Here is a 53916-nt window from a genome sequence, read left to right on the forward strand (position 1 = left end):
CACACAGTACAGAGGTACTAAATGACGCGCGGACTCGCAGAGTCACGCTACATTTAGTACTACTGATTAGTGAATCATTAAAGACAAAACCAATGGACTTGAACGCCAAAATATACGTGGCCGGCCACCGTGGCATGGTAGGGAGCGCCGTGGTGCGCCGCCTGCAAAAAGCCGGCTACCAGAACATCGTCTACCGCACCTCGAAAGAGCTGGACCTGCGCAGTACGGAGGCCGTGAACAGCTTCTTTGCGGAAGAAAAGCCGGACTACGTGATACTGGCCGCTGCGAAAGTGGGCGGCATCATGGCCAACAACACGTTCCGGGCGGATTTTTTGTTTGAGAATCTGCAAATCCAGAACAACGTCATCCACGCCAGCCACGAGCAGGCTGTGAAGAAACTGTTGTTTTTGGGTTCGTCGTGCATCTACCCCAAGATGGCGCCCCAGCCCATTAAGGAAGAGTACCTGCTGACGGGGCCCCTGGAACCGACCAACGAACCTTACGCGCTGGCCAAAATTGCCGGCCTCAAGCTCTGCGAAGCCTACCGCGACCAGCACGGCAGCAACTTCATTTCGGCGATGCCCACCAACCTGTACGGCCCCGGCGATAACTACGACCTGAACAACTCGCACGTGCTGCCCGCCCTGCTGCGCAAGTTCCACGAGGCCAAGGAGAACAACACCCCGGAGGTGGAAGTGTGGGGCACCGGTACGCCGCGCCGCGAGTTCCTGCACGTGGACGATCTGGCCGATGCCTGCCTGCACCTGATGCTGCACTACAACGGTAGAGAACTCGTGAACGTGGGCACCGGCGAAGACCTCACCATCCGTGAGCTGGTGGAACTGGTGCGCGACATCGTGGGCTACACTGGCAACGTGCGCTTTAACACCGACAAGCCCGACGGCACACCGCGCAAATTGCTCGACGTATCGAAGCTAGCCAAAGCCGGCTGGCGCTACAAAACCGGTCTGCCGGAAGGTGTGCGAACCGTCTATCAGGAGTCGTTTCAAGCTACACCTATCTCATAGTGCAATTCCCTGCGGCAGGTATGTCCCGCCAGTTAGTTACCTTTACGTCCGGAAGCAACTACTTCTGGGCATATTTTCTATTTACTGATTGCTAGTGGACACGATAAACGTTCTAGAAAAACCACAATCCTTGCCAGCTGAAAACAGCCCGCAGGAGGAAAGCTGGACTGAAGTAATTGAGCCCCGTACCAGCCTGCTCGATCTGCGCCTGGGCGACGTTTGGCGCTACCGCGACTTAATCATGCTGTTTGTGAGGCGCGACTTTATTTCAACTTATAAGCAGACGGTACTAGGACCCATCTGGTTCTTTATTCAGCCTATACTTACCACGATTACTTACATGGTAGTGTTTGGGAAAATTGCCAACCTCTCAACCGATGGGCTACCGCAGTTGCCCTTCTACTTGGCTGGCGTTACCATCTGGAACTACTTCGCTACTACTCTGACAGCTACCTCCACGGTGTTCATTAGCAACGCGGCCATCTTTGGCAAGGTGTACTTTCCGCGTCTGACCATGCCGCTTTCAATAGTGATTTCCAATCTAGTTCGCTTCGGTATTCAGTTTGGGCTGTTTCTAGGGGTCTGGGCTTATTATTTAGTCACGCAGAACACCCTGCATCCCAACATATACATGCTACTTACGCCGGTGTTGCTAGTATTAATGGGCCTACTCTCATTGGGCTTGGGAATGATTTTCAGTGCCCTGACCACTAAGTATCGCGACCTAGCCATGCTGCTGGCCTTCGGGGTTCAGTTGCTTATGTATGCCACTCCGGTTATCTATCCCCTCTCACGGCTGCCGCTAAAATACAAGGCCATTATTTTGGCCAACCCGCTCAGCTCTATTGTCGAAACTTTTCGTTACGCTTTTTTAGGCACTGGCACATTCAGCTGGCTTTACTTAGCTTATAGTGCAGTTGTCACAGCAATTATTCTGTTTGCAGGCACGGTTATATTTAACCGGGTTGAGAAAAGCTTTACGGATACGGTGTAATTGTTAAAACCCCTTTCGATTGTCATGGGGAGCCCTACGGTAACAAGAATATAATAGTTACTTGTAGTAGATACGCTCATATGCTATGAAATACCCATCAATCCCGGGGGCGTAGGTTGAATTAGCATTTCGTTTAGCTAAGCCTACAGGCTACAAACGTTGCTTCAACACCATCCCTAAAGAACCTTCTGGAAGCTTACAAATGTGAGCAAGCATAATACTCATGGCTGGAAATTCACTAGTGTGAAAGGCTAAATAGTTCGAGTGGTTTGTAAGGACCACTAGGGTGGTTGAAGCTGGTTAAATTGTTTGTGCCAATGTATTGGTATCCAAAACTTATTATTCTCATGCAAATACCGATCTTCCACACCTATATTCATCCAACAGCAAAACAGCGCGTGGCCGAAGTACTCGACACGACGTTTTTAAGTGAGGGGAAATTAGTAAAAGAATTCGAAGCCCGTTTAAGTAGGGATTTGGGCATGGTTCATCCAGCTGCTCTTAATAGCGGTACTAGTGCCCTTCATCTAGCGATGGTGATAGCGGGCATTGGACCTGGCGATGAGGTTATTTTGTCACCTCAAACGTTTGTGGCTTCTGCTTTGGTGATTTCGCAGCAGGGTGCTACTCCCGTCTTTGCTGACATTCAATACGAGACTGGTAATATTGATCCATCCGATATAGAAAGCAGAATTACAGAGCGCACGAAAGCCATCATGGCAGTGCATTGGGGCGGGTATCCGTGCGACTTGGATGAGATCCACGCCATTGCTCGCAAATATGGGCTGTTGGTTATTGAAGACGCTGCGCACGCGCCTGGGGCTACTTATAAGGGCCGGGCAATCGGTTCTATTTCTGACTTCACGTGCTTTTCTTTTCAAGCGATTAAACATCTGACTACGGGCGATGGAGGAGCCATTTGCTGCCTTGACCCGGTGCTTGTCCAAGAGACTTTTAAGCGCCGGTGGTTCGGTATTGATCGGGCTAACTCGCCCATGTCTGAGCTAGGGGAAAGAGAGTATGATATCTCGGCTGTAGGGTTTAAATATCATCTTAGCGATTACGCAGCGGCGCTGGGCCTAGCTAACCTTGAAGGCTTTAACGAACGACTGGCACGGCGCCGAGCGTTAGTGCGCCGCTACCGGGAAGAACTCGCGAACGTACCAGGGCTTACCCTGTTTGAAGAGAAGGGTGACCGTGAAGGTGCCTACTGGCTATTTGGCTTTCACGTTGAGCAGCGCTTAGCGTTCATTCGCTCACTCAAAGCAAAAGGTATCGTGGCATCAATAATCCACGATGGTATCGACCATAATTCGCTTTTTGGCGGCACTAGGGCCGATTTGGCCAATCAACTCCGTTTTAATAAAACGCAGATTCATATTCCTATCCACGATGCGCTCACCAATGAGCAGCTTGCGTATGTTGTGGATGTCATTAAACAGGGCTGGTAACTATGAAAATTGTCTTATTTGGGGCCAATGGCTTTGTGGGCCGAAACGTAAGTGAAGTACTTCGCGAGAATGGCGTCGAGCCGATTGAAAGCTCTCTTAGTACCGGTCTGGACTTGCGCGACGCTGCGACCACAACTGTATTTCTACGCCAGCACCGGCCCGAGTTTATTATTAATTGCGCGGCGCATGTTGGAAGCCTGAACTACGTAACTGAGCAGGCTGCCACCGTGATTGCCGATAATACCCGCATGATTTTGGGAATGTATGAAGCAGTGGCCCAAGCTTGCCCCCGTGCTATCGTAATAAACCCAGTCGCCAACTGCGCTTATCCTGCTACGTCCAATGTTTTTCGGGAAGAGGAATGGTGGGACGGGCATTTGCACCGCTCGGTGCTTAGCTATGGAGCTACCCGACGGCTACTGTGGGCGGTAGGGGAGTGCTTTATGATGCAGCATGCGGTGCGCAGCATACATCTACTAGTGCCGAACATGTACGGCCCGCACGATTCGACCGATCCTAATAAAGCTCATGCCTTAAATGCATTAATATCTAAGTTTGTGAAAGCCGAAAAGATCGTGCAGCCAGAGCTACCCATCTGGGGTACCGGCGTGGCGGTGCGTGAGTGGCTCTACGCCAAAGACTTTGGCCGCTTGGTGTGGCAGGTCTTACTCCGGCCCGAACGACTCGGTTTGGAACAACCGCTAAACGTGGCGCAGAACGCCGGTCTGAGTGTAAAAGAACTAGTAAATGTTATTCAAGCGAACTTTCATTACCAGGGCCGTATCGTGTGGGATTCTAGCAAGCCTGACGGTGCTCCTCGCAAGGTAATGGATGATGTACACTTTCGAGAGGTGTTTCCAGATTTTGAATTTACTGATTTTCAAGAAGGAATCCGGCAGACAACAGCGGGATATGAGGGAAGATTTCCTTATTGATAAATCTGTTGGTATATCATTAACAATGTATAAAGCAAATAAATGGCGAATTCTAATGCTGGTTTAAGCTCTCAACAATACGATATAGCATTGCTGAAAAGTGTTGGAGACGACGTTTTCATTAGCGCAAACGTCGAGATTAGACGTCCCCACTTAGTATCAATTGGCAATCATGTTGCCATTGATTCTGGCGTTTATATCACTACTGCTGCAACTATTGGGGATTACACGCATTTATCTCCGTATATCACAGTTATAGGAGGAGAAAAAAGCGAGCTTATAATTGAGCACTTTGTAACTATTGCTGCTGGTAGTCGATTTATTTGTGGTTCTGACCGATTCATGGGGGACGGTTTTACTAGTGTAACAGCGCCGGAAGAGTTTCGCGATACTGTTGATTTCGGCACAATTCGCTGCCAACGTTTCGCAGGTATCGGCACCAATGTAGTTATCATGCCTAATGTTATTATTGCTGAAGGTAGTGTAATTGGAGCTTGCTCGTTGGTAACTAAGGATACGGAGCCGTGGACTGTGTACGTGGGGGTTCCGGCCCGGCCTGTCAAAACAAGACCTCGCGACAAAATGTTGGCCTATGCCAAGCAGCTAGGTTATTAATTAAACCAAGCGTAAATAACGGCCGTCTACAAGTTGAATTATGTGCTGACTATATAAAATAATCTTCCTTATCTATGATAGGTTGTGAATCGATTGGTATCCGTTCGCAATTTTGGTGAAGGAATTTAGTAAGGTGTTCACTCAGTATCCTTAATTGACTTAACCCGTAGATTAAGATGCTCGATACCAAATTTATTAGCTGCTAGTATGAATAATGTTGCGATTAAAATCGAAAATTTAGGTAAGCAGTACCGGTTAGGAGAAATTGGTACGGGTACATTGGGTAGTGACCTGACGCGGGCTTGGGCAAAGCTTCGGGGCCGGGAAGACCCATTTGCTAAAGTTGGGGAAACTAACGACCGCACAAAGAAGGGCAACAGTGATTTCGTCTGGTCCTTGCGCGATGTAAATTTTGAAGTCAAGCAAGGCGAAGTGCTGGGTATCGTTGGCCGCAATGGGGCGGGCAAGTCCACGCTCCTCAAGATTCTCTCCAAGGTTACGGCACCGACGACAGGCCGTATGAAGGTGCGGGGCCGCATTGCCTCCCTGCTAGAAGTCGGAACGGGCTTTCACCCCGAGTTGACAGGTAGGGAAAATATTTATCTTAATGGCGCTATCCTAGGCATGAGCAAGTCGGAGATCCGAAGCAAATTCGACGAGATAGTTGACTTTTCGGGCGTAGAGCGTTATATCGACACGCCGGTTAAACGCTATAGCAGTGGCATGTACGTGCGCCTAGCCTTTGCCGTGGCTGCCTTCCTAGAACCTGAGATTCTCATTATTGATGAGGTACTGGCCGTTGGCGACGCAGAATTTCAGAAAAAGTGTCTTGGCCGTATGAAAGATGTAAGTGTTAATGATGGGCGAACTGTTTTGTTCGTCAGCCATAGCATGACTTCGGTTCAGTCTTTATGCAAAAACGGCTTGTTTTTAGAAAATGGCGAAACTCAAGGAGTAGAAGACATTGCGACGCTAGTTGAGAAGTATAATTATGGACAGGGCAATGTTTCCAGAAACGCAGCTGAGTATTTCGGTGACAATCCCATCCATCACTTAGAAACTAAAAATCAAGTTAAAATCGAACATGTACGCTTAGTTAGTAAAAATGGAGAGTCTAGAAATAGATTTAAAACTACTGAGAATATAACAATTGAAATTCAATGGAAGAATATCCGAGGTGTATCATGCTCTCCAAATTTTCAGCTGACAACTCCAATGGGAGTTAATGCTATAATTGCCTCCGATAGTCCGATAGATTGGGACGGTAGCAACAAAATGGCTGTGGGTACATATTTATCCGAGTTTATTATACCCGCTAATCTTCTAAATGCTAATGATTTCTACCTGTCTGTTGCGTTAGATTCGCATAGTCCGAGAGTGTGCTATGAATCACATGTTGATATCTTAAAACTTAGCGTGTGGGACCCAATGGATGAGACATCCATTGCTAGAGGAATGTTCACCTCTGTAAGGGAAGATGTTATCCTATGGCCAGCGCTACAGTGTTCGTTTCAGAAGATAGATTAATGATTAAAGAAATTTAATTTTTTGCGTTGAATATCATGCAACAACCCACTATTTCATTTATGATTTCTACCTTTAATAAGGTGGATTATCTTAAGCTTGTACTAACTGATTTAATTAATAATATTCAAGCAGATGAGGAGATAGTCGTAGTTGACGGTGGGAGTACTGATGGAAGCGTAGAATTCCTGCAAAATTTAGCGGATAGACAGCTGATTCATGCCTTTATTTCTGAGAAGGATTCTGGTGAGGGACATGGATTTAATAAGGCCATTTTACTCTCGAAAGGAAAAATTGTAACTTTCCTAACTGATGACGACGCTTTTAATTACGAGGGATTAAGAGTATGTAAAGCATTTATGCTGGAGCATCCTAAACTGGACTTTCTTTTTACTGGAGGGGCTGATTATCAGTTTCAGCTAACCAATACAATCAATTACTTTACACCGGTATACGAGGAGTGGGTTAAGGAGTATGCACTAAGTAGCAAGGCTTTTTCATTTTGCATGTTGGGTTCTATGATGAATAAATCATCTTTGCCATTACTAGGACTTATTAACCCTACAATAAGAAGGGCTGACGCTGAATTTTCACTTAGAATCACATTCTCAAAAATTAAAATCGCTTTTTACCCACCTCCGTGTTATGTCAGGATTTTAAATAATAATAGCAATTCAGCTGTCTTTAGCAAAAAAATTAAAGAGGAGACAGAAATGCTCAATGCACTTTATGGTGTCTATCTGGATGGGCCACCTCCACAACTAGAACAAACCACCTTTTTGAAACATATAAAAAATATTATAAGGCCACTCTATAGAACCGTTTTCCCTGTTACACTAGTGTCGAACACAGGAAACTCTACTGAAAATAGTACATTCCATCCATTCCCATACATAGAAGCATATGCTTACGCTAAAGAATGGTTGAAGAAAAAGTATCATTTAGAAAGTGATAAGTTTATTAGTAACTTATAAACCTAATTCGAATGTACAAAAATTTGCCTCTGTCTCATTAGATGATTTATCTACCCAAGATATCCATAATTACTCCGAGTTACAACCAAGGTCATTATCTGGAGGAAACAATCTGCTCTATAATCTCCCAGAACTACTTGAATTATGAGCTTATTATTATTGATGGAGCTAGTAAGGATAATACGGTTGAGGTAATCAAAAAGTACGAGGAATATATAACTTATTGGGTCAGTGAGCCGGACCGGGGGCAAAGCCATGCTATTCAAAAAGGCTTAACCCATGCAACTGGCGACATTATTAACTGGATCAACAGCGACGATTTAGTAGCACCTGGGGCATTCCATGCCTTAGCGAAGGAGTTTGACCTTGACCGCTATGATGTGCTGTGTGGGACCTGTGACTATTTTGTCGACGAACTTGCGCATCTCGACAAGCGTAACGAACGGATGGGGGTATTTGCCACCGTGGGCGATACCCTGCTTGCTTGTCATATCAACCAGCCATCAACTTTTTTCAAAGCGTCTGTATTTAAGCAACTAGGTATCGATGAGCAATTCCATTACACAATGGATGTCGATTTATGGTACCGCTACTTGCTAACAGCAGGTCATAGCCGTATCCATCTTTCCGATAAATTGCTTACTTATTTCCGTTTGCACGGGACTTCCAAAACAGTGGTCGACCATTTGAAATTTGAAGGCGATAGAAATAAAGTCTATTATAATGTAATGCTGAGCTTAAATCAGCCACCCGCTTTGCTAGGATTTATGAGCTTTGCAATTTCTGATTTCGAATTGTTTAAACCTACCCGCTACCCAGTAGGGATTCTCGTTGCTGAGGCCAAAACATTCATTCGTACATATGCTTGGTTGGCGGTCCAGTACTATAATGGGAAGCATGACTATCCGGCTGCTCGTGTGTGCTTGCAAGTAGCCCGTCGCTACGGCCAGCCGCTAACCTTAACGGTATTGCGGCAGCTGATCAAGCACTATTTAATTCCAACTGCACTACTGCGCTCGCAATAAATGTGGCAAAGCTTTAGATGCAACAGGCATCATCTTTCACTATGCATAATAAAGGCGTTAAGGTTTCGGTCATAATTACTGTTGACGATGATTTTTCGGGACTACGTGCTACTGTGCAGTCAGTTATCAGTCAAGTTTATCCTGAGGTAGAGTGCATAGTATTGGTCCTCAGTGGCAGCACAGAGTTAACGCATGTCTCGCTCCCCAATGAAGTTGCCTTACTTGTGAACAATGGGGAGGGCGCTGCCGCCTTGCTCCACAGTGGAATTGTGCAGGCTAGTGGCGAGTATATATTGCTGTTGCCTGCCGGAGCTGTGTTGTGCAACGAAAATAGCATTGCCCAATTACTAATTCCAAGCGCATACGCACATGGCATTATCTACGGCAATTTGGAGCGAATTTTCCCAGATGGAAAACAAGATACTTTAACCCTTCCTAGTCAGATTACCGCCGAAACATTCCGTGGCGTTGAGTATAATATCTTGCCAGCTGCGCTAGTGCGCAAGAGCTTGCTGATAAAATACGATTTTTATGACAGTCGTATTAATTATTTGCAAGCCTGGGCTTTTATAGTAAAAGCAGTGCTGCTAGGGCACGAGTCGTACATACATAGCGACATATGCGTGACGAAAGTGGCCGTTAGCCGCACTGGAAATTGGTACAAGCTTTCCAACATTCATCTTATTGCTTTAGAGTACGCCCGGCTTGATACTGAGTTAGCACTTTTTACTCCTGTTAAAAAGGAATCTAGCCAAACCATTGGTGCTCCGGAGCCGAATAGCAGGATAGCAAATGCTTGGCGGCAATCGGCAAGTCATTTCACGAAAAATATCCGCTACTCGTTGCGGTCACTGCGTTCGAGGTTCGAATTGGAGGAGTATAGGAAAAAGCATCATCAGGCATGCTTGAATATTCCAATCATAATCAACAACAGGAACCACGTCACTTACCTGAAAAGGCTAATTGCATCGCTTGAAAAACGAGGTTACCACAACATTCACATTCTCGACAATGCCTCTACTTATCAGCCATTGCTCGATTTCTATAACAACACCCAATACAATGTCTTCCGATTACCAAATAACGTAGGCTTTTGCGCATTATGGGATAGCCCGGTTTTTGATTATTTCAAGGATCAATACTACGTTTATACGGATAGCGATTTGGAGTTGGTAGAAGAATGCCCGGACGATTTTATGGTCGTTATGCACTACTTGCTGCACAAGTACTCTCTGGGAAAAGCAGGCTTTTCTTTATTGACTAATGACCTGCCAGATACTTATGCAAACAAAGCGGAGGTGCAAAAATGGGAGAAACAGCATCAAATAGAAAAGGTTGAACGTTTAGCATTCGCTGCACCCATTGATACTACGTTTGCGTTATACAAGCCCAACACATTTGGACCAGCAGGAATATTAACGGCGTTTCGGACAAGGTTTCCATACAGTGCCCGGCATTTGCCTTGGTACGAAAATACTCGTTTATTGACGCCGGAGCAATCATACTATTATGATAATGCTAAAACATCTTCTCATTGGACTAGTAAAATTAAACGCACATAATTTTACTGTTATGGTCTGTGTTACAATATGAGTCGATATTATTGCTGTAAAGTCAAAATTATTCTTGTAGCATATTAAATAATTTTACTTTCTGTAAAAAATAAGAAATCGCATTTCTTTAAAATTTCACACCATAGTACTCAATCTGAAAAATGAGTATTCTAAACGACGACTTATATGAGCCCAAAAGTCACCGTTATCATCCCGAATTATAATCACGCCCGGTACCTGCCGCAGCGCATTGAGAGCGTGCTCAATCAAACCTTTCAGGATATCGAAGTCATTCTGATGGATGACTGCTCACCAGACAACAGCAGGAATATAATTGAGCACTACGCTGTTCAGAATGAACGCATTCACGTAGTATTCAACGAACAGAATAGCGGCAGTACTTTCAAGCAATGGAACAAGGGTTTCAGTCTAGCCAAGGGTGAGTACATATGGATTGCAGAAAGTGACGACTACGCCGATACCAATTTTTTAGAAACGCTAGTTAAGCAATTAGACCAAGACCCACGCATCGGATTGGCATATTGTGACTCCAATACCGTAGATGAAAATAATGCGCCAATAAACGCGTTGAATAACTTTTACTCCGAGCTTGACCCTGTATTATGGACGCAAGACTTCGTAGTAGATGGCCGGGAATTAATAACCGGATTCATGTCGTACCGAAATATTATTCCCAATGCCAGCGCCGTTGTTATCCGCAAAAGTGTAATAGACAAGGTGGGTAAGGCAGATGAAAAATTTAAAATAAACGGTGATTGGGTATTTTGGGCTGCTATTATTGCTGATGTAAAAGTGGCGTTTGTAGCGGAAAAACTAAACTACTTTAGGTTTCACTTAAACAATGTTCGTAGCAAGACATTGGCTAAAGGCGTGGCGCTAAGTGAACGCTCAACAGTGCTCCGCGCTATGCAAAAGTACGGAAAGGGTAATGGAAAGTTCTTTGATATAGCTGTTAATGATCTTGTCAATACGTGGTTTAGCGAGATGATATTAAATAATATTCCGCTTAAAACTCACATGAAGATTTTTTCTAATTTAAAAAAAGTAAATACTAAATTTTCTAAAGATTTTCTTACTTGCCTCAATAAATATTTTATTAGTAACAATCTAAGCGGCTTAAGGCAGTTCTTGGGCGATGGGTTGCTATATAAAGTATTGAGAAAATAATATATTTTTACTAGTAAAAATTTCAATCGAACTTAATTATTAAGCTGAGCCGAAGTCTCTCTCCCGTGCTAGTTGGGTCATTCGACGAAGCGAAATAGATGGTTGGGCTGCGCTTCGATTGGCGTTTGATTGTGTTTCCTAAATAGTTCCAATATATTAGTGTTGCTTCATCGCAATGCCATAGTGGTTGTTTAAATGATTTCAATAATTATCTGCTCTCGCGATTCAGAAACGTTGCGCAACGTTTCTCTAAATGTGGAGCAAACCATTGGCGTCGCCCACGAGGTTGTCGCCATTGACAACAGCCGCGGCGAGTACGGGATATGCCAGGCCTATAACCTAGGGGCCAAGCGGAGCAAGTACGATGTCCTGTGCTTCATGCACGAAGACCTGTGCTTCCACACACCCAATTGGGGCGGCAAAGTGGCCGAGATATTGAGCGACCGCAGCATCGGCGTTTTAGGGGTAGCGGGCGGGATGTACCAGCTCAGGGCCCCAGTGCCGTGGTGGTTCATGGGCACGGCCTACATGCGCGAGCAAGTGTTGCACTCGGTGCCCGGCGAAGCTTCGACGCTGCACTTCGTCAACCCGCAGGAACAAAGCCTAGCCGATGTGGCGGTGGTGGATGGGCTGTGGCTCTGCTCGACCAAAGCGGTGTGGGAGCAGCACCCCTTCGACGAAAAGACCTTCCCGGCGTTCCACTTCTACGACATGGACTACTGCACGTCCATCTTTCCCCACTACCGCGTCTGCGTTACTTTCGATATCTTAATTGAGCACTACTCCAAGGGGTCCATTAACGAAGCGTGGCTGGCAAATGCCCTGAACTACCAACGTAAATGGAAGCAGCAGCTTCCGTTTGGCGTGATAAAAATAGCAAAGGAGCAAAACGCCGAGTTAGAGCGCCGCGGAATCTTGGATTTCATAGACAAATTCATTCCCAGCAAAATACCTTCTGGAAAAATAGTCAGCTCTTTTGCGCAATTGCTTTCGATTGCTCCGTTGAGCCGGGAGTCGCTCGGCATGGTTAGGCGCTTTGTTCGATTACGCCTCCTGCGTTAATGCTATTCCTCTGACGCTCGGTTATCAAGTCCCTCTCCAATTTAAATTGGGCACCGAATAAGTTTAAAATAAAGCCAGCTGTGATGAATTCTGCCACCAAACACGTAGTAGTGTATCTAGCTCATGGTACAGAAAGTGTATACCATCAGACGGTATTTTCTATTCTTACGCTGTACTATCACACCAAAGGTGATTTTAAGGATTTCGCAGTAGTCCTGTATACGGATAATCGTGCGTTTTTCAGCCCTTACCTCAGCGATACCGGTGTAATAATTGAAGACCTGACCAAAGAACAGATAGTTGAGTTTATGGGGGAACGCAACTTCATCCATCGAGTTAAAACGTTCATTATCAAAGACTGCTTCAATAAGTATAAAAAGGATACGTTGTATTTGGATGGCGATACTATGTTTATGGTGAACCCAGCTGGTTTGCTAAAGCAAATAACGCCTGCTTGCAGCGTAATGAATTGCGATGAATACGATATGCACGATGGGGGCGTACACGAATTGCAGCATTGGTTTGACTTACGTACGGCGCTGAAAGCAAATGCTTTCACGCTCCATACCAAACAGTTTAAAATACCCCTGGCCACGAGAATGTGGAACGCCGGTATTTTAGGCATAAGCTATGCCAACGCGCATTTGCTGGAAGACGTAATTGATCTGACGGACCAGCTATATGCTAAATGCCCGCTGTTCAACGTCGAGCAGTTCGCAACTTCTTTTATATTGCAAAACCATGCAACTGTAATTTCGTCGGGTGACTACATCCTCCACTATTGCTACGGCGGCGTAAAAAGTATGTTTACGTACCATTTGGGCTTGTTTTTTGCGCAGCATAAAAATAAGAGTGCGGAAATGCTTTCCCAGTTGGCATTTGAATTTTCTCAACGTTTGGATACACTTACTGCCCCACCCACCACTCCAAAAGAAATGACCATTCTGGACCGGGCTGTGCTGCGCCTGCAGCTAGTAAAGGAAGTGGCATTTACTGGGGGGCTGCGCAGCAAGTGGTAAATTTACAGGGAGGGTTTAACTAAGGTATTAACTAGAGCTCACCCCTCAAGATTTTAATCGTCACGCAGCGCAAAGTGTAGGGGGCGAAGTATTTCTTCCTTATTAGTAACTCAATTGGCACAGCGGCTCAACTTCGCCCTGTGTGCCGGTTAACATGCAGCCAGACGGCCTCCTAAATGGCTTTATCCTTCGGTTGGGTATTAGGCGCTATTGCTCCGGGCTAAAATTTAAACGGTTAATCCACCCACTCTTTTTGCTCGATGCCAAAGGTCTCAGTTATTATCCCTAACTACAACCATGCGAAATACCTCGTGCAGCGCATTGAAAGTGTGCTGACGCAGACTTTACGCGATACGGAAGTAGTGATTCTAGATGACTGTTCCCCCGACGATAGCCGCGAAATCATTGAGCGCTATGCTCGACAGGATGACCGAATTCGTATGGTTTACAATGAGCAGAACAGCGGCAATACCTTCAAGCAGTGGAACAAAGGAATCGGGGAGGCAACTGGCGAATACGTATGGATTGCCGAGAGTGACGACAGTGCTGACCCCAATTTCTTGGAGGTGTTGGTTGCGCGGCTAGATGCCGATTCGGCCATTGGCATAGCCTATTGCGACTCGTGGCTAACTGACGAAGCCAACACAGTTAACTTAACCGATCGGGGGTACTTGCACCGAGTAAATCCAGGGCAATGGGCGCATAGTTTCACTTGCGATGGTATTGACCTGATAAGACGTTACATGTCTTTCGTGAACGTGATTCCCAATGCCAGCGCAGTGGTGCTCCGTCGTTCGCTATTGGCTGAAATTGGTCCGGCCGTTACCGACTACAAGCTGGCCGGAGACTGGTTGTATTGGGGGCGTATTCTAGCGGTTACCAAGGTGGCCTACGTGGCAGAGCGACTTAACTATTTCCGGCAGCACACCAACAATGTGCGATCCAAAGTAAAAGGCGGTAATGAGCTGCTGCAATTCTCCTACGCAATTAGCCAGATGCGGCAGTATGGTGAGCCCAATGCCGAAATGTATGCGCTAGCAATGGCGCGTAATTTTGAGTGGTGGTTTTATATTATGGTCTATTCAAACTTCTCTGCGCACAATCATTTGAAAATATACAAAAACTTTGCTTATAAGAATAAAAGTTTTTCCACATTATTTATTAAGAAAGCCTTCCAATTGATATGCAAAGACAAATTTAATGGTTTGAAGCACATTGTGGGTGGTAAAATACTCAAGAGGACCTCGTTTTCACCGCCTCACTGGTTCTCTGTATAAATTAGTGCCGCTTACGTAAAATACACAGTGATATAAAAGTTGTTTTAAGAAACCGTCAGCACGCTATGTTTCGGTTTCTGCTTAATGCGTAGAATGCTTGACATGGCGTTGTATTTTGAATGTCCAGGCTTTCTAAACAGCTACATAGGAAAGTATTCCAAAAAATATTCGATTTATTCATCATGTATGATTTATGCTATAATTTTCAGTTCTAAAATTTAGAGTTGTTCGTGATGAGTAAAAAAAATAATGTCCAGCTTGCTTTGGCTTTCGATGATAAGTACATAACTCCATTCTATGTATTGCTGGCATCATTATTTATCAATAATAAACAAAACGAGGTGGTTATTCACACCATAGTTAGTGGTATTACTGATAAGGATAAAAACGATATCACCACTTATGTTCAAGAAAACAACAGCGAAATAATCTTTTACGATATTGATTTAGATTACGTGTCCAAGCTAATAGTGCCGGAAAAAGATGAAAATCCTTTGACTGGTGCGATGTATTACCGTCTGTTTTTTCCCTTCTTGGTGCCAAGCGAAGTTCAACGGCTCCTTTACATTGACGTGGACACGTTAGTAGTGGGCGACTTGGCCGGCTTGGCCGCGCTCGACCTTAACGGCAAGACAGTGGGGGCCGTGACCGATAGAGACATGCCTGTGCGCTCCGACATCGGTATTCATTCGGTAGAGCACTACTTCAATTCAGGTGTTTTGCTTATTGATATTGCGCAGTGGAAAGCCAACCGCATTTCTGAGAAGGCTCTAAAGATTATTAGCGAGGAACCGGACCTGATAAAAGGCTATCCTGACCAAGACGCGTTGAATATGGCCCTGCGGAATGATTGGTACCAACTGGAGCCCAAGTATAATGTAATGCGTCTCTACGTGCCTGAAGCGGTACCAAAACGGGGGTTTGGTAGTTTTTTGCTGGACCAAAAAATTATTCACTACAACGGTAAGAAGCCGTGGTTCAGCGACTGCGAGCACCGGCTGCGGCACGTGTACCAGCAATACGCTCGGCTCTCGCTGCGGCCCGAGGCGAGCCACGTAACCAACGTGCAGCTCCCGAAAGACAAGCGCGCCAAACTGCGGCGGTCTCGGATGATAGAATTCTATTTTGACCACCCCGAGCTGGTGACGGTGTGGCGGCGGCTGAAAGCGCTGGTGGGGCGGTGATGCCCGTGCGGTAGGGCCCCACGGTCTTCGTGCCGTACTTTTGGCAGTGCCGGTTGGCAGCGCAATTTTATGAATATCCTGATATCTACGTGGTCGTTGCAAGTGGGGGGCGGCGAGATCCTGGCCATGAACTTGGCGGCCGGCCTGGATCGGCTGGGCCATCAAGTCACTATTTTTAACCAGCGGGCCGAGTTACACGACGCCGCCCTGGTGCAACGGCTGCTGCCGCCGAGCGTGCGGGTGCTGTCGATGGCCGACCGGCCCGGCCGCAGCTACTTGGCATACAAGCTGAATGCGCTGGGGCAACGGCTAGGGCTGCGCTATTCCTTCTACGAACGGGCCCAGCAGGCTTACTTCCGGGATTGCCTGGCGCGCTTTAAAATTGAGTTGGTAAACAGCCACGCCACGTATTCGGACCGGCTGTGCGCGCCGGTGCTGCGCGGTATTGGTATTCCCTTGGTCATCACCGAGCACGGCGAATACACGATGTTTGTGCGGGCGGGGCGGCCGCTGGATTTTGCGCCCACCCTGCGCCAGGCCGCGGCCGTGGTAACGGTTTCGGACTATTGCCGGCACGTACTGCAAGGGGCTCTGGAAGCGCTGCCGCCCGTACAGACCATTTTCAACGGGATTCGGGTGGACGCGCCGCCGGCCGCCGGGGCCATGCGGGCACAGCTGGGCATTGCGCCCGGGGCCTTCGTGTACGGCATGGTGGCGCGGGGCATCGCAGAGAAAGGGTGGGAGGCCGCCATTCAGGCGTTTCTATCGCTGGGGCCCCTGGCGGGCCGCGAGGCGTGCCTGGTACTGGTGGGGGGCAGCGATTACCTGACCGCCCTGCAAGCGCAGTACGCGGGGCCCCGGCCTGCACTTTGTGGGGCGGGTACCCGACCCCGATTTCTACATCGCAGGCTTCGACGTGGGGGTGCTGCCCTCGTACTTCGCGGGGGAAGCCTTGCCGCTGGCCGTTATCGAATACCTGTTTTACAGGAAGCCCGTGGTGGCCACCAACGTGGGCGGCATGCGCGAAATTCTGGTGGAGCCCGGCAGCGGCGACGCGGCTGGCTTGCTCACGGCGCTGGACCCCGCTACCCAGCGCCCCAGCGTGCCGGCACTGGCGGCGGCCATGCGGCGCTACGCCACCGAGGGGCCCCTGTACGCCGCGCACCAGCAAACCGCTTTCCGGCGGCAGTCTGCCTTTGGCCTGGCTGGCTGCGTGGAGCAGTACGAAGCCTTATTTGAGAAGGTCGCCACTGGAGCCCAGCCGCTCGCGCAGCTTCCCGGTTAGCGCCGTTTTCAAGGCCGTTTTGGTTACTGAGGCCTAGCGCCTATTCTAGTACATGCTCATGCCTGCACTCGTCGCGCAGTAGGGTGCGGGGCTGGTTCCCGCCCGTCGTTAACCAGAATCGTTGAAATGGCGCACACGGCGGGCGGGGGCCATCCCCGCACCCTACTGCGTTTTCGCACGTAAATCGTGGTCTCGCATGGGGCCCCGGAGCGCGACCAAGCACAGCATGGTGGTACACATTGACGCCACCGTTGCGTACATCAGCTGGAAAACTGCTGCAACCTTTGCCACATGAAAATTTTGGTAGCCACATTCTGCCTCGACAAAGCGGGCTCGCACGTGCTGGCACTGGCGCTGGCCTCGGAGCTAGCCAAGAAGCACACCGTGTACTTTTTCAACCAGAACGAGCAGCTTGTAGATGCGGGCATGGTAGCGCAGTACCTGAGCCCGGCGGTGCAGGTGGTGGCCATGGACCGCTACCCGCTGTACAACGCGGTTTGCTGGAAGCTGAACGCTTTGTTTCTGAAGCTGGGGGCCCGGTTCTCGGTGCATGAGAAAGCCAAGGACTGGTTGGGCCGCTACGCCCGCTGGCGCTACGGCATCGACATTATGCACAGCCACGAGCCGCTGGTGGCTAAGTCGCGCATTACCCGGCTGGTGCAGCGCACGGGCGTGCCCACCGTCGTAACCGACCATCAAGGCTACTCCATGCTGATTAAGGTGGGCGAGTTTGGCTACGTGCCCTACGCCAACCTGGCCCAGGCCGTGGTGGGCGTGTCGCAATACACCGCCGACCTGTTTACCGGGGCCCTGGTGGAAGTGCCCACGGATGCGGAGCGCCGGGCCGGCGAAAAAATACTGGCCACCGACTACCAGCACGAGTACGAAAATGCCCGGCAGCAAGCCGCGGCGGGGCCCCGGCTGCCCATTACCACGCGGGTGGAGGTGATTTACAACGGCGTGCCGCGCTACGCGCCGGTGGGGGCGGAGCCGGGGCCCCTGCCCATTCCAGCGGGCAGCTTCGTGTTTGGCATGGTGGGCCGCGGCAACCAACAGAAGGGCTGGGGCGACGCGCTGGCGGCCTATACCCAGGTGAAAGCACGCTTCCCGGAGCGTCGCTTTGCCTTCGTGGCGATGGGCGACGGGCCCTACCTGCGCACGCTGCGGGCGGAGTACGAGGCGCAGTGCCCCGATATCTATTTCCTGGGCAATGTGCAGACGCCGCACCCCTACATGCGCCAGTGCCAGGTGGGCTTGTTCCCGTCGTGGTTTTCGGAGGCGCAGCCCATCTCCATCATCGAGTTTTTCGAGAACGGCGTGCCCGTGCTGGCCAGTCCGCTGGGCGGCATCCCGGAGATGGTGTGCCCGCCGGTGGGGCCCCGGCGGGCCGGCTGCTGGCCATGAACCCCGACGCGACGCCGCAGCTCGCCGACTTGGTGGATGCCATGAGCGCCTACGTGGCCGACGAAGCCCTGCTGGCCCGGCACGCCACCGCGGCCCGGGCCCTGCGTAGTACCTACGACGTGGCCGAGTGCGCCGCCCATTACGAGGCACTTTTCGAAGAAATCGTAGGCCAGGCCCGTACTTTGTAGCAGCGTGCGCTACTTAGGCTATGATTCAGGTTTCCGTCATCATCATCAATTACAACACGTTCCGGCTGACCAGCGAGGCCATTGCTTCGGTACAGCAGCACACGCGGGGGGTATTGTACGAGATTATTGTGGTGGACAATGCCTCTACCGAATGTGACCCTGGCCGGTTTGTGGAAGCCTTCCCGGCGGTGCGGCTGGTGCGCAACCCCGAAAACTCCGGCTTTGCCAAGGGCAATAACCTGGGCATTGCGCACGCCACCGGCGAAACTGTGCTGCTGCTCAACAGCGACGCGGCCCTGCGCAATGATGCCCTCACCCTGACGTATGGGGCCCTGATGGCCGACCCCAAGCTGGGCATTGCCACGGGGCAGCTCCGTTACCCCGATGGCCGGCTGCAATATCAATGCGGCCGGTTTCCGTCGCTGCGCCTGCAACTGGTGGAGCTGTTGCGCCTGCAAAAAGCCATGAGTGCCCAAAAGCGGGGCGAAGTGCTGCTGGGCACGTTCTTCGGGCACGAAACATCGTTTCGCCCCGATTGGGTGTGGGGTACTTACTTCCACATCAAGCGGCACGTAGTGAGCGAGCTACCCGGCGGCAAGCTGCCCGACGACTTCTTTATGTACGCCGAGGATTTGCAATGGTGCTACGCCGTGCGCAAGCTGGGCTACGAAATTGAGTACGTGCCGGGGGGCCATATTCTGCACCACTTTGCGCAGAGCACTAAGCAGGAGAAGAAGCTGAACCAGCTAAACATGATTCTGCGCAACGAGGACAGCTTTTTGCGCCGGGAGTACGGCAGCTGGTCCACCGCCAGCTATTACCTGGCCAAAATGTTGAATCTGCTAATCTCGGGCCGTGGCAATTCGGCCAACCGTTACCTGGCCCGGCAGTACCGCCGGCTGCTGCTGCGGCAGGAGCTGCTCACCGCCACCAACTCCCCCGTATAATGGCCGCTGCTGCCCCTTTCTTTTCGGTGATCGTGCCCAGCTACAACCGCGCCGATATCATCACGCCGACGCTGGAGGCCATTCTGCGGCAGGAGGATGCCGACTTTGAGCTGATTGTAGTGGACGATGGCAGCCGCGACAACACCGAAGAGGTGGTGGCCCGCCTGCGCGACCCGCGCATCCGTTACTTACGCAAGGAAAATGGGGAGCGGGGCGCGGCCCGTAACTACGGGGCCCGGCAGGCGCGTGGGCAGTACCTGAATTTTTTTGACTCCGATGACGAGATGTACCCCAACCACCTGCGGGTGGTGCGGGAGTTTCTGGCGGCCCACGGCGAGGTGGAATTTTTGCACACCGGCTATGAAGTTATCAACGGCGCGGGCCGCGTAGTGCACGAGTTTTGCAACTTCCCGCCACTCACCAACGAGCTGCTGCTGCACGACAACCCGATGGCGTGCAACACCGTGTTTGTGCGGCGCGACGTGGCCCTGGCCAACCCATTTGAGGAAAACCGGGTGCTGGCTTCGGCCGAGGATTGGGAATTGTGGCTGCGGCTGGCCAGCCAATACCCTTTCCATGGCATCCCAACCAAAACGTTTGTCCTGCGCGAGCACGAAGGGCGGAGTTTGAATACCATTGCTCCGGCGGCCGTTATTGCCCGCGACGAGCTGTTTGGGGCCCTGGTGGCGCGCAACGCCGCGTTTGCGCGCCGCTTTCCCAACCAAACAGGCGCGTTCGTCGCCGACCGTTATACCTTTATAACGCTCACGTTGGCGCTGAGCAAGCAGCACCGCGCGGCTACGCTACGCTACCTCTGGAAGGCGGTGCAGCAAGACCCGACCGTGCTGTGGCGCCGGCGGTTTTTGGCCTCGCTAAAGCATTTTCTGTGATATTATATTCATTACAAGAGGATTAGATCGTCGATATATGGGCATCACCACTACTATTATTACCGGGCCCCCGCCCGTATCTTCTGAAGAAAAGCCGCTGGCCCGGAGGCACGTGGAAGGCTTGGACTTTTTGCGGGCCATTGCTGCCCTGAGTGTTTGCCTGTACCACTTCTCCGGCGTGGCCCTGCCTAAAGCAACCAACATCTACATGAAACCTGCCTTTAGCTACGGCTGGGCTGGAGTAGATATGTTCTTTGTGATATCCGGCTTCATCATTCCGTATAGCTTGCTGGGTAAAAATTACGCTGCTAAACAAATAGGGCCCTACCTGCTAAAGCGCATTATTCGCATCAACCCGCCCGCCTATATTGCCATGGTGTTGGTACTGGTGCAGTGGGGAATTATTGATTATCTAATTAATCACAACCGGGTGTATACCGGGAATATTTCCTGGCAGCAGGTAGTGCATAACTTGCTTTTTACGGTGCCATTTACCCAGTATAAGTGGGTGGTAGGTATTTTCTGGACCCTGGCGATTGAATTTCAGTTTTACATTTTCATTGGGCTATTTTTCGCGCAATTATTCGAGCGTGGCCGGCTGTGGCAATTCATTCTGGGGTTTCTGGCCGTGAACGCCGTGCAGTACCTGCCGTTTAGTGACTTTAGAAACTTCTTTCATTTCAGTTCCTTATTCGCCATGGGCGGGGTGACCCTATTGTATTACAGTAAACGTATTGAGCTATTGAACTACGGCGCTACGCTGCTCTTGTTCAGTGCGCTTTCTTACTTCCAATTAGGATGGGTGATTACGGCCGTGGGGATAATAACAGTGTTTTTTATTGTGTGCGTACAGGTGAAAGGCGGGGTCTTTGCCACCATTGGCAAAATGTCCTATTCGTTTTACCTGATTCACGTTTTGGTGGGAACTACCGCCGAGTTCGTATTAATTAAAATAATTTCTCCGGATACTGAATTGAAGAAGGTCACCATTACGGTGCTGTGCATTGCCACAGCGCTTATTGCCTCTTTCGTTTATTACCGACTGGTTGAACAGCCGTTTATAGCACTGGCTAAAAAATACGGTCGGTAAGAGGAATATTAAATCGGGTAACCAACGACTACATTTAGCTAAGGTATAGTGCACAAAAAACTATTAATGGTTATCCCTAACCTGGGTCTGGGAGGGGCCCAGCGGGTATTTCACGATCACAGCGTGGAACTGACCAAATACTATGACGTGACGGAGGCCGTCTTTGACTTTGACAGTGAAAACCTGTATCCTTCCGGTAACCCGCTGGAAAGCCTAGCGGTAAGGGGGGGCGGTGGGCCGATGCGCAAGGTTACTAACTTTTTTCGGCGGGTGAGGCAGTTGCGGCGGCTCAAACAGCGCTTAAATACGGACATCTGCGTCAGCCATTTGGAAGGAGCTGATTATGTAAACCTGTTGAGTAAGGGGCGGGAGAAAATAATTCTGTTGATTCATGGCTCTAAAACCCATGACCGCAACATTAGCGGGCCCACGGGATGGCTGCGCAAGCGGGTGCTGATGCCCCTGCTCTACAAGCGGGCTGACCGCATCGTGACCGTGAGCCAGGACATTATTCCGGAAATGGTGGACGATTACGGGGTGGACGTGCGCAAGCTGAGCGCCATCAACAATTCCTTTGAGGTGGAAAGCGTGTGGGAGCGGGCGCAGGAGCCGCTGCCCCCGGCCATGCAGGCCGTGTACGCCGCGGGCCCCGTGCTGGTGACCTCGGGGCGGCTGGCCATCCAGAAAAACCAGCGGCCGCTGCTGGATATTTTTGCCGCGTTGCGCGCTGGGCAAGCGGCGAAGCTGGTGTTCATCGGCGATGGCGAGCTGCGCGATGAGCTGGTGCAGCACGCCCGGAGCCGCGGGCTGCGCGTGCACGAGGCCTGGGGCCCGGAACCGCTGACGCCGGACTTCGACGTGTACTTTGTGGGGCTGCAACACAATCCCTTTCAATACATTCGGCCTGCCAGCGTCTTCGTTTTCCCGTCGGCCTGGGAAGGTTTCCCGCTGGCCCTTGGGGAGGCCATGACGTGCGGCATGCCGGTAGTGAGCACCGACTGCCCCACGGGCCCCGCGAAATGCTGGCCCCCGCCTCGGCCACGCCGGCGGTGCCCATCCGGGCGGCCGAGTGGGCCGAGTACGGGCTGCTGATGCCGATGCTGACGGAGGCCGCCACCCTGGCCGCCGACGAGCAGGTGTGGGTGGCGGCGCTGGGGGCCCTGCTAAACGATGCGGCCAAGCGCGCCCAGCTGGGGGCTGCCGCCCGGCAGCGGGCTAATGATTTTACCCACGCAAATACTTTTCAGCGCTGGAAAAAGCTTATTGACGAAGTACTGGCCGAACGCTAAGGCGGCGCTGGAGCCAGCGTAATGCCAGGCCAGCTATTAAGCGGTGGTGGCGGTACGGCGAAGCCAAGATTGCGCGAACCGCTACTCATTAGCAGGCAGTGCAAATACTTAACGAATGAGAGATTTAGTGGATAAGCCGCTCGTACTGGTCGTTGACAACTCCCGGGCCGTGACGGGGGCCCTGAATGCCATGCGCCACGCCACGGGGCCCCTGCGGCCGGGTCTGGATTTTGAATACGTATTGCCCACCGGCAGCACCGGCCGCGCTACGCTGGAAGCCGATGGCTACCGCGTACACGAGCTGCCCTTTGTCGAAATCAGTCGCCGCAAAGCCGACTTGCTGCGCTACGTGCCCCTGCTGCTGCTGAATGGCTGGCGGCTGCGGCAGTTGGCCCGGCGCCAGGGGGCCCAGGTGGTGCACCTCAACGACTTCTACAACCTGACCGGCTACGTGGCCAAGGGGCTGAGCCTGGGCAAGCTGCGGGTGGTGACGCACGTGCGGTTCTTGCCCCAAAGCCTGCCGCAGCCGCTGGCCGCCCGTGGCGGTGGATGGCCGAGCACTGGGCCGACCGGGTGGTGTGCGTGTCGGAAGCCGTGCGCCAGTACTTTGGCGGAGGGGAGCAGGTGGCGGTCGTCTACGACCCGCTGCCCGGGGCCGAGCGGTACCCGGCCGCTGCGCACCCGGCCCGGCCCGACGGCACGGTGCAGTGCCTGTACTTGAGTAATTACATCCAGGGGAAGGGGCAGGACCTGGCGCTGGCGGCCTTTGAGCAGGCCTACGCCCGCGACCAGCGGCTGCGGCTGCTGTTTGTGGGGGGCGACATGGGCATGGCCAAAAACCGGCAGTTTCGGGAGCAGCTGGAGGCGCGGGTGCGGGCGGGGGGCTTGCAGGAAGTAATTCGCTTCGCGGGGTTTGCGGCCGACGTAGAGCAGGCTATTAAGGAGGCCGACGTGCTGCTAAACTTCTCCGAGTCTGAATCATTTTCCCTGACCTGCCTGGACGCGCTCTACTACGGCACCCCACTGATTGCCAGTGACTGCGGCGGCCCGGCCGAGCTGTTTGAAAACGGGCACTCCGGCCTGCTGGTGCCCAACCGGGACGTGGCTGCCATGGCCGCGGCCATCACCCAATTGGCGGCCGATGCCGGGTTGCGCACGCAATTTGCAGCGGCGGGCCGGGCCTATGTGCGGCAGAAATTCGCGCCGGCTGGCACTTACGAAAAGCTAGGGGCCCTGTACGCCGCGGTGCTGGGCCGGTAGGGGCCCGTAGGGCCCTGCGCTTTTACCTTGCGGCCATATCGCCATTTTTCAGTTTTAAATGCTGCCCGCGCCCCCTACGTTCTCCTTCGTCAGCCCCGTGTACCAGGCCGAGAGCCTGGTGGCGGAACTGGTGCGGCGCCTGGTGCTGGTGGGGGAGGCCCTGGGGGGAAGCTTCGAAATTGTGCTCGTGGACGACCGCAGCCTGGATGGTTCCTGGGCCCGCATCCGGGCCCTGGCGGCCCGCGACCCGCGCGTGCGGGGCCTGCGCCTGAGCCGCAACTTCGGCCAGCACCGGGCCATTACGGCGGGGCTGGAGCAGTGCCGCGGCGAGTGGGTGGTGGTGCTGGACTGCGACTTGCAGGACCAACCCGAGGAAATTCCGGCGCTGTTTGCCGAAGCCCAGCGCGGCTACGACCTGGTACTGGCCCGGCGCACCAGCCGGCAGGATGCGTGGCACAAGAAGCTGCTGTCGCGGCTGTTCTACCGCGTATTGTCCTACCTCACCGAGCTGCCCCAGGACCCTGCCGTCGCTAATTTTGGCATCTACCACCGCCGAGTAATTGCGGCCGTGCTCGCCATGCGCGAGAGCATTCGCTACTTCCCCACCATGGTGCGCTGGGTGGGTTTTCGCACCGGCTACCTCGGCGTGGCGCACGCCGAGCGCGCCGTGGGGCCCAGCAGCTACGGGCTGGGCCGGCGCCTGCACCTGGGCCTCGACATCCTGCTGGCTAATTCCGACAAGCCCCTGCGCCTGACCATAAAACTGGGGTTGCTGATTTCCGGTGGGGCTTTTCTGCTGGTACCGATTACCTTGCTGCGCTATTGGGCCGGGCAGATTTACCAGCCCGGCTATACCAGCCTCATCATCTCCATCTGGTTTTTTTCGGGTCTGCTGCTAGCCGTGCTGGGCATGGTGGGCTTGTACATCGGCAAGACCTTCGAGCAGGTAAAAAACCGGCCGCTGTACATTTTGGACGAAGAAGCCGGCGAGCGGTAGCCCCAGATTACTTGCCTGTTGTTTGCATAAAATACTTGTAATAAACAAGCTACTATGGATGCTCCTGGTGTTGCGCCCGCGCGGATTACCCTGTTCCTGATGACCGAAAAAGGGTACCGGGTGCTGCAACACATTGTGGCGCACCTAGACAAAACAGCGGTAGCGCTGGTAGTGGGGGCCCCCGATGCGCACGTGGCCAACGACTATTTTGCGGAAATTCAGGCCCTGTGCGCGCAGGAAAATATCCCCTTTCAGCGCCGGGTGGCGGGGCGCCCACCCGCGGCCTCGCAGGCGCTGGCCGTATCGTGGCGCTGGCTGATCACCGGCATTGATAGACTTATTGTCCTGCACGACAGTTTGTTGCCCCAGTACCGGGGCTTCGCGCCCCTGGTGGCCTGCTTGCTCAACGGCGAGCCCGAGATTGGCGTGACGGCGCTGTACGCTACTACCGAATTTGACCAGGGCCCCGTGCTGGCGCAGGTGGCCCGGCCTGTGCAGTACCCCATCACCATTGCCCGCGCCGTGGCTCTGGCCGTGGAGTGCTACCTGGAGCTTACTGCCCAGCTCTGGCCCGGGCTGTGCGCTGGGTCCTTGCCGCCGGGCACGCCCCAATTGGAGGCCGCCGCCACCTACAGCCTCTGGCGCGACGAGGCGGACTACCGCATCGACTGGCACCGCGACAGTGCCTACCTGCGCCGCTTCGTGGACGCGCTGGGGGCCCCTTACCGCGGGGCCAGTACCCTGCTCGGCGGCCAGCTGCACCGGGTGCTGGCCGCCGAAGCCGAGCCCGACGTGGTAATTGAAAACCGCGCCCCGGGCAAGGTGCTGTTCGTGCGCGCCGGGGAGCCGGTGGTGGTCTGCGGCACGGGGCTGCTGCGCCTCACCGCGCTGCGCACCGATGCCGGGGCCGATGCCCTGCCGCTGCGGCAGTTCCGCTCGCGCTTCGGGTAGGCCGGGGGCCCGGCGTACCTTTGCCGGGCCCATGGACGCCCCCATCCCCTTTAACAAGCCATATTTCTCCGGCAACGAAACCCGCTACATCGAGCAAGCCGTGCGTTCGGGCAAGATTTCCGGCGACGGGCAATTTACCCAGCGGGCCCACGCCTACTTCGAGCAGCACTGGGGCTTTGCCAAGGCGCTGCTCACAACCTCGTGCACCGACGCGCTGGAAATGGCGGCTCTGCTGCTCGATATTCAGCCCGGCGACGAGGTGATTGTGCCCGCCTTTACGTTCGTGAGCACGGCCAACGCCTTTGTGCTGCGGGGCGCAAAAATCGTGTTTGCCGACAGCACGGCCCTCAACCCCAACCTCGACGCAGGGGCCCTGGAAAGCCTCGTGACGCCCCGCACCCGGGCCGTGGTGCCGGTGCACTACGCCGGCATTGCCTGCGACATGGGCGCCGTGCTGGCCACCGCCGCCCGCCACGGCCTGGCGGTGGTGGAAGACGCGGCCCACGCCATCGACAGCTTCTACAATGGGCAGCGGCTGGGCACGCTGGGGGCCCTGGCGGCCTTTTCGTTTCACGAAACCAAAAACATCATTGCCGGCGAAGGCGGTTTGCTGGCCCTCAACGACTTGCAGTTTGCGCGGCGGGCCGAGATTATCCGGGAAAAGGGTACCACGCGGTCGGCCTTTTTCCGGGGTGAGGCCACCGAGTACAACTGGGTGGACGTGGGCTCGTCGTTCCTGCCCTCGGAGCTGACGGCGGCCTACTTGTGGGCGCAAATTGAAAACCTGGCCGATATTCAGCGGCAGCGCACGGCCCTGTGGGACAATTACTGCGCCGCCCTGGCTCCGCTGGGGCCCCTGGGCGTGGGCCTGCCCGCGCTGCCGGCCTACGCCACCAACAACGGCCACCTGTTCTACCTCGTGTGCCGCGACCGGGCCGAGCGCGAGACACTGATTGCGCACTTGGGGCAGCGGGGCATCCTGGCCGTTTTCCACTACCTGGCCCTGCACCGCAGCCCGTACTACGCCGCCCGGCACGACGGCCGCGCCCTGCCCTGGGCCGAGCACTACACCGAATGCCTGGTGCGCCTGCCCCTTTTCTACGAGCTGAGCGCCGCCGACCAGGCCCGCGTGGTGGCGGGCGTCCTCGACTTTTACCACCGCCGCTAATTCTACCGCATGGCGCGTATCCTGTTTTTAACCCCCTACCCAGCCGGCCGGGCCCCGTCGCAACGGTTCCGCTTCGAGCAGTATTTGGATATTTTGACGGCCCACGGGCACCAGTACCGGGAGGCGTCGTTTCTGGACGAGGCCACCTGGGGCATTCTGTACCGGCCGGGGCGGGCCGGGGCCAAGGTAGGGGGCATTCTGCGCGGCTTCGGGCGGCGGCTGGGGCACGTGTGGGCGGCGCGGCGCTACGACTTCGTATTCGTGCACCGCGAGGCCGCGCCCCTGGGGCCCCCGGTGTTCGAGTGGCTGCTGGCCCGGGTGCTGAAAAAGCGGCTCATTTACGACTTCGACGACGCCATCTGGCTGGCCAATACGTCGGATGCCAACCAGTTGGCCGCCGGCCTCAAGTGGGCCCAAAAGGTGGGGCAGATTTGCGGCTGGGCCCACAAAAATAGCTGCGGCAACGCCTTTCTGGCCGCCTACGCCCGGCGCTTCAACCCGCGCACCGTCGTCAACCCCACCACCATCGACACCACGGGCCTGCACAACCAGGTGCGTGACCAGGCCGCGCCCGGCCGCCTCGTCATCGGCTGGACGGGCACGCATTCCACCCTTAAGTACCTGGGCCAAGTAGTGCCCGTGCTGGCGAAGCTGGAGGCCGAGGGGCTCGATTTTGAGTTTCGGGTTATTTCCAACCAGCCGCCCCACCTGCCCTTGCAGTCGCTGGTGTACCTGCCGTGGCGCAAGGACACCGAAATTGCCGATTTGCTGGGTTTCCACGTGGGGCTGATGCCGCTGGAAGACGACGCCTGGGCCCAGGGTAAATGCGCCTTTAAGGCCCTGCAATACATGGCCTTAGGGGTGACGCCGCTGGTTTCGCCGGTGGGCATGAACACCGAAGTGGTGCAGCACGGCCAGAACGGCTTTGTGTGCGCCACGCCCGCCGATTGGGAAGCGGGGCTGCGCCAGCTCCTGGCCGACCCCGCCCTGCGCCAACACCTGGGCCGCGCCGCCCGCGCCACCGTGGAGGCCCGCTATTCGGTGGCCGCCAACACGCCCAACTTCCTGGCGCTGTTTACCGAAGAATAGGGCCCCGGGGCCCTGCTACGCCGCTACGCGGCGCCGCGCGGCGGGCTGGCGGCGCTTGGCCTTCTGGGCATCCAGCATGCTCTGGAGGATGTAGAGGCCGCCGAGGTAGAAGGGAATCATCGGAATTTTGTAGCGCACCAGCGTGCCGAAGTTGGAACTGTTGATGGCTACCGAGGCGGCAAAAATCAGCGAGAACACAAAGCACATCACCAGCACCGGCGTGGTGGCCACGAACTTGATGGTGGCCACCACCCCCGTGCGCCAAAAGATGCGGAGCGTAAAAATTAGAAAGAAGCCCGCTTCGATAGCCGAGAGCAGCATAATGGGGTTGCGGGCCTCAAAAATCATAGGCCGGAACAGGGCCGTGGCGATGGCCTGCGGGGCCAGCTTCACCATGCCGCCGATGGTGCCGTCCTGCGTGCCCAGGCTGTAGGCCGAGCCATTCTGGGCCACGCTGGTTTCGTAGAGGTAATCAGCGGTGATTTTGCTGCGCTCACCGATTTTGTCTACGTCGTATTTATCGTCGCCCTTGGTGAGGTTAGTGGCGGCAAAAACGGCAATGAGCCCGCCCACCACGAAGAACACCGGCTTGGCCAGCACCCGCACGGTCTGGTTTTTAATCAGGGCATTGTTCTCATTGAACACCCACAGCAGGGCCCCCGGCAAAAAGCACAGCAAGATGTAGACCTTGATGGACAGCAGCGCGTAAGCGGCCAAAAAGCCCACGGCGGCGGCCTGCGGAATGCCGCGCTTCTGGATGGCGCCCCGGTACAGGGCGTAGAACAGCCAGCCGAGGGCCCCCATGGCCAGCGCGTCCTTCATCAGCCCCGAACCCCAGAAGAACATCGACGGGATGTAGAAGATGACCCAGGCCAGCTGCTTGTACACGTGGGGCCGGATTTTGACAAACGTGACGTACATCGCCCATAACCCGCTGAAGCTGGTAGCGGCAAAAAATAGGGCAATGACGGAGTAGTTATTGAAGCAAAAAAACCCAAAGAATGCCGCAACCCGCACCGTGGCGTACTCGGTGGAGTGGGGCTGGTGCCAGTACATCTGGGCCACGTACCGGGCGGTGGCCGGATCGGTGCTGTCGCCGTTATCCAGCAGCAGCTTCAGGCCGGTGCTAAAGGAATCGCCGAAGGCCGAATAGATGATTTTGGTGTGGAAAAAGTAGTTGTAGGTATCGCCGCCGTTGTAGTAAAACTGGTAAATAAGGCCCAAGGCAATGGCCCCGACGAACTTGAGGGTGAGGGCCGGAATGAAAAATTGCTTGGTGAACTGGTTGGTGACCCGCGCGCGGATGCCGAACGCCACGGCGTAGAAAATGCCCAGGTAGAGCGGCGTCAGGAAGAGGTCGGAAAGCTCCATGGTTGGCTTAGCTCTTGTTCTTTTTCAGCCACGCGCTGGCCTCCTTGTACTGCTCCGATTTGTGGTCGGCAATGTCCTTCACCACTAGGTAGTAGCGCCGGGCGGTGGCCAGCTCGCGCTCCTTGTCGGCGAGGCGGGCTAGGTTGGCGTTGGCAAACAGATAGAAGCCGCCGCTGGTGTCGCCGCTACTTTCCGAAAATACGATGCAGCGCTGGTAGTAGTCGCGGGCCTTGGCAGCATCGCGGTAGCGGTACTGCATGAGGTAGCCGAGGAAGTAGCTGGCGTAGCGCCCGCTGATGGCCTCGTAGCCGGGCAGGCCCTGGTTTATCTTCTCCAGAATTTCCTTGCTTACCCGCTCGCACTCCACAAATTCGCCCTGGTCGTAGGCCAGCAGGGCGTAGAAGCGCTGGAAGTAGCCGTTGTCGGGGAAGGTGGCGGCCAACTGCTTGGCCACGGGCAGGGCATCGGCCCCGTTGCCTTCCTCGTTTTTGAGAATGCCCATCAGGAACACCTTGGCCTCGGTAGCGGTGTAGAAGCCGGTGGTGGCCACGGTGCGCAGTTGCTGGAGGCCCAGCTCTTTGTTGCCCTTGGGGAAGAAGAAAAGGACGGGCTTGAGCAGTGGGTAATTGTTGGGAATCCAGACGGCGTAGTAGTTGAACAAGGCCTGGCCGAACAGGAATTCCGGGCTAAGGCCGTTGGCTTCCTGGCTCTTTTGCAGGTAGCTCAGCGAGCGTTTGCTGTCCACGGTGGCCAGGCGCCAGTCGTGGCGCTCGGCGTGCAGGCGGGCGCTGAAGCCATAGGCCGCCGCCAGGAAAAACGTGGCCTCGTAGTTCTGCTTATCGGCCTTGTACAGGGCTTCGGCCTTGGTGATGGCCGAGTCCATGTAGGCGAAAAACGGCCGGTCGTAGATTTTGGTCTGGAAGCTGGTGGGGCGAATTTTCCACCACGTGTTCAGGCCCAGCATGAGGTAGGCGAGGGGGTGCTCGGGGTAGCGCCGCTTGAGGGAGCGGAACTGCTTCTCGGCGCGGTCGTACTTGAAATTGTAGAGGTTGTGCACGGCCCCGTCGAGCTCCTGCTGGATGTCTTTGTTGAGCAGCAGCCAGCCTTTGGTGTCGATGGCCTGGGGGGCCACGGCCACACTGTCGAGGTGCACCACGCGCATGGTGCCGCGGCGGCGCACGGTATCGGCCGTCTGCGCCCGGGCCACCAGGGGGCCCAGCAGCAGCAAGCCCCAACAGAAAAGCAATCGAACCATAGAAAAAAGCGGGAGAACAGGGCCCCGGGGAAACCGGCGAGTGCCGGCGGGGGCCCTAAAGTACGTACGCTGGCCTAGCTTTGGGCGAATTTCCCCCCGCTCATGCAACTGCTCGAAACCCTGTGCCGCCTTGCGGCGCCGTCCGGCCACGAAGGCCCCATGACGGCCTTTGTGCTTGATTACGTGCGCCAAAACCAGGCCCAGTGGCAGCACCAGCCCCAGGTGCTGGCCGGCGACGGCTTCCAGGACTGCGTGGTGCTGGTGTTCGGGCAGCCGCGCACGGCCGTATTTGCGCACCTCGACAGCATCGGCTTCATGGTGCGCTACGGCCGGCAGCTGGTGGCCATTGGGGGCCCCGAAACCCAGGCCGGCTACCGCCTGGTGGGCCACGATGCGGAAGGAGAAATTGATTGCGCGCTGACCATCAACGAACAAACCGAAACCCTGGGCTACGAGTTCAGCCGCGAGCTGCCCCGCGGCACCGAGCTGACCTTCCGCTGCGACTTCCGCGAAACCGACACCACGGTGCAAAGCTGCTACCTCGACAACCGCCTGGGGGTGTGGACTGCCCTCCGCCTATGCGAGACGCTGGAGCACGGCATCATCGCCTTTTCGTGCGGCGAGGAGCACGGCGGCGGCACGGTGCCGTTTCTGGCCCAATACATCTACGACAATTACGGCGTGCGCCAGGCCCTGATCTGCGACATTACGTGGGTAACCGGGGGCGTGCACCTGGGCCAGGGCTGCGTCATCTCGCTGCGCGACTCACTCATTCCGCGCCGCACCTACGTGGACCGCATCCGGGCCATTGCGGCCCAGGCGGGCATTGCGGTGCAGCTGGAGGTGGAGGACATCGGCGGCTCCGACGCTAAAGAGCTGCAGCGCGCCGCCCAGCCCTGGGACTGGTGCTTCGTGGGGGCCCCGGAGGACAACGTGCACACCCCCGACGAGCTGGTGGATAAGCGCGACATTGCCAGTATGTTGGCCCTCTACCAAGTGCTGTTGCGCGAACTGTAGGGCACCACGCCCAGCAGCCACGGCTATTCGGGCCACTGAATGGGGTTGCCCAACCGGTACCTCGTATGAAAACTTTGGGTCTGCGCCTGTTGGCGGTTGTTTGCGGTATGTACCGCAGGCACGATCGTGTGCACAGCTAACGGCTGCCTGCGTCGGTATACCTCGTCAACTACAATGGTACTTATCTGATAATCATCAAAATGATTTGTTTAGAAATTCTTAAGAAGGGATATTTGTAAAATGTGGAGAATGCGTAAGCGAATCTTACGGCCACCGGAAACCTCCTCGCATACTCCTGCCTATGGAACAATTTTACTTTATGCACCGTGGAACGTTTTTGCTACTCGGCACCGGTTCTGGTGGCGCCCAGCGAAAGGTCTCGGCTGTGCAGGCCACGGTTGTTTTCGTGGCTTGGCAGCTAATAATTATGCTGTTGTGCGGGCACTCCGCCGGGGCCGCGGCCCTAGCGGCACAAACGAGCGGTTTCCGTAGCTACACCCATCAGTACGACTACAACAAATCCTATACGGGCAGTATTCTCTGCACTTGCTTAAAAGTACATTTCCCGCAGGTGTCTCCGGCGTCACCATTGGTGAGCTACGCCAGCGAAGAAACTTTGCAACGAACCTCGGCTGGGGCCGTCGTAAATTTTCTGCTGGGCGCTGTCAACACATCCCAAGTCCTGACGGCCCGTTGCGCTAGCATTTATTACAACTTTAGGCTCAGCCAGACGGAAGCATTTGCCAACCAAATTGTTACCCAGTTCCTTCCTTCAGGCTCTGACCTGGCTGGTGCGGGCTTCAAAAGGGTGGGCACCGCTCTAAGAAATGGCGTGGCGACTAGCAGTCCCCGGGCTGGCAAGACGTTGGCCCAGGCCAACCTGGCAATGAGCGGTTGCTCCAACGCCTATTTGGTGGACCAACTGCGTACCGTTGCAGCGTCCACTAACCAAGGCGCTGCCTGGAAGCCGGTCCGCGCACTACCAAGCCGTTCGGTTGTGTGCTCGGTTGTGCCGCCTGGTGCAGTGGCCCCCCTGACGTACTGCCAGGGAAGCGCGGCATCTCCCTTGAGCAACGGCTACACGCCTTTAGCTGGAGCGTCACTCCTTCTTTACGCCAGCGCGGTGGCCAACACGCCCTTAGTGAGCACCTACGTCCCCGCCACGAAGGCTGTGGGCACCACCACCTATTACGCCTCGCAAGTGGTAGGGAACTGTGAGAGCGCACGGACGCCGCTGACGGTTACAGTGGTGGCCCCACCTAGAATGCCCACGCCAATTGCTGCCTTGGCTATCAATGGCAGTAACATTGCGGCCTGGGGTGACTCCTTCACCGATTCCAACTACGGTCGCTACCCTCAGACGTTGGCCCAACTCAGCAGCTATGCTGTTTACAACGGCGGCGTCGGGGGCCAGACGTCGGTACAAGTCAAAGACCGGATGGTGGCCGATGTTGCCAAGCACACTTGGCCCACCATCATTTGGGTGGGCCGCAACGACGCAGGCAACCCGGCGCAGGTACAAGCCAGCATCGCGGCTATGGTAGCGGCCCTGGCTCACACCGATTATTTGGTTTTGTCCGTTTGCAACGGGGAGGGAGAGGGTAAGGGCACGGCCGCGTACGGGCAAATAACAACGCTGAACAGTGCGCTGGCGCAAACCTACGGCCGTCACTACCTGAACGTGCGCAGCTACTTGGTATCGGAATATGACCCAAACGATGCGCAAGACACGGCTGATTACACCGCCGATATTCCGCCGCATTCGCTGCGCCAGGACTTTCTACACCCCAACGTGGCCGGCAGCGATTTGATTGCCCAATACGTCTACGCCAACTTTGGGCGCATCCTGGGCGGCAGTTTGGCCATAAACTACTGCTGGGGCGCGCCTGCTGCGCCCTTGGGCAACAGCCTCAGCCCCGTGGCCGCGGGGGCCACGCTTCGCTTCTACGCCAGTCCAACTGGCGGGGCTGCGTTGGGTGCGGGTCCCCGCTACGCCCCCGATATTACTACGGTGGGCACCCAGATGTATTACGTGGCACAGGTTGTGGGCACGTGCGAAAGCGACCGCCTACCTCTGGCGGTGGTCGTGAGAAACTGCTCAGCCACTGCCTTTGCTTCGAACGCGCCAGGGCTGAGCGCATACCCCAACCCATTCGGTGGCCAAGCCACTGTCGAGGTAAACTTGCCGTCGACCCAATCTTATACCCTGGAACTTTATGATGGAACCGGTAAATTGGTTCAGCGCTTAGCGGTGGACGAGACGGGCCAGCGGATTAATTACTACATTAATGCCCCCTCCTTACCAGAAGGATTGTACGTGGTGCGCTTAAGTGCGGGCTCAGCTAGCCAAAGCTTGCATTTGATCCTAAGCAAATAAGGCAATTCTGCCAGTGCAGTCACTTAATGCAGCGGCAAGCCCGTGGGGTAGGCGCTGAACAGGAACCGTTCCAACGTGTGATCCTAGTGGTGAATCTGGTCGTGAGCAAAGCGCAAAAGTAGGTGGCTGCCCCGGCGAGCTGGTGGATAAGCGCAACATTGCCAGCATGTTGGCCTTGTGTTAAATGCTGTTGCGCGAGCTGTAATACTTGCCTACATTTACTGGCTCTCTATTCCCACCTAACCTCCTGCTGGTATGACCCCTTACCTCTACGCGGTGCCCGCGCTGGGCATGTTCGCCTTGATTTATACCTGGGTGCGGGCCGGCTGGGTGGCCCGCCAAGACGCCGGCAATGAGCGCATGACCACCATTGCCGGCTACATTGCCGACGGCGCAATTGCCTTTCTGCAAGCCGAATACAAAGTGCTGGGCCTGTTTGGGTTGATAGCCGGGGCCTTCCTGTTTTACCTGGGCAGCACCAGCAGCAATTCCAGCCCGGTCATCGTCATTGCCTTTTTGATTGGGGGCGTGTTCTCGGCGCTGGCAGGCTTTATTGGGATGAAGATTGCCACCAAGGCCAACGTGCGCACCGCCCAGGCGGCCCGCACCAGCCTGGCCACGGCCCTGAACGTGTCGTTTTCGGGCGGCTCAGTGATGGGTATGGGCGTGGCGGGCCTGGCCGTGCTGGGGCTGGGGTCCCTGTTCATTGTGTTTTATAAAATTTTCGTGCCCAGTGGCCTGGCCAACGGGCAGGAGATGGAAAAGGCCCTGGAGGTGCTCACCGGCTTCTCGCTGGGAGCCGAAAGCATTGCCCTGTTTGCCCGCGTGGGCGGCGGCATCTACACCAAAGCGGCCGACGTGGGGGCCGACCTCGTGGCAAGGTCGAGGCCGGGATTCCGGAGGACGACCCGCGCAACCCCGCCACCATTGCCGACAACGTGGGCGACAACGTGGGCGACGTGGCCGGCATGGGGGCCGATTTGTTCGGCTCCTACGTGGCCACCATCCTGGCCACGATGGTGCTGGGGCGCGAGGTGCAGCTGGGCAGCGCCGACCAGTTCGGGGGCCTGTCGCCCATTTTCCTGCCGATGGCCATTGCCGGCATGGGCATCCTGGCCTCGCTCGTGGGCATTCTGTGCGTGCGGGTGAAGGAGGGCGGCAACGTGCAGGGGGCCCTGAATACGGGTAACTACATTGCGGTTCTGGTGTCGGCCGTGGCCTCTTACGGCCTCATCGTGTGGATTTTGCCCGCCGGGGCCCTCACCATCCGCGGCGTGAGCTTCGACGCCATGCACGTGTTCTACGCCGTGCTGGTGGGCCTGGGGGTGGGCACGCTGATGAGCATCATTACCGAATACTACACCGCCATGGGCAAGCGCCCGGTGATGAGCATTGTGCAGCAGAGCAGCACGGGCCACGCCACCACCGTGATTGGGGGCCTGGCCGTGGGCATGGAAAGCACGGTGCTGCCCATTCTGGTGCTGGCGGCGGGCATCGTGCTCAGCTTCCGGGCGGCGGGCCTCTACGGCGTGGCCATTGCGGCGGCCGGCATGATGGCCACCACGGCCATGCAGCTGGCCATCGACGCCTTCGGGCCCATTGCCGACAACGCCGGCGGCATTGCCGAAATGAGCGAGCTGCCCAAGGAAGTGCGCGAGCGCACCGACATTCTCGACGCGGTGGGCAACACCACGGCGGCTACGGGCAAAGGCTTCGCCATCGCTTCGGCGGCCCTCACGTCGCTGGCCTTGTTCGCGGCCTTCATGGGCACGGCCCACATCAATACCATCGACATCAGCAACGCCGATGTGCTGGCGGGCCTGTTCGTGGGGGCCATGATTCCGTTCATTTTTTCGGGCCTGGCCATTGCTGCGGTGGGCCGCGCCGCCATGGCGATGGTGCAGGAAGTGCGCCGCCAGTTCCGTGAAATTCCAGGCATTATGGAGGGCACGGCCCGGCCCGAGTACGAGAAGTGCGTGGCCATCAGCACCGCCGCTGCCATCCGCGAAATGATTTTGCCGGGGGCCATTGCCCTGCTTGCGCCCATCTTGGTGGGCTTTCTGTTCGGCCCGAAGGTGCTGGGCGGCCTGCTGGCGGGCGTCACGGTGAGCGGGGTGCTGATGGCCATCTTCCAGAGCAACGCCGGTGGGGCCTGGGACAACGCTAAGAAATCGTTTGAAAAAGGCGTGCTGGTGAACGGCGTGATGCAGTTCAAGGGCTCCGACGCCCACAAGGCCAGCGTGACCGGCGACACCGTGGGCGACCCGTTCAAGGACACGTCGGGGCCCAGCATGAACATCCTCATCAAGCTCATGAGCATCGTGTCGCTGGTTATTGCCCCGCACATTGCCGAGCACGCCGGGGCCCCTGGGGCCGCCGCCGCGCCAGCGCCCGCACCGCCGCGCTTCGAGCAGGCCTTCCGCCCCCACGTGCGCTACTCCGAAGCGCTGGCGCCCGCCGCGGCCCGCCTGCTGCGTACGGCCCTGCACCGGGAGTAATTATTTGAACCACGGATTTATCGAACTTAGGCGGATTTATCGGATTTTGGGGAGATTGGCTGGCGGTGGCTGGGGCCCCAGCCGCGGTAATCGGTCGGCCCGGGCTGCTGGCTTTTCGCCGGCTGCCCGGTAATCGTTAGGGGCTTCGTGCTTGCTTTCAAAGGGAGGCCCTGGGCTTTTTTAACCGCCCCTGGCTCTGGAAGCACTTTGTTGACGAGCCTGGCCGCGGTGTAGCGGCAACGGTAGCCTGACGATTACCGGGCAGCCGGCGAAAAGCCGGCAGCCCGACGCAGCCCCGCCCTGAGGCCCTAATGGCGCGTTACCAGTCGCCCCCAAAATCCGCCCCATCCGCCTAATCCGATAAATCCGTGGTGCGGACAGTAGCTTTGCGGCTCCATTTTTCCCCGCACCGCATGGGCTCGTCCCCCAACATCACCCTCCACGACAAAGCGTTTCGCCCGTATTTATCGGCCGCCGAGCTGGATAAGGCCGTTGCTGAAGTGGCCGGCCGCCTCAGCGCCGATTACGCCGGCCGCCGGCCCTTGTTCGTGGTCGTGCTCACGGGGGGCTTCATGTTTGCCTCCGATTTGCTCAAGCGCTTCACCGGTGACTGCGAAATCGTCTTCATCCGGGTGGCCTCGTACGAAGGCACGAGCAGCACCGGCCAGGTGCAGGAAGTGCTGGGCCTGCGCGAAGAAGTGCGGGGCCGCGACCTGATTCTGGTGGAGGACATCGTGGACACGGGCACCACCCTGCACCACCTGCTGCCCACGCTGCTGGCCAAAAACCCGGCTTCGGTAGAAATCGCCGCCTTGTTTTTTAAGCCCGCCAGCCTGCGCCACGACCTGACGCTGAACTACATCGCCCTGGAAATTCCCAACGACTTCGTGGTGGGCTACGGCCTCGACTACGACGGCCTGGGCCGCAACCTGCCCGAAGTGTACGTGGCCGTGTAGGGCCCCCGGCCGCTATCCTTTATTAAGGAATGATTAACTTCCCCCACCAACCCACCCAGCGCATTTGCGCGCAGCCCCCGTTTTCATGCTGAATATCGTGTTGTTTGGCCCGCCCGGTGCGGGCAAAGGCACCCAAAGCCAGAAGCTCATCGCCCACTACCACCTCGTGCACCTGAGCACCGGCGACCTGCTGCGGGCCCAAATTACCCAGGGCACGGAGCTAGGCCTGCGCGCCAAAAAGCTGATGGACGAAGGCCTGCTGGTGCCCGACGAAGTGGTGATTGGCATGATTGACAGCGCCTTGAATGACAACAAAGCCGCCGCGGGCTTCATCTTCGACGGCTTCCCGCGCACCGTGCCGCAGGCCGAACGTCTCGACCAGCTGCTGGCCCAGCACCAGACCACCATCGGCTGCATGGTGGCGCTGGAAGTAGGGGAGGAGGAGCTGGTGACGCGCCTGCTGGAGCGCGGCAAAACCAGCAACCGCCCCGACGACCAAGACGAAACAAAAGCCCGCCGCCGCGTGGCGGTGTACAACACCGAAACCGCCCCGGTGGCCGGCTACTACGCCGCCCAGCACAAGTTCCATGCCCTCAACGGCATCGGGGCCATCGACGACATCTTTGGCCAGGTGTGCGCCGTTATCGACCAGCACCAGGCCGCAGCCAACGAAACCCCCGCCGCGGCCACCAAAGAGGTGCGGGCGTAAACCAGTTTTGAGTTGAGAGGTAAGAGTTATGAGTTTCGGCCCATGCGCCGAAGCTCATAACTCTTTGCTTTAGCGGCCCTGCCAAACGACTCATCATTCATAATTCAAAACTCATCATTACCGCTGTGGCTTCCAATAACTTCATCGACTACGTTAAGCTGGTCTGCCGCTCGGGCAAGGGCGGGGCGGGCTCGCACCACTTCTTCCGCGCCAAGGGCCTGCCAAACGGGGGGCCCGACGGCGGCGACGGCGGCCGCGGCGGCCACATCATCCTGGAGGGCAACTCGCAGCTCTGGACCTTACTGCACTTGCAGTACCAGAAGCACGTGTTTGCCAAAGACGGCGAGGGCGGCGGCGAGAACCTGCGCTCGGGGGCCCAGGGGGCTGATATTGTGCTGCAAGTGCCCCTCGGCACGGTGGCCCGCAGCGCCGAAACCGGCGAGCAACTGCTCGAAATTACGGAGCAGGGCCAGCGCCTGGTGCTGGTGCCCGGCGGGCGCGGCGGCCTGGGCAACGACCACTTCAAAACCTCCACCAACCAGGCCCCCGAGTACGCCCAGCCCGGCGAACCTTCCATAGAGGCCATCATCGTGCTGGAGCTGAAGCTGCTGGCCGACGTGGGCCTGGTGGGCTTTCCCAACGCGGGCAAGAGCACGCTGCTCTCGGTGGTGTCGGCGGCCAAGCCCAAAATTGCCGATTACGCCTTCACCACCCTCGTGCCCAACCTGGGCGTGGTGGCCTACCGCGACTTCAAGTCGTTCGTGATGGCCGACATTCCCGGCATCATCGAGGGAGCGGCCGAGGGCCGGGGCCTGGGCACGCGCTTTTTGCGCCACATCGAGCGCAATTCCATGCTGCTCTTTATGATAGCCTGCGACAGCCCCGACATTGCCGCCGAGTACGAAATATTGCTGGGCGAGCTGCGCCAGTTTAACCCCGAGCTGCTCGACAAAACGCGCCTGCTCGCCATCACCAAAACTGATATGCTTGACGACGAGTTGGAGGCCGAAATGCGCGCCTCACTGCCCACCGATTTGCCGCCCACGGTGTTCATCTCCAGCCTGACCAACAAAAACATCCAGCCGCTGAAGGACATGATTTGGAAGGCCCTGCATTAAGCATGGTTGGTGCGCAGTAATTCGCTAATATTCTGCCCAATAATGCGCTTCGTACTGTAGGGGCCCTGCATGGGTAGCGCAGGTAAGGCCCGGTTCGATGCATTGCTGCATCAAACCGGGCCTTACTGCTTTTTGGAAAAAACGGGGGAATTACTATTTCTTGAAAAGCGGGCGCGGGCGATGTAAGAAATATTTTAGCGCGCTAGCTGGTGGCCTCGACTTTGGCGGTAGTGCCGAAGTACGCCGCCTGCTCGCGGCGGAGCTGGTCGATGAGGCGGCCTTCGGGCAGCACCACGTCGTCGTAGGTCAGCACCTGGTCCTTGGGCACGTCGTGGCGCAGGGTGCAGCCCTCGGCTATGCCCAGGGGTAGCAGGTTTTCGCGCTGGGCCACGTCGGCGTTTTCGGCCAGGCCGTAGGTGTGGTAGTGGCCGATGCCGTCGAGCACCTGGCCGGCGGTCAGCGGCACCTTGGCGGCCGTCACCACCTCCACGTACATGGGGCCCCGGGGGGCCAGCGCCGCATCGTGGAACAGCACTGCCCGCGCCACCGAAGTGGGCGTTTCGAAGTGGCACAAGTGGTAGGGCGTGTGGAAGCAGTACAGGGGCCCCGCGCCGAGCTTGTACAGGTTGAGGTAGTGCCGCTGCACCGGGTCGTCGATGGTGCCGAGTACGAATACGCCGGGCCCCGGGCTGGCCCCCACTACGTAGTCCACAATGCCGGGGCCGCCGCTCAGCAGCTCCTCGTGGGGGTACCAGTTGGCGGCTTCCGTCACGGGGGTACCGGGGGCCACGGTGGGCCCCAGCATGCCGCGCTGGGCCACGCGCATCCCTAAAGCGTTGGCAATCACGGCCTGCTCGAAGCTGATTTTGCTGCCATCGGCGAAGCTCGTGACCATGCTCGGGTTCTGGCCCCACTGCTTGGCGAAGCCCGCCTGGGTGGTGGGGTTGCGGTAAGGGTCGTGCAGGCCCTTGATGTTGCCGCAGAGCACGGGCTTCACGCCGATGCCCTGCACGAAGCGCGCCAGGTTGAGCGTCACGCCGGGCTGGTCGCCGTCGGCCACGGTGTAGATAATGCCGGCGCGGTCGGCGTACACTTTCAGGATGGGCCCCACCGTGCCGTCGAGCTCGGCGTTGAGCAGCACTACGTGCTTGCCATGGCGGATGGCCTCCATCACGGCGTGGGCCCCGTATTCCACGGCCCCGGTTACTTCGATGATGGCATCGACGCCGGCCGCCTGGCACACCAGCAGGGCATCGTCGGTGATGGCGGGCTGGCCCCGTTCGATGCAGGCTTCCAGGGCCCCCACGGTACCTACTTCGGTCACGCCGAGCACGTCGGTTTCGGCGTAGGCCTGCCGGGCGTGGGCCAGCGTGCGGTTGGCAATGGCCACCAGCTCCATGCCGGGCACGTAGCGGCAAATTTGGCGGGCCACGCCCTTGGCCATAAACCCGGCCCCGATCATGCCTACCCGAATGGGATTGCCCGAGCGGGCACGCGCTGCTAATGCGTTATCAACAATAATCATAAATAGCTGAACAAAAGTCTATTGTAAAAAAAAGCACGGTGCCTAACCAGCCGCGACGGGCAGCGGCTGGAAATCGGGGTGCACCGCATCCTTAGCCGATACCAGCACGGGCTCGAATGGCCACTCGATGCCGATGGCGGGATCGTTCCAGCGCAGGGCCCGCTCGGCGCCGGGCGTGTACTTGGCCGATACCTGGTAAGCCACGTCGGTGTTGTCCTCGAGGGTGAGGAAGCCGTGGGCAAACCGCCCGGGCACGAACAGCATCCGGTAGCTATCCGCCGTCAACTCCACCGCAACCCATTGCTTGTAGGTGGGCGATTCTTCGCGCAGGTCCACAATCACGTCCACGATGGCCCCGCGGGTGCAGCGCACCAGCTTGGTTTCTTCGTGGGGCGGCAGCTGGTAGTGCATGCCGCGCAGCGTGCCGCGCTTGGGGTTCGACGACAGGTTGGCCTGCACCGGCGGCATGGCAATGCCGTGGGCGGCAAACTCATCTTCGCACCACGAGCGGCCAAAAAAACCGCGCTCATCGCTTAGGCGCTGCACATCGATAATGAACGCTCCCTTTAGTTTGGTTTCAGTAAAAATCATTGATAGAAAGGTAGAAGTATTGCTAGAAAAGAATGCTAGGCCATTGCTTCGGCCGGGGCGGGCGCGGTAGCGGCGGGGGCCCAGGCCAGGTCGGGCCCCAGGGCCCCACTGGCGCGCAAGTCGCCGAGCACCCGCAGGCGCATCAGGGTCGAGCTGCGGAAATCGGCGTCGTGGAAGCCCATGCGGTGCAGGCCGTCGCGCAGCTCGGCAATGGTGCCGGCCAGGGTGTGCTGGGGCTGGTGGTCGGGGGCCAGCTCCCGGAACAGGCTGAAATCGACGCGGTACGAGCGTTTGTCGGGCGGCGCGTCGGCGTTCAGGCGCACGCTGGTGCCGGGCAGGGCCTCGGCCACGGCGGCGGCCAGCTCGCGCACCTGGTAGTTCCACACGTCGGTGCCCACGTTCACGCGCAGGTACTCGCCGCCGTTGCTGGCCTCCCGGGCCACGGCCCACTCAATGGCGCGGGCCATGTCGAGCACGTGGATGAGCGGCCGCCAAGGCGTGCCGTCGCTGAGGATGTTGATGTCACTGCTGGCCACGGCCCCGGCTACGAAGTCGTTCACCACCAGGTCTAGGCGCAGCCGGTCGCTCCACCCGCAGGCCGTGGCGAAGCGCAGGCACGTCACGGTGAAGTCCGGGCCGGCCAGCGGGGCCAAATCCTGCTCGCTCAGCACCTTGGAGCGGGCGTAAGCTGTGAGCGGGTTCAGGGTCGAGTCTTCCGTTTTGGCCCCCTCGCCGCCGGCCCCGTAGATGCTACAGCTGCTGGCAAACACGAAGGAGCGCACCCCCGCCGCCTTGGCCATTTCGGCCAGCCGAATGCCGGCGCGGTGGTTCACGGCCAGCGTGGCCTCCTCGTAGGTCTGGCCCATCGGGTCGTTGGAAATAGCAGCCAGGTGCACCACGGCGTCCACGCCCTCTAGTAGCGCGGCGGGCAACGTCCGCACATCGCCAAACTCCTGGCGGGTGAGGTACGACTCGGGCAGCCGGGGAGCCGCGGTGAGGCAGTGGGCAAAGTAGCCCGCGTCGTAGCCAATCAGCTCAGCGGCAGGGAAGGTGTGGCGGAGGTGGCGCACCACCCCGGGGCCCACGTAGCCCATGTTGCCCGTAATCAGAATGCGCATAGGAGTGCTCATGCAGTAAGTAATTGTAAGCTGGATAGGGATATTAAGGCAGGTTTTTGGGGGCTGGGGCGCTGGGGCCCTAGTGGGTGCCGGCCGCCGCCAGAATGCCGGCCTGGGGCACGGTAATGCCTTCAATGGCAGCGGGCATGGGCGGGACTTTGTCCCACACTTTCCACGGGGCCTTGCCGCTTTTCCACATATCCTCCAGCACGTTCCGGTCGCGCAGCGTGTCCATGGGCTGCCAAAAGCCCGTGTGCCGGTAGGCCGAGAGGGAGCCGGCGGCGGCCATGCTTTCCAGGGGGTTCTTCTCCCACACCGTCGAGTCGCCTTCGATGTAGTCGAACACGCTGGGCTCCAGCACGAAGAAGCCCCCGTTGATCCACGGCGTGGCTTCGCCCTCGGGCTTTTCTTCAAAGTTGCCCACCCGGTCGTCGTTCTCGGTCAGGTTGAACATGCCGAAGCGGCCTGGCTGATGCACTGCCGTGAGCGTACCCTCGGCCCCCTGGGCCCGGTGGTGCTCGATGGAGGCGCGGATGTCCACGTCGCTCACCCCGTCGCCGTAGGTGAGGCAAAACGTTTCATCGCCCACGTACTCGCGCACGCGGCCCAGGCGGCCGCCGGTCATGGTTTCCTGGCCGGTATCTACCAGCGTCACGGTCCAGGGCTCGGCGTGGGTGCGGTGCACCTTCATCTCGTTGGTGTCCATGCAGAAGGTGACGTCGGCGTTGTGCAGGAAGTAATTGGCGAAATACTCCTTGATCATGTGGCCCTTAAAGCCGCAGCAAATGATGAACTCGTTGATGCCGTGGTGGGCATAGATCTTCATGATGTGCCACAGGATGGGACGCCCCCCAATTTCCACCATCGGCTTGGGCCGGATGCTGCTTTCCTCGCTGATGCGGGTGCCGTAACCCCCCGCTAAAATGACTGCTTTCATCGTATTTGAATTGTATTTATAGGTGATAGAATAATGCTGGTGTGTATTTATTAGGATTTTGCATACAGCTTATATGAATTGAGTGTGAATGAATTGAATGGGAGATAAACTTAGGAAAAATATGGCACTCGCAACAGTACTAAAAAAGGTGTATTTAATTTCTGTATTTTCAATTTTTATTAAAAAACAGAAGATTAAAGGAAGTAAAAATATTGGTAATGAACTAACTAAACTATAATATATAGGTTATTAATATTATATAGTTAATCTAGTTGTCCACCGAATAATGCACGAAAATAATTGAGTAATAAAGTGGGGCATGATAACTTAATGCTTTCATCATGTAAGCAGCTTATAATGCCCCATTTGGGCCCCAATGCGGATACGGCCGCGGTGATGCAAGTATTTTTTCTCGCCATTAAGCACAAACTGCCGCAACAAGGGCCGCCATTGTTGCCTGGAGCCGGAACCCGCAATCTGCGCTAGGGCCCCCACAAGCCCCGCGGCGAGCCATTGCTGAAGCGCCCTTGAAACAGCGCCACTGCACGAACCAGGCCCCGGCGGGCAATCCGGGCCGCGGCTTGCGATGGCCGCTGCGCTGTAGCTCGCGTGTGCTTGGTTGGGCAGGCCGCGCTTGCGTGCTACCATTGCGGCAACAAGCCACTTGTACTGGCCCTTGAGGGCAAACCCCGGGCGAGGCAGCAAATTTGGGCCGTGCTTTAGGGCCCCGGCGCTGTGCGCTGGCGGCGTAACTTTATTGCCTGCTAACCCACCGTTCCATGCCCGCTGCTTCCGTTGCTTCGTCGCCCCTTGCCGCGGCCCAGGCCCGCATCCGGGCGCTGGAGGCGGAACTGCGGGAAGCGCGGGCCGCCGCCCAGCAGCCGGGCCCGGCTCTGGACCTGTCGGACCACAACCCCAACCCCGTGCTGCGCTACAACGCGGCCGGCGAGCGCACCTACGCTAACGCCGCCGCCGTTCGCCTGCGCCACGAGCTGGGGGCCCCCGCGGCGGCGGCGCTGCGCGCGCGGCTGCGGAATCTGGTCGCCCAAAGCCTGCGCGACGGCCGCCCGTACCAAACGGAGCTGCGCCACGGGCCCCACGGGCTGCAAGTGTCCTTGGTGCCGTCGGCAGCCACGGGGGGCGTGAATGCATACGTGGTTAACGTAACTGCTCGCCTCAAAGCGGAGCAGCAAATGCTTGAGCAGCAAGAATTTTATGAGCGAGTGCTGGACGAGCTGCCCAGCCAGATTGCCGTGTTTGGCCCCGACCAGCGCTACCGCTACCTCAACGCCCGCAGCGTGCCCGACGCGGCCGAACGCCGGCAGTGGCTGGGCAAAACCATGCTGGACACGGCCGGCTTCATGGGCCGCTCGCCCGACGTGGCCGCCCGCCGCCACGGCCTGATGCTTCAGGCCATGGCCGAGCGGCGCGCCCTCGAATGGCAGGAATCGCACACCGAACCCGATGGGCGCGTGAGCCATTTCCTGCGCTACTACCAGCCCGTGTTTGGCGCAGCGGGGGCCCTGGAGTTCATCATTGCCTACAACGCCGACATCACCGGCCGGGTGCAGGCCGAGGCGCAGCTGCGCGAGCAGCAAGAATTTACCGCGCTGGTGCTCGACACCACGCCCAACGTTACCTACGTCCGCAACCTGGACCAGCAGGTGCTGTTTCAGAACCGGGCCTGCCAGGTGCTGCGAAGCGAAATCCTTCCCCTGCACGCCCTGGCCCCGAGCAGCGTGGCGGCTGGCGAGCGGCGCGCCTACGCCACCGACGACGCCCGCGTGGTGCAAAACCGGCAGGAAGTGGTGACCGAAGATTGCCTGACGCTGCCTTCGGGCGAGGTGCGCTGGTACCACACCGTGAAGCGCCCGCTGCTGCGCCCCGATGGCGCGGTGCACGTGCTGGGCGTGAGCACCGACATTACGGCCCTCAAGCAAGCCCAATACACGCTGGAACGCAGCGAAAAGCGCTACCGCGACCTGATGCATTACGCCCAGGCCCTCATCTGCACCTACGACCTGGCGGGCACCCTGCTCTCGGCCAACCCCGTGCTGGCCGCCCTGCTGGGGCCCCCCGCCGCGGCCCTGCCCGGCCAGCCCCTGGCGGCCTACCTGCTTGCCGACGACCGGCCCGGTTTTGCCCGGTACCTGGGCCGCATTGCCGCCACGGCGGCCGGTGGCGAGGCCGAAGGCGTGGTGCGGGTTCGGGTGCACGGCTCCGGGGCGGTGCACCACCTGCTGTACCGCAACGTGGTGGTGCGCGAGGCCGGGCAGGCCCCCTACGTCATTTCGCACGCCCACAACATCACGGCCCGGGTGCTGGCCGAGCAGGCCGCCCACCGGGCCCGCGAAGAGGCCGAGGCCACGGCCCGCGCCCGCGAAAACTTCCTGGCCAACATGAGCCACGAAATTCGCACGCCCATGAACGGGGTGCTGGGCATGACGGCCCAATTGGCCAAAACCCGCCTCGATGCGCGCCAACAGGAAATGGTGCGCATCGTCCGCGCCTCGGGCCAGCACCTGCTGGTGGTGCTCAACGACGTGCTCGACATAGCCAAAATCACGGCCGGCAAGCTGGAGCTGGAGCAAACGGCCTTCAACCTGTGCGACGCCCTGGCCGAAGCCTTGCAGCCCCTGGCCGCGCAGGCCCGCGAGAAGGGCCTGGCCTTCGAGGCCTGGCCTTTGCGCGCTACCTGCCCCGTGCCGTGGGTGCTGGGCGACCCCCACCGGCTCATCCAGATCCTGCTCAACCTGGTGAGCAACGCCGTGAAATTTACCGAGCAGGGCAGCGTGGTGGTAAAAAGCGAGCAGTTAAGCGAAACGCCCACGGCCGTCACCCTGCGCTTCAGCGTGGTTGACACGGGCCCCGGCATCGGCCCCGCCCAGCAGGCCCTCGTGTTTGAAAGCTTTGCCCAGGCCCAGGCCGATACCGCCCGCCGCTACGGCGGCACGGGCCTGGGCCTGAGCATTTCGCGGGCTCTGGTGGAGCAAATGGGCGGGGCCCTCACCCTTAGCAGCGCGCTGGGCGAGGGCAGTACCTTTGCCTTCACCCTGGTGCTGCCCAAGGCCGAGGCGCCCGCCGAAGCCTCCGCCGGGGGGCCCGCACCCTACGACACTGGCCGCCTGGCCGGCGCGCGCGTGCTGCTGGTGGAAGACAACGAAATCAGCCGCACCGTGGTGCGGATGCTGCTGGAGCCCTGGGGCGCGCAGCTCGACGAGGCCCCCGACGGGCCCACCGCCCTGGCCCAGCTGGCCGCCGCCCCGCCCTACGACGTGGTGCTGATGGACATCCAGCTGCCCGGCATGAGCGGGGCGGACGCCACGGCGCGCCTGCGCCAGCTGCCCGACCCGTGCCTGGCCGCCACGCCGGTCATTGCCCTCACCGCCAATGCGTTTCGGGCCGATGGGGAGCGCTACCTCGCCGCGGGCTTCAACGACTACCTGGCCAAGCCCTACGACGAGGCCACGCTGTACCACAAGATGGTGGCCTTGCTGCCGCCGCCCGCCCCGGCCTACGACCTGGCCCACCTGCGCCGCCTGGCCCAGGGCCGCGCCCCGTTCGTGCTGAAAATTATCCGCTCGTTCCTCGCCAACGCCCCCGGTAGCCTGGCGCAACTGCGCGCCGCCGCCGCCGCCCACGACTGGCCCCAGGTGGCCCGCGTGGTGCACCACATCAAGCCCAACCTGCTGGCCCTGGGCATTACGCGGCCCGCGGCGGCCGTGGCCCTGCTCACGCTGCACCCCGCCGAAGAGTCCGCCGGTGCCCGCGCCCAAGCCCTGGCCACCCTGCTGGCCGCCGTGGAGCAGGCCCTCCGCGAATTGCCGGCCGAACTGCCCGATTGAGGCAGCCCCGGGGCCCCAAGGGGCGCTGTGCTTGGGCCCGGCGGCGCCTCCTGGGGCCCTACAGGTTGCGCAGGCTGCGGTAAAAAGCGTCTTGGTACGACTTGCCCACCGGCACTTCGTAGGGCCCCAGGTGCAGCAAGTGGTCTTCTACAGATTCGATGCGCTGGGTATTGACGATGTAGGAGCGGTGCACGCGCTGGAAATGCCCGAAGGGCAGCCGCTCGCCCAGCGCTTTGAGGGTGGCGTACACGATGTGCCGCTGCGTGGCCGTCACCAGCACCGAGTAGGTAGAGAGGGCCTCAATAAACAGCACGTCGCTGAAGTCGAGGCGCACCAGCTTGTTGTTCACCTTTACAAACAAATGCTGATCGTGGTCGTCGGGGGGCGGTAGCTCGGCCGTGGCGGCGGGCGGCGCGGTGCGGCGGGCGGCGGCCCGGCGCACGGCCTGCTGGAAGCGGTTGGGCTCCACGGGCTTCACCAGGTAATCGGCCGCGTTCAAGGCAAAGGCCTCCACGGCGAAGTCGCGGTGCGAGGTGACGAGGATGATTTCGGGCTGGGGCCGGGGCAGGATACGCGCCAGCTCCAGGCCCGATAAGTAAGGCATTTCGATGTCGAGCAGCAGCAAATCTACCGGCGGGTTGTTGCGCAAAAAGTCCAGGGCCCCCACCGAATCGCCTAGCGATGCCACTAGCTTAAGCCCGTCCGTCAGCTCGATTAAATGTTCCAGCGTGAGCCGGTTCATTTCGTTGTCGTCGACGACGACGCAGGTGAGGGGGACGGTAGCAGCCATGGGAAAGGGCCTAACGGGACGGGGCAACTGGGCAACGGGGCAAGGTGGTAGCTCCTTGCCGGCCCAATGTACGAATTGGGCCCCTGGTTTGGATGAGCGACGGCCGTGCGGACCGTGCCAAACTGGCAGCCGCGAGCCCTTTGGCAAACTCCTTGCGCCGGGCCCCTTGCCGCAAGGCCCAACCCCGTGAAAAACCCATTCCGACGCATATTTCCGACAATGGCCAACGATAACAACCTGCCCCAGGACGACAACCTGACCGCTGACCCCGCCCACGCCGCTGGCAAAATGGCCGACGGCCCCACCCCCGAAGCCAGTGCCGCCGGCGCCGAGCTGGCCGACCTCAAAGACAAGTACCTGCGCCAGGCTGCCGAGTTTGAGAACTACAAGCGCCGTACCACCAAGGAGCGCATCGAGTTGTTCAAAACCGCCAACCAGGAGTTGATGACGGCCCTGCTGCCGGTGCTGGACGACTTTGAGCGGGCCCGCGCCGCCACCCTCACCACCGCCGACGCTGACGCTGTGCGCGAAAGCATCGCCATCATCCACAACAAGCTGGGCAAAACCTTGCAGCAGAAGGGCTTGACGGTAATGGAAGTGAAGGGCGGCGACTTCGACGCGGACCTGCACGAAGCCATTACCCAAATTCCGGCCCCGAGCGACGATTTGCGCGGCAAGATTGTTGACGAGGTAGAAAAAGGCTATTACTTAGGTGATAAAGTGATTCGCCACGCCAAAGTGGTGCTGGGCCAGTAGAAGATAAATTATCCGAAAAAGCCGTCCTGCTGAGTGCAGTGAAGCATTTCTTCCGCGACTAATTCAAGTGCTTGAATTGTTGCCGTGGGAGAGAAGCCTTACTTCGTTCGGCAGGACGGCTGCAAATAAATACGTGCACCAAGATGGCAACGAAGGCAGATTATTATGAAGTGTTGGGCGTGGCCCGCACCGCGGCCGGCGACGAGATTAAGTCGGCGTACCGCAAGATGGCCATCAAGTACCACCCGGATAAAAACCCCGACGACCCCTCGGCCGAGGACAAGTTCAAGGAGGCGGCCGAGGCGTACGAGGTGCTGAGCAACGCCGACAAGCGGGCGCGCTACGACCGCTTTGGCCACCAGCAGGGCGGCGGTGGTGGCGGGGCCCCCAACATGGACGATATCTTCTCGCAGTTCGGCGACATCTTCGGTGGCGGCGGCGGCGGGTTTGAGGGCTTTTTCGGCGGGCGCCAGGGCGGCGGCAAGCGCGTGCGCAAGGGCTCTAACTTGCGCATCAAGCTGAAGCTCGACCTGGAGGAAGTGGCCAACGGCGTTGAGAAAAAAATTAAGGTGAAGCGCTACGTGGCCTGCCAACCGTGCGGCGGCAGCGGCGCCAAAAACGGCACCGAGCTGAAAACCTGCGCCACCTGCCAGGGCCAGGGCCAGGTGAAAAAAGTGGTGAACACCATGCTGGGCCAGATGATGAGCAGCAGCACCTGCCCCACCTGCCACGGCGAGGGCAAAACCATTACGGCTACCTGCGACGTGTGCAAGGGCGAAGGCCGCCAGCTGCACGAGGAAGTGATTCCAATCAACATCCCCGCCGGCGTGGCCAACGACATGCAGCTGAGCATGAACGGCAAAGGCAACTTCCCCGAGCGCGGCGGCGTGCCCGGCGACCTACTCATTCAGATTGAGGAGGAGCCGCACGAGTTCCTGAAGCGCGATGGCAACAACATCATGTTCGAGCAGTACATCTCGTTCGTGGACGCCGCCCTGGGGGCCAATCTGGAGGTGCCCACTATCGAGGGCAAGGTGAAAATCAAGGTGGACCCCGGCACCCAGCCGGGCAAAATCCTGCGCCTGCGCGGCAAGGGCATCAAGGACCTGAACGGCTACGGCCGCGGCGACCAGCTCATTCACCTCAACGTGTGGACGCCGAAAAGCGTGAGCAACGAAGAGCGCGACCTGCTTGAAAAGCTGCGCGAGTCGCAAAACTTCGTGCCCCACCCCGGCAAGAACGAAAAGGGCTTCTTCGAGAAAGTGAAAGAGTACTTCCAATAGGCGCCCGCCGCTTGTTGCAGGGAGCGCCCCGCTTGGCTTCGGCCGGGCGGGGCGTTTTTTTTGGATGGCAGCAGGGGCCCCGTGCAGTAGGGGCGGGCTGCCGGCTTTTTCGCCGGCTGCCCGCTAATCGTTGCCGCCGTTGCATACCGCTGCCTGGGGCCCCCGGCGATTACCGGGCAGCCGGCGAAAAAGCCGGCAGCCCGAAGCAAACCAAAACTTTTCCTGGGGGCCCTGTAATGCGCGGCGGCGGGCGGCGATTAACTTCCCGAAATTACCGCTCCGCAATGACCGCCGTTGCCACTGCCCCCGACTTTGTGGGGGCCCTGAACGAGTACCAGCCGCTGCTGCGGCGGGTGGCCCGCCTCTACTGCCAGGACGCCGACGACCGCCAGGATTTGTTCCAGGAAATGGTGCTGCAACTCTGGCGGGCCTGGCCGCGCTACGTGCCCCAGCCGGGCGCCAAGCTCAGCACCTGGCTCTACCGCGTGGCCCTGAACGTAGCGGTGAGCAACCTGCGCCACCGCACCCGCCACCCGGCGCCCGGGGCCCTCGGCGACGACGCGCTGCAAGTGGCCCAAGCCCCCGAAGCCGCCGCCTTCGAGCCCGAAGAAACCGCCGCCCTCTACCGCGCCATTGCCCGGCTCTCGGAGGTCGATAAGGCCTTCGTGCTGCTGTACCTGGAAGACCGGTCCTACGAGGAAATGGCTGACATCCTAGGCATTACCCAGAACAATGTGCGCGTGAAGATGCACCGCGTGCAGGAAAAGCTCCGTCAATTATTAGTCCGCCGCTAAGCCCTATTCACTATGGAACTCGACAATTTGCGCCGGCAGTGGCGGCAGCCTACCGAACCGCCCGCCGCGCTCGATGCGGCCGCGCTTACCCAATTATTGGCTCGGAAGTCTGATGGTATTATCGAAAAGCTGCGGCGCAGTGCCCGGCTGGAACTGTGGCTGAACGGCGGGGTGATTGTGGGGGCCCTGGCGCTGGCGGTGCTGGCGTCGCCGCTGTGGCTGCGGGTGTGCGGCGGGCTGCTGATGGCCATCGGGGCGGTGTGCATTGGCTACCTGCTGCGCAAGCTGCGCCTGCTACGCCGCTTGGACGACCCGGCCGGCGACCTGCGGGCGCACCTGGCTCGGCTGGCCAGCGGGTTGCGGTCCCTCATCCGGTTCTACTATTGGTTCACGCTGGCCATGCTGCCGGTGGCGGGGCTGCTGAACGTGCTGATGGTGCTTACCACCGCGCGGCACCCCATCGGCCTGGCTAGCCTGCCCGGCGTGTTCATCGTGGTGGGCTTGGTGGTGGTGCTGCCGGTACTGCTGTACCTGCCCGTGGGCAGCGTAACCAAAAAGTACCTGCAACACCTCTACGGCCAGCACCTCGACCGCCTCGAAGCCAACCTGCGCGAGCTGGGCCCCGGGGCCTGATCTTGGGGCCCCTGGCCATTCATGCGTATTCTTGCAAATTCCTATTCTTTCCTTTCTTTCTGCCATGACGCCAATTCTGGAAGCCCTGGACGTGCGCAAAACCTACGCCGCCCACACCGCCCTCGACGGCGTGAGCCTCGCCATTCCCGAGCAAAGCATTTTTGGCCTGCTGGGGCCCAACGGCGCGGGCAAAACGTCGCTCATCCGCATCATCACCCAGATTACGGGGGCCGACGGCGGCGAGATTCGCTTCCGCGGGCAGCGGCTGGGGCCCGCGCACATCGGCCGCATCGGCTACCTGCCCGAGGAGCGCGGCCTCTACAAAAAGATGAAAGTGGGCGAGCAGCTGCTGTACCTGGCCCAGCTGCGCGGCCTGACGCGGGCCGACGCCAAGGCCCGCATCAAGCAGTGGCTCACGCGCCTCGACCTGGTGCCTTGGGCCGAGAAAAACGTGGAAGACCTCAGCAAGGGCATGCAGCAGAAGGTGCAATTCATTGCCACGGTGCTGCACCAGCCCGAGCTGATTATCCTCGACGAGCCGTTTTCGGGCTTCGACCCGATTAACGCGAACCTGATCAAGGACGAGATTCTGGCGCTGCGCGAACAGGGGGCCACCATCATCTTCTCGACGCACCGCATGGAGTCAGTGGAGGAGCTGTGCGACAGCATTGCCCTGATTAACAAGTCGCGGAAGGTGCTCGACGGGCCGGTGTCGGCCATCAAGAACCAGTTCCGAACCAACACTTACGAGGTGGAGGGCAAGGGCCGCCCCATCCTCTCGCACCCCGATTTTGAGGTGGTGGAACAGAAGGCGCGCGAAAACGACCACTTCTACGCCCGGGTGCGGCTGCACGCCGGCACCACGCCCAACGAGCTGCTGCGCTTCCTCATCGGTCAGGTGGAGGTGCACGCCTTCCGCGAGCGGATTCCGAGCATCAACGAGATTTTTATCCAGCGCGTGGGCGAAACCATGCCCGAAACGGCTGGCTACGCCAACAATTAAGAACGTGCAAAAGGCTCATGCTGAACGTAGGGAATTATTTTCCCGCGGCAGCAAGCCTGATTAGTTGAGCAGCAGCGATGCTTCGGCTGCGCTTAGCCTGACGTTCTCATAACCACAAAAAATCTGCCTTTCATCATGGATAAAATCTGGCTCATTATTCAGCGCGAATACCTCACGCGGGTGCGCAAAAAGAGTTTTCTGGTCATTTCGCTGCTCGCCCCGGTGCTGCTGGCGGCCTCGTCGCTGGCCATCGGCAAGCTGAGCACGGGCGGGGGCCCCGACATCGTGGCCGTGTACGACGAGAGCCAGCTGCACCTGCTGGCGCAGCTGGTGAGCAACGACGACGTGCAATTTGTGCCCGCCTTGGGCACGTCGCTGGCCGCCTCGGAAGCGGCGTTTAAGAAGTCCAAAACCAAGGAAGATGCCCTGCTTTACGTGCCCGCCGGCATCAGCATCGACAGCACCCGCGGCATTCAGCTGCTGGGCAACGGCAACGTGCCACTCAAGCGCCAGCGCGACGTGCGCGCCGCCGTGAGCAAAGCCCTGGGGGCCCTAAAAATGGAGCGCTCGGGCCTAAAGCAAGCCACCATCGACGCTTTGCAGGCGCGCATTGAACTGACCACCATTGACCTGACGCAGCAGGGCGGCCGCCGCAACGACGTGGGCGTGACCACCGCCATGGCCTACGCGCTATCTATTCTGGTGTACTTTTTCATCTTTATGTACGGCGTACAAGTAATGCGCGGCGTGAGCGAGGAAAAATCGAGCCGCATCATGGAAGTTATGATTTCGTCGGTGAAGCCGTTCCAGCTCATGATGGGCAAAATCCTGGGCATTGCGGGCGTGGTGCTCACGCAGTTCGGGCTGTGGCTGGCGCTCTCGTGGGGCCTTACCACGGTGCTCGTGGCGCTGCTGCTGAGAACAAGGCGCCTGTGGTGGCCGCCGCCAGCCGC

Annotated in this window: 47 protein-coding genes and 2 pseudogenes; 42 read left to right on the forward strand and 7 right to left on the reverse strand. The window is 58.0% G+C overall.

The window, feature by feature from the left end; translation table 11 throughout:
* Positions 1-92 precede the first annotated feature (92 nt).
* The 29 genes and pseudogenes from BEN49_RS06605 to BEN49_RS06720 all read left to right on the forward strand — a co-directional run bounded on the left by BEN49_RS06605 (position 93) and on the right by BEN49_RS06720 (position 28387).
* Positions 93-1028, forward strand: coding sequence for a GDP-L-fucose synthase family protein (locus BEN49_RS06605; RefSeq protein ID WP_070742267.1), 936 nt, complete (start codon positions 93-95; stop codon positions 1026-1028).
* 94 nt (positions 1029-1122) lie between these two features.
* Positions 1123-2022, forward strand: coding sequence for an ABC transporter permease (locus tag BEN49_RS06610; protein ID WP_239691843.1), 900 nt, complete (start codon positions 1123-1125; stop codon positions 2020-2022).
* Between the two features lie 347 nt (positions 2023-2369).
* Positions 2370-3473 carry a DegT/DnrJ/EryC1/StrS family aminotransferase gene (locus BEN49_RS06615; RefSeq protein ID WP_070742305.1) on the forward strand — a complete coding sequence of 368 codons (1104 nt, stop codon included), beginning with the start codon at positions 2370-2372 and terminating at the stop codon, positions 3471-3473.
* Between the two features lie 2 nt (positions 3474-3475).
* Positions 3476-4408 carry an NAD-dependent epimerase/dehydratase family protein gene (locus BEN49_RS06620; RefSeq protein ID WP_070742268.1) on the forward strand — a complete coding sequence of 311 codons (933 nt, stop codon included), beginning with the start codon at positions 3476-3478 and terminating at the stop codon, positions 4406-4408.
* Positions 4409-4450: 42 nt separating this feature from the next.
* The gene (locus BEN49_RS25410; protein WP_083325841.1) at positions 4451-5023 is read left to right on the forward strand and encodes an acyltransferase; all 573 of its coding nucleotides are present in this window, start codon (positions 4451-4453) and stop codon (positions 5021-5023) included.
* Positions 5024-5230: 207 nt separating this feature from the next.
* Positions 5231-6550: an ABC transporter ATP-binding protein gene (locus BEN49_RS25415; RefSeq protein ID WP_083325842.1), complete on the forward strand. Its 1320-nt coding sequence runs from the start codon at positions 5231-5233 to the stop codon at positions 6548-6550.
* 35 nt (positions 6551-6585) lie between these two features.
* On the forward strand, positions 6586-7521 hold the full coding sequence (locus tag BEN49_RS25420) for a glycosyltransferase (RefSeq protein ID WP_125916575.1): 936 nt from the start codon (positions 6586-6588) through the stop codon (positions 7519-7521).
* Positions 7522-7562: 41 nt separating this feature from the next.
* A complete protein-coding gene (locus tag BEN49_RS06625; protein ID WP_070742269.1) occupies positions 7563-8546 on the forward strand; it encodes a glycosyltransferase family 2 protein in 984 nt (327 codons plus the stop codon).
* Positions 8547-8587: 41 nt separating this feature from the next.
* The gene (locus BEN49_RS26655) at positions 8588-10108 is read left to right on the forward strand and encodes a glycosyltransferase family protein (RefSeq protein ID WP_125916577.1); all 1521 of its coding nucleotides are present in this window, start codon (positions 8588-8590) and stop codon (positions 10106-10108) included.
* Between the two features lie 177 nt (positions 10109-10285).
* Positions 10286-11287: a glycosyltransferase family 2 protein gene (locus BEN49_RS06630; protein ID WP_070742270.1), complete on the forward strand. Its 1002-nt coding sequence runs from the start codon at positions 10286-10288 to the stop codon at positions 11285-11287.
* Positions 11288-11482: 195 nt separating this feature from the next.
* Complete coding sequence (locus BEN49_RS06635; protein WP_070742271.1) at positions 11483-12349, forward strand: glycosyltransferase; 867 nt, start codon at positions 11483-11485, stop codon at positions 12347-12349.
* Positions 12350-12429: 80 nt separating this feature from the next.
* The gene (locus BEN49_RS06640; RefSeq protein WP_141765624.1) at positions 12430-13368 is read left to right on the forward strand and encodes a hypothetical protein; all 939 of its coding nucleotides are present in this window, start codon (positions 12430-12432) and stop codon (positions 13366-13368) included.
* A gap of 260 nt (positions 13369-13628) precedes the next feature.
* Positions 13629-14645: a glycosyltransferase family 2 protein gene (locus BEN49_RS06645; RefSeq protein ID WP_070742273.1), complete on the forward strand. Its 1017-nt coding sequence runs from the start codon at positions 13629-13631 to the stop codon at positions 14643-14645.
* Between the two features lie 233 nt (positions 14646-14878).
* The gene (locus tag BEN49_RS06650; protein ID WP_125916579.1) at positions 14879-15829 is read left to right on the forward strand and encodes a glycosyltransferase family 8 protein; all 951 of its coding nucleotides are present in this window, start codon (positions 14879-14881) and stop codon (positions 15827-15829) included.
* Positions 15830-15898: 69 nt separating this feature from the next.
* Positions 15899-16459 (forward strand): annotated as a pseudogene (locus tag BEN49_RS30820) (glycosyltransferase family 4 protein); the annotation flags it as partial.
* 232 nt (positions 16460-16691) lie between these two features.
* On the forward strand, positions 16692-17114 hold the full coding sequence (locus tag BEN49_RS27670) for a glycosyltransferase (protein ID WP_083325844.1): 423 nt from the start codon (positions 16692-16694) through the stop codon (positions 17112-17114).
* 291 nt (positions 17115-17405) lie between these two features.
* Complete coding sequence (locus BEN49_RS06660) at positions 17406-18518, forward strand: glycosyltransferase family 4 protein (protein WP_070742276.1); 1113 nt, start codon at positions 17406-17408, stop codon at positions 18516-18518.
* A complete protein-coding gene (locus tag BEN49_RS06665; protein WP_125916583.1) occupies positions 18515-18706 on the forward strand; it encodes a hypothetical protein in 192 nt (63 codons plus the stop codon). Before BEN49_RS06660 ends, BEN49_RS06665 begins: the two co-directional genes overlap by 4 nt.
* A 20-nt stretch (positions 18707-18726) precedes the next feature.
* Entirely contained in the window at positions 18727-19653 is a 927-nt protein-coding gene (locus tag BEN49_RS06670) for a glycosyltransferase family 2 protein (RefSeq protein ID WP_083325845.1), read from the forward strand.
* The gene (locus BEN49_RS06675) at positions 19653-20543 is read left to right on the forward strand and encodes a glycosyltransferase family 2 protein (protein ID WP_070742278.1); all 891 of its coding nucleotides are present in this window, start codon (positions 19653-19655) and stop codon (positions 20541-20543) included. Before BEN49_RS06670 ends, BEN49_RS06675 begins: the two co-directional genes overlap by 1 nt.
* 37 nt (positions 20544-20580) lie before the next feature.
* Positions 20581-21633 (forward strand): acyltransferase family protein, encoded by a 1053-nt coding sequence (locus BEN49_RS06680; RefSeq protein ID WP_070742279.1) that lies wholly within the window; start codon positions 20581-20583, stop codon positions 21631-21633.
* A 66-nt stretch (positions 21634-21699) separates the two neighbouring features.
* Positions 21700-22725 carry a glycosyltransferase gene (locus BEN49_RS06685; RefSeq protein WP_083325846.1) on the forward strand — a complete coding sequence of 342 codons (1026 nt, stop codon included), beginning with the start codon at positions 21700-21702 and terminating at the stop codon, positions 22723-22725.
* Positions 22653-22922: a glycosyltransferase gene (locus tag BEN49_RS06690; RefSeq protein ID WP_070742281.1), complete on the forward strand. Its 270-nt coding sequence runs from the start codon at positions 22653-22655 to the stop codon at positions 22920-22922. The genes BEN49_RS06685 and BEN49_RS06690 overlap by 73 nt, the downstream gene beginning before the upstream one ends.
* Before the next feature lie 115 nt (positions 22923-23037).
* Positions 23038-23643 carry a hypothetical protein gene (locus BEN49_RS29330; RefSeq protein ID WP_125916585.1) on the forward strand — a complete coding sequence of 202 codons (606 nt, stop codon included), beginning with the start codon at positions 23038-23040 and terminating at the stop codon, positions 23641-23643.
* Positions 23547-24182, forward strand: a complete 636-nt coding sequence (locus BEN49_RS06700) for a glycosyltransferase family 4 protein (RefSeq protein ID WP_369073206.1) — start codon at positions 23547-23549, stop codon at positions 24180-24182. Before BEN49_RS29330 ends, BEN49_RS06700 begins: the two co-directional genes overlap by 97 nt.
* Before the next feature lie 58 nt (positions 24183-24240).
* A complete protein-coding gene (locus tag BEN49_RS06705; RefSeq protein ID WP_070742284.1) occupies positions 24241-25179 on the forward strand; it encodes a glycosyltransferase family 2 protein in 939 nt (312 codons plus the stop codon).
* Between the two features lie 54 nt (positions 25180-25233).
* Positions 25234-26130, forward strand: a complete 897-nt coding sequence (locus BEN49_RS06710) for a methionyl-tRNA formyltransferase (protein WP_070742285.1) — start codon at positions 25234-25236, stop codon at positions 26128-26130.
* A 31-nt stretch (positions 26131-26161) separates the two neighbouring features.
* Positions 26162-27298: a dTDP-4-amino-4,6-dideoxygalactose transaminase gene (rffA, locus tag BEN49_RS06715; protein ID WP_070742286.1), complete on the forward strand. Its 1137-nt coding sequence runs from the start codon at positions 26162-26164 to the stop codon at positions 27296-27298.
* A 9-nt stretch (positions 27299-27307) separates the two neighbouring features.
* Positions 27308-28387: a glycosyltransferase family 4 protein gene (locus BEN49_RS06720; protein WP_070742287.1), complete on the forward strand. Its 1080-nt coding sequence runs from the start codon at positions 27308-27310 to the stop codon at positions 28385-28387.
* A gap of 15 nt (positions 28388-28402) precedes the next feature.
* On the opposite strand, the gene BEN49_RS06725 is transcribed toward BEN49_RS06720, so the two are convergent.
* Both BEN49_RS06725 and BEN49_RS06730 read right to left on the reverse strand, forming a co-directional pair.
* Positions 28403-29758 (reverse strand): hypothetical protein, encoded by a 1356-nt coding sequence (locus BEN49_RS06725; protein ID WP_070742288.1) that lies wholly within the window; start codon positions 29756-29758, stop codon positions 28403-28405.
* 7 nt (positions 29759-29765) lie between these two features.
* On the reverse strand, positions 29766-31013 hold the full coding sequence (locus BEN49_RS06730; RefSeq protein ID WP_070742289.1) for a tol-pal system protein YbgF: 1248 nt from the start codon (positions 31011-31013) through the stop codon (positions 29766-29768).
* A gap of 102 nt (positions 31014-31115) precedes the next feature.
* Between BEN49_RS06730 and BEN49_RS06735 the strand changes: the two genes are divergently transcribed.
* The 6 genes and pseudogenes from BEN49_RS06735 to obgE all read left to right on the forward strand — a co-directional run bounded on the left by BEN49_RS06735 (position 31116) and on the right by obgE (position 39688).
* Complete coding sequence (locus tag BEN49_RS06735) at positions 31116-32030, forward strand: M20/M25/M40 family metallo-hydrolase (protein ID WP_070742290.1); 915 nt, start codon at positions 31116-31118, stop codon at positions 32028-32030.
* A 301-nt stretch (positions 32031-32331) separates the two neighbouring features.
* Positions 32332-34407, forward strand: a complete 2076-nt coding sequence (locus tag BEN49_RS06740) for an Ig-like domain-containing protein (RefSeq protein WP_083325847.1) — start codon at positions 32332-32334, stop codon at positions 34405-34407.
* A 255-nt stretch (positions 34408-34662) separates the two neighbouring features.
* A pseudogene (locus tag BEN49_RS06745) lies at positions 34663-36905 on the forward strand (sodium-translocating pyrophosphatase).
* 413 nt (positions 36906-37318) lie between these two features.
* On the forward strand, positions 37319-37861 hold the full coding sequence (locus tag BEN49_RS06750; protein WP_070742292.1) for a phosphoribosyltransferase: 543 nt from the start codon (positions 37319-37321) through the stop codon (positions 37859-37861).
* 85 nt (positions 37862-37946) lie between these two features.
* Complete coding sequence (locus BEN49_RS06755) at positions 37947-38570, forward strand: adenylate kinase (protein WP_070742307.1); 624 nt, start codon at positions 37947-37949, stop codon at positions 38568-38570.
* A 125-nt stretch (positions 38571-38695) separates the two neighbouring features.
* Positions 38696-39688 (forward strand): GTPase ObgE, encoded by a 993-nt coding sequence (gene obgE / locus BEN49_RS06760; RefSeq protein ID WP_070742293.1) that lies wholly within the window; start codon positions 38696-38698, stop codon positions 39686-39688.
* A 202-nt stretch (positions 39689-39890) separates the two neighbouring features.
* Here the strand turns inward: obgE and BEN49_RS06765 are convergent, their stop codons facing one another.
* The 4 genes from BEN49_RS06765 to rfbF all read right to left on the reverse strand — a co-directional run bounded on the left by BEN49_RS06765 (position 39891) and on the right by rfbF (position 43859).
* Positions 39891-41213 (reverse strand): NAD(P)H-dependent oxidoreductase, encoded by a 1323-nt coding sequence (locus BEN49_RS06765; protein ID WP_070742294.1) that lies wholly within the window; start codon positions 41211-41213, stop codon positions 39891-39893.
* Positions 41214-41255: 42 nt separating this feature from the next.
* Entirely contained in the window at positions 41256-41804 is a 549-nt protein-coding gene (rfbC, locus tag BEN49_RS06770; RefSeq protein WP_070742295.1) for a dTDP-4-dehydrorhamnose 3,5-epimerase, read from the reverse strand.
* A 35-nt stretch (positions 41805-41839) separates the two neighbouring features.
* Positions 41840-42934: an NAD-dependent epimerase/dehydratase family protein gene (locus BEN49_RS06775; protein ID WP_239691845.1), complete on the reverse strand. Its 1095-nt coding sequence runs from the start codon at positions 42932-42934 to the stop codon at positions 41840-41842.
* Between the two features lie 67 nt (positions 42935-43001).
* Positions 43002-43859, reverse strand: a complete 858-nt coding sequence (gene rfbF, locus BEN49_RS06780) for a glucose-1-phosphate cytidylyltransferase (protein WP_083325848.1) — start codon at positions 43857-43859, stop codon at positions 43002-43004.
* A 779-nt stretch (positions 43860-44638) separates the two neighbouring features.
* Here rfbF and BEN49_RS06785 point away from each other — a divergent pair.
* Positions 44639-47704 (forward strand): PAS domain-containing hybrid sensor histidine kinase/response regulator, encoded by a 3066-nt coding sequence (locus BEN49_RS06785; RefSeq protein WP_070742297.1) that lies wholly within the window; start codon positions 44639-44641, stop codon positions 47702-47704.
* A gap of 58 nt (positions 47705-47762) precedes the next feature.
* Here BEN49_RS06785 and BEN49_RS06790 read toward each other — a convergent pair whose 3' ends face one another.
* Complete coding sequence (locus tag BEN49_RS06790; RefSeq protein ID WP_070742298.1) at positions 47763-48494, reverse strand: LytR/AlgR family response regulator transcription factor; 732 nt, start codon at positions 48492-48494, stop codon at positions 47763-47765.
* A 219-nt stretch (positions 48495-48713) separates the two neighbouring features.
* Here BEN49_RS06790 and BEN49_RS06795 point away from each other — a divergent pair, with 219 nt between their 5' ends.
* From BEN49_RS06795 to BEN49_RS06820, 6 genes are all read left to right on the forward strand, one after another.
* Complete coding sequence (locus BEN49_RS06795) at positions 48714-49250, forward strand: nucleotide exchange factor GrpE (RefSeq protein WP_070742299.1); 537 nt, start codon at positions 48714-48716, stop codon at positions 49248-49250.
* Positions 49251-49393: 143 nt separating this feature from the next.
* Entirely contained in the window at positions 49394-50533 is a 1140-nt protein-coding gene (gene dnaJ, locus BEN49_RS06800) for a molecular chaperone DnaJ (protein ID WP_070742300.1), read from the forward strand.
* Positions 50534-50817: 284 nt separating this feature from the next.
* Positions 50818-51327, forward strand: a complete 510-nt coding sequence (locus tag BEN49_RS06805) for an RNA polymerase sigma factor (RefSeq protein WP_070742301.1) — start codon at positions 50818-50820, stop codon at positions 51325-51327.
* Between the two features lie 12 nt (positions 51328-51339).
* Entirely contained in the window at positions 51340-51960 is a 621-nt protein-coding gene (locus BEN49_RS06810) for a hypothetical protein (protein WP_070742302.1), read from the forward strand.
* Between the two features lie 64 nt (positions 51961-52024).
* A complete protein-coding gene (locus BEN49_RS06815; RefSeq protein WP_070742303.1) occupies positions 52025-52963 on the forward strand; it encodes an ABC transporter ATP-binding protein in 939 nt (312 codons plus the stop codon).
* 135 nt (positions 52964-53098) lie between these two features.
* Positions 53099-53916: ABC transporter permease (locus tag BEN49_RS06820; RefSeq protein WP_141765626.1), on the forward strand; the 818-nt coding region annotated here is incomplete at its 3' end.

The sequence above is a fragment of the Hymenobacter coccineus genome (assembly GCF_001816125.1).
GTDB lineage: Bacteria > Bacteroidota > Bacteroidia > Cytophagales > Hymenobacteraceae > Hymenobacter > Hymenobacter coccineus.

Excerpts from the sequence above, each read along its gene's own strand:
- BEN49_RS06605 (WP_070742267.1), top strand. The coding sequence starts at position 93 with ATGGACTTGAACGCCAAAATATACGTGGCCGGCCACCGTGGCATGGTA.
- BEN49_RS06615 (WP_070742305.1), top strand. The coding sequence starts at position 2,370 with ATGCAAATACCGATCTTCCACACCTATATTCATCCAACAGCAAAACAG.
- BEN49_RS06620 (WP_070742268.1), top strand. The coding sequence starts at position 3,476 with ATGAAAATTGTCTTATTTGGGGCCAATGGCTTTGTGGGCCGAAACGTA.
- BEN49_RS25410 (WP_083325841.1), top strand. The coding sequence starts at position 4,451 with ATGGCGAATTCTAATGCTGGTTTAAGCTCTCAACAATACGATATAGCA.
- BEN49_RS25415 (WP_083325842.1), top strand. The coding sequence starts at position 5,231 with ATGAATAATGTTGCGATTAAAATCGAAAATTTAGGTAAGCAGTACCGG.
- BEN49_RS25420 (WP_125916575.1), top strand. The coding sequence starts at position 6,586 with ATGCAACAACCCACTATTTCATTTATGATTTCTACCTTTAATAAGGTG.
- BEN49_RS06625 (WP_070742269.1), top strand. The coding sequence starts at position 7,563 with ATGATTTATCTACCCAAGATATCCATAATTACTCCGAGTTACAACCAA.
- BEN49_RS26655 (WP_125916577.1), top strand. The coding sequence starts at position 8,588 with ATGCATAATAAAGGCGTTAAGGTTTCGGTCATAATTACTGTTGACGAT.
- BEN49_RS06630 (WP_070742270.1), top strand. The coding sequence starts at position 10,286 with ATGAGCCCAAAAGTCACCGTTATCATCCCGAATTATAATCACGCCCGG.
- BEN49_RS06635 (WP_070742271.1), top strand. The coding sequence starts at position 11,483 with ATGATTTCAATAATTATCTGCTCTCGCGATTCAGAAACGTTGCGCAAC.
- BEN49_RS06645 (WP_070742273.1), top strand. The coding sequence starts at position 13,629 with ATGCCAAAGGTCTCAGTTATTATCCCTAACTACAACCATGCGAAATAC.
- BEN49_RS06650 (WP_125916579.1), top strand. The coding sequence starts at position 14,879 with ATGAGTAAAAAAAATAATGTCCAGCTTGCTTTGGCTTTCGATGATAAG.
- BEN49_RS06660 (WP_070742276.1), top strand. The coding sequence starts at position 17,406 with ATGAAAATTTTGGTAGCCACATTCTGCCTCGACAAAGCGGGCTCGCAC.
- BEN49_RS06665 (WP_125916583.1), top strand. The coding sequence starts at position 18,515 with ATGAACCCCGACGCGACGCCGCAGCTCGCCGACTTGGTGGATGCCATG.
- BEN49_RS06670 (WP_083325845.1), top strand. The coding sequence starts at position 18,727 with ATGATTCAGGTTTCCGTCATCATCATCAATTACAACACGTTCCGGCTG.
- BEN49_RS06675 (WP_070742278.1), top strand. The coding sequence starts at position 19,653 with ATGGCCGCTGCTGCCCCTTTCTTTTCGGTGATCGTGCCCAGCTACAAC.
- BEN49_RS06680 (WP_070742279.1), top strand. The coding sequence starts at position 20,581 with ATGGGCATCACCACTACTATTATTACCGGGCCCCCGCCCGTATCTTCT.
- BEN49_RS06685 (WP_083325846.1), top strand. The coding sequence starts at position 21,700 with ATGGTTATCCCTAACCTGGGTCTGGGAGGGGCCCAGCGGGTATTTCAC.
- BEN49_RS06690 (WP_070742281.1), top strand. The coding sequence starts at position 22,653 with ATGCTGGCCCCCGCCTCGGCCACGCCGGCGGTGCCCATCCGGGCGGCC.
- BEN49_RS29330 (WP_125916585.1), top strand. The coding sequence starts at position 23,038 with ATGAGAGATTTAGTGGATAAGCCGCTCGTACTGGTCGTTGACAACTCC.
- BEN49_RS06705 (WP_070742284.1), top strand. The coding sequence starts at position 24,241 with ATGCTGCCCGCGCCCCCTACGTTCTCCTTCGTCAGCCCCGTGTACCAG.
- BEN49_RS06710 (WP_070742285.1), top strand. The coding sequence starts at position 25,234 with ATGGATGCTCCTGGTGTTGCGCCCGCGCGGATTACCCTGTTCCTGATG.
- rffA (WP_070742286.1), top strand. The coding sequence starts at position 26,162 with ATGGACGCCCCCATCCCCTTTAACAAGCCATATTTCTCCGGCAACGAA.
- BEN49_RS06720 (WP_070742287.1), top strand. The coding sequence starts at position 27,308 with ATGGCGCGTATCCTGTTTTTAACCCCCTACCCAGCCGGCCGGGCCCCG.
- BEN49_RS06725 (WP_070742288.1), bottom strand. The coding sequence starts at position 29,758 with ATGGAGCTTTCCGACCTCTTCCTGACGCCGCTCTACCTGGGCATTTTC.
- BEN49_RS06730 (WP_070742289.1), bottom strand. The coding sequence starts at position 31,013 with ATGGTTCGATTGCTTTTCTGTTGGGGCTTGCTGCTGCTGGGCCCCCTG.
- BEN49_RS06735 (WP_070742290.1), top strand. The coding sequence starts at position 31,116 with ATGCAACTGCTCGAAACCCTGTGCCGCCTTGCGGCGCCGTCCGGCCAC.
- BEN49_RS06740 (WP_083325847.1), top strand. The coding sequence starts at position 32,332 with ATGGAACAATTTTACTTTATGCACCGTGGAACGTTTTTGCTACTCGGC.
- BEN49_RS06750 (WP_070742292.1), top strand. The coding sequence starts at position 37,319 with ATGGGCTCGTCCCCCAACATCACCCTCCACGACAAAGCGTTTCGCCCG.
- BEN49_RS06755 (WP_070742307.1), top strand. The coding sequence starts at position 37,947 with ATGCTGAATATCGTGTTGTTTGGCCCGCCCGGTGCGGGCAAAGGCACC.
- BEN49_RS06765 (WP_070742294.1), bottom strand. The coding sequence starts at position 41,213 with ATGATTATTGTTGATAACGCATTAGCAGCGCGTGCCCGCTCGGGCAAT.
- rfbC (WP_070742295.1), bottom strand. The coding sequence starts at position 41,804 with ATGATTTTTACTGAAACCAAACTAAAGGGAGCGTTCATTATCGATGTG.
- BEN49_RS06775 (WP_239691845.1), bottom strand. The coding sequence starts at position 42,934 with ATGAGCACTCCTATGCGCATTCTGATTACGGGCAACATGGGCTACGTG.
- rfbF (WP_083325848.1), bottom strand. The coding sequence starts at position 43,859 with ATGAAAGCAGTCATTTTAGCGGGGGGTTACGGCACCCGCATCAGCGAG.
- BEN49_RS06785 (WP_070742297.1), top strand. The coding sequence starts at position 44,639 with ATGCCCGCTGCTTCCGTTGCTTCGTCGCCCCTTGCCGCGGCCCAGGCC.
- BEN49_RS06790 (WP_070742298.1), bottom strand. The coding sequence starts at position 48,494 with ATGGCTGCTACCGTCCCCCTCACCTGCGTCGTCGTCGACGACAACGAA.
- BEN49_RS06795 (WP_070742299.1), top strand. The coding sequence starts at position 48,714 with ATGGCCAACGATAACAACCTGCCCCAGGACGACAACCTGACCGCTGAC.
- dnaJ (WP_070742300.1), top strand. The coding sequence starts at position 49,394 with ATGGCAACGAAGGCAGATTATTATGAAGTGTTGGGCGTGGCCCGCACC.
- BEN49_RS06805 (WP_070742301.1), top strand. The coding sequence starts at position 50,818 with ATGACCGCCGTTGCCACTGCCCCCGACTTTGTGGGGGCCCTGAACGAG.
- BEN49_RS06810 (WP_070742302.1), top strand. The coding sequence starts at position 51,340 with ATGGAACTCGACAATTTGCGCCGGCAGTGGCGGCAGCCTACCGAACCG.
- BEN49_RS06815 (WP_070742303.1), top strand. The coding sequence starts at position 52,025 with ATGACGCCAATTCTGGAAGCCCTGGACGTGCGCAAAACCTACGCCGCC.